This is a genomic window from Sphingopyxis sp. CCNWLW2, from assembly GCF_037095755.1.
In the GTDB taxonomy this organism is placed as follows: domain Bacteria; phylum Pseudomonadota; class Alphaproteobacteria; order Sphingomonadales; family Sphingomonadaceae; genus Sphingopyxis.
The window spans coordinates 1698462-1754651 of the sequence record NZ_JBAWKJ010000001.1 but is presented as its reverse complement, the minus strand read 5'-3'; the positions used below and the strand labels follow the sequence as shown (position 1 = coordinate 1754651).

The following is a 56190-nucleotide window of genomic DNA, read 5'->3' as shown; positions in this document are numbered from 1 at the left end:
GAATCGATGATCAACCCCTTCTTCCTGTCGATGCTGGGGTCGATCACGCGCGAATGCGCGCGGCGCGGCTATGACCTGCTCATCAGTTTCCAGCAGATGCACAATGACTGGCACGTCACCTATCAGGACAGCCACCGGTCCGACGGCATCATCCTGCTCGGTTACGGTGATTATCAGCTTTACCTCACCAAGCTGGAGCATCTGGTCGAGATGGGGACCAAGTTCGTTCGCTGGGGATCGGTATCCGAAGAGGGTATCGGGCTGACCGTCGGGTCCGACAATGTCGGCGCGGGCGAACAGGCGGGCGCGCATCTGGTCGAGATCGGGCGGCGGCGGATCGCTTTCCTTGGCGACGCGTCGGACCATGCGCCCGAATTCCAGGATCGCTACGACGGGCTTTGCCGCGCGATGCGCGCCGCGGGTCTCGAACCCGACCCGGCGTTGCAGCGCGATGCGGTGTCGTCGGAGGATTCGGGCTACGCCGCCGCGAGGTCGCTGATCGAAAGCGGACAGTCATTCGACGCGGTTTTCGCCGCGAGCGACCTGATCGCGATCGGCGCGATGCGCGCACTGGCCGAAGCCGGGCTGCGGCTGCCGCACGACGTCGCGATCATCGGCTTCGACGATATCCCCGCCGCCAGCCTGACCACGCCGACGCTGACCACGGTTATGCAGGATATGAAAGGCGCGGGGACATTGCTCGTCGATGCGTTGCTCGCGCGCATCGACGACCGCCCGGTCGAACAGCGGATCTTGCCGGCGCGGCTGATCCGGCGGCAGAGTACGGCGGTTTAGCTTCGCGCGTGTGCTTTGGAGTTGGGAAGCGGACGCCGCCCCCCCTATTTCGTCATCCCCGCGAAAGCGGGGACCCAGAGCGTCCGTCGGCCGGCCCATCCCTGGGTTCCCGCTTTCGCGGGAATGACAAAGGAGGGAGTGCGGCAACATTCGGTCGAACCCCGCCCCTCCACGTATTCGTATACGTAACCGCGCCGCGCTTGCTCTCTCCCCCGCGCGCTGCGACACCCGGCCCAACGGAAGCCGCGACCGACGGCCTCAGGGGAGACGCATGATGGAAAAGCCGAAGCAGGGCTTTGCCGGCCTATGGAATATCAGCTTCGGCTTTTTCGGCATCCAGATCGGCTTCGCGCTGCAAAATGCGAATATGAGCCGGATTTTCCAGTCGCTGGGCGAGGATATCGAACGCCTCCCCGGCCTGTGGGTCGCCGCGCCGCTGACCGGGCTGCTCGTGCAGCCGATCGTCGGGCATATGAGCGACCGGACCTGGCTCGGCCGGCTCGGACGCCGCCGTCCCTACTTTCTCGCCGGCGCGATCCTCGCCGCGATCGCGCTGTTCGTCATGCCCGAAAGCCCCGCGATCTGGTTCGCCGCGATGATGCTGTGGATCCTCGACGCCTCGCTCAACATCTCGATGGAACCCTTCCGCGCCTTCGTCGGCGACATGCTGCGCAAGGACCAGCACAGCGTCGGCTATGCGGTGCAGACCGCGTTCATCGGCGCGGGCGCCGTCGTCGGGTCGCTCTTTCCCTCGCTGATGGAGGCGATGGGGGTCGCGAATGTCGCGCCGCCGGGGCAGATTCCCGATACGGTGCGCTATGCCTTCTGGTTCGGCGGGATCGCGCTGTTCCTCGCGGTGCTCTGGACCGTCGTCACAACGGGCGAATATAGCCCCGAACAGATGGCGGCATTCGAAGCCGGATCGCCCGGCGACGGGTCTCCGGTCCGCGCGCTCGCATCGCACAGCTATGGCGCCAGCATGCTCTGGATCGGCGCGGGACTGCTCATCCTCCTCGCCCAGCAGCATTTTGCGCTGCTTCGCGAAGTGCTGCTGCTCGGCGCGCTGCTCATCGGCTACGGCCTTGCAAGCATTATCGCGATCGCGCTGGCGCGACGCGGCAACGACAAGAATATGCTGTCGAGCATCGTCGGCGACTTCTCCGGCATGCCGCCACTGATGAAGCGGCTGGCGCTCGTCCAGTTTTTCAGCTGGTCGGCGCTGTTCATCATGTGGATCAACACCACCCCGATCGTCGCCCAATATCATTTCGGAACGACCGACGCCGCCAGCGCCGCCTATCAGGACGCGGGCAACTGGGTCGGCCAGCTGTTCGCCATCTACAACGGCGTCGCCGCAGTCGCGGCGCTGACCTTGCTCCCCTGGCTCGCGCGCCGCTTTGGGCAGGCGCGCACGCACATGGTCGGCCTCGCGTGCGGCGCGGTCGGGTATGCCAGCTTCTTCCTGCTCCGCGACCCGTCGCAGCTGATCGTCAGCGAAATCTTCATCGGCATTTTCTGGGCGTCCGTCCTCGCGATGCCCTATGCGATCCTCGCCTCCAGCCTGCCGCAAGCGAAGCTCGGCATCTATATGGGGCTCTTCAACGTCTTCGTCGTCGTCCCGCAATTGCTCGTCGCGACGGTGATGGGATCAATCATGCAAGCGCTGTTTCCGGGCGAGCCCATCTATACGATGGCGTTCGCTGCCTTTGCCTTGCTGCTGGCAATCGCCGCGATGACCCGGGTCAACCCACCGGCCCCGGCCGAGGCCCGCCAGGGCTGACGATCCTCGCTCATCCCGGCCATGGCCGATTATATATCTCGGTCGGCCCCGGATATTCGCTGCCATCGTCGCGGCCGACTTCGCGCGCGATCAGCGCATTGGCCATGGCGTTGAGGCGCAGCAGATTTCGTCGTTGATCGGGGTGCGATGCCAGGTTGACGATTTCATTGGGATCGGCGTGCGTATCGTAAAGTTCAAGGTCGTTGTTCGCCGACAACTCCGCCCAGTTTCGCGGCTGCCGATGATGCGCCGGGGCGAAATAGCGGGCGAATTTCCAGCGGCCGTCATGCACCCCGCGGTGCAGCCGCCGTCGCGTCAGGTCGAAACGGTCGGTGAAGGGGGCGGCCGCGGGCTGTCCCGCCTTCGGCGCCCAGCCATAGCCCACGGCATAGTTGAACAAATGCCCCCGAATGTCGCGTTCGGTCCGGGCATCGGGGTCCGCCAGCAAGGGCGTCATATCGACCCCCGGCAGGTCCGGATAATGCTCCTTCCGCCAGCCGGTATCCTTGCCGGCGAGCGCGAGCAGCGTCGGTGCGATATCGACCGCGCTCATCAGGCCGCGCGACCGGCGTCCGCCCGGCGCATCGGGATGGACGATCATCATCGGCACGTTGGTTTCCTCGCGATAGATGGTGCCGCCCTTTTGCCGCATCCCGTGCGCGCCGGCGCGTTCGCCATGATCGGAGGTGAAGAGGATGATGGTGTTTTCCATCTGGCCGCTGGCTTCCAGCGCCCACAAAAGCTGGCCGATCCGCCGGTCCATGTCGCGAATGCAATTGTAGTAATAGTTGCGGAAGCGGCGCCAGGACGCTTCGTCGGCGTGATCCAGCGCGCCATAGGTGCGCGTGCTCGATGCGACGATCCCCCGATGCGCCTCGGGCTTGCCGCTCAGATCGTCGCTGTGGAAGCTTTCGGGCAGATCGAAGCCATTGTCCTCGGCGTAGAGCGGGTCGCCGGGTTCGCGGCGCAGCGGCCCCAGAAGATTGGGATGCGCGCGCGATGCCGTCTGTTTTCCGGTCGCATCATAGAACATGATGTCGTGCGGATTGAGCAGGCCGACGACCATGAACCAGGGTTTGCCGGCCGCCTTGTCGCGTTCCTTGAAATCGAGGATGCTGCGCGAGGCGTCAGCGGCGATATATTGGTCGTGCCGATAGCCGTCCCACGTCAGGCCGACCGCCTCGCCATCGAAGCCGTAATCGTCGAAGCCATATTCTTCCATGGCCTTCTCGGTGGCCGGGTAGATCATGCCCGACACCTGGTTCCAGTTGCGCTTTTCGTTGATCGGCGAAAGGTGCCATTTCCCCTTGTAACTGGTGTAATAGCCCGCCGACCGCATCATGTGCCCCAGCGTCGGCAGGTCGGTCGGCAGCACCGGATCGTCGGCTCCGCTCGAGTTCAGATAGATGCCCGTGCGCTGGGTGTGATGCCCGGTAAAGATCGTCGAGCGCGACGGGCTGCACGGGGTCGTCTGGACATGGTAATTTTCGACGAGCAGCCCGCGCGCCATCAATTCGCGGTGCCCCGGCAGCTTTTCGAGCAGCCCCTTCGGGAAGCTCGCGACGCTCTGTTCCTGATCGGTGACGATCATCAGGATGTTGAGCTTGCGCCCGTCCGCCGCGGACACGCTGGCCCGCGCGCCCGACGCCGCGAGCGCCCCGGCGCCGCCCAGCCCGCCGACGAATGTGCGGCGGTCAACTGTCCAAACCATCTCAGGGCCTTTCCATGTCCAATCGATGCCGTGCCTAGAAACGCAGCACCGCTTCCAGATTGACCGTCCGCGGCGCGTTGATCATCACGACATGACTGTTCCCGCCGAGCAGCGGCGTGTTGATCGCCTGGCTGAAGGTCACCTCGTTCGTCAGGTTACGCCCGACGAGCGCGAGTTCCCACGCGCCATCTTCCTTGCGGATCGCGAGGCGCGCATCGAACTTCGCGTAACCCGGCTGCGTATTGAGCGGGTTCAGGTCGCCCTGCAGATAGGATTTCGACGTGTAATCGGCGGCGCCGCGGGCGCTGACGATCAGGTCATCGCTGACCGGCACATCGAACTGCACATAGCCCGACGCCTTCCATTCGGGCGCGCGGGTCAGGCGCACGCCGGACAGATTGTTCGTCGCGGGTCGGCACGTCGCCGGGGCGTCGTAGAGGCAGGGGCCGCCCGGATAGTCGTTATATTTCGCGTCCAGATACGCCCCCGTCGCGCCGAGGCTGACGATCGAGCTCGGCCGGTAACGCGCCTCGACCTCGACGCCTTGCGCGGTTGCCTTGGCGGCGTTGCCGGTGATGAAGGCGGTGCCGTTGAACGACGACACCTGCAGATTGGCGAAGCGCGTCCGGAACAGCGCGATGTCGAGGTCGAGCTTGCGATCGAACAGGCGCATCTTCGTGCCGAGTTCCCACGCGCGCGCGCGTTCGTCGTCGAAGTCGAAACGGCCATTGTTGTTGCGGATGTTATAGAGGAGGAGCCCGTCGTTCGACAGGAACCCCCCGCCCTTCGTGCCCGTCGCATAGCTGACATAGGCCGACACCGCCGGGCTGAATTCGTAGCGGAGGCGCAGCGAATAATCCCAGAGTTTCTCGGTGCGGCTGCCGCTGATGTCGAAATCGAGGTTGTTCGCGGGAATGCGCGGCCCGACGTTGGTGCTCGTCCCGCGCGCATCCTTCTTTTCATGGCTGTAGCGCAGGCTGCCGCTGAAGGTCAGCGCGTCGGTGAGTTCGGCCTCGACGATCGCAAAGGGCGACAGCGACCAGGACGACTGGGTAAAGCCACGCTTCCCCTCGGCCTGCGGCAATGTCGTCCCGACCAGATTGCCGTTGTAGCTGACGAGCTGCAGGATATCGAGGTCGGCATCGGTGTAAGTCGCGCCGAATGCAAGGTTGATCCCGGCGGCGACGTCGCGCGAGACGCGCAGTTCCTGGAAGAACTGGCTGCTCTCTTCGGCCTGCAGCGTGTTGAGCAGGTTGATCGGCCCCGGAATGGTGTTGAAGGTGCGCTCCGAATCCACCGCCTGATAGGCGGTGATCGAGGTGACCGACCAGTCGCCCGGGGTCCAGTTCATCGTCATCGCGCCGGTGCGCGACTTGGTGACGTCATATTCCTCCGGAAAACCGCGGCTGAAGCGCCAGAAACCGGGCTTGTCCTGTGCATCGGCGCCGCCGCTGGCGTTGCGGATGATGTTGCAGAGGTTGCAGTTCGGATTGCCGATATTGTTGTAGACCGCGTTCGACCCGTTGATCTCGTTGCGGAACCCCTCGGCCTTGAGCAGGATCTCGAAATCCTCGCTCGGCTCCCACAGCAATTGCACGCGTCCCGAGCGGTATTTCGACCCATTGTCGTCGAAGCCCGTCAGCCGGTTTTCGATATAGCCGTCGGCCTGTCCGGCGCCGCCGCTCAACCGGACGCTCAACGTGTCGCTGATCGGTCCCGACAGATAGCCGCTGAAATTCATGCCGCCTTCGGCCAGTTCGGTGCCGGCGCGGAATTCGGCTTCGAAATCGCGGGTCGGGCGGCGTGTCACCATGCTGATCGCACCGGCATTGGTGTTCTTGCCGAACAATGCGCCCTGCGGGCCGCGAACAACCTCGATGCGCTCGACGTCGAGGAACGGCACCTGCAACGAACGCGCGCGGCTGGAATAGACGCCGTCGACGAACAGCCCGACCGATTGCTCGAACGCCAGATTATTCGCGCCCGACCCGAGCCCGCGAATGGTGATCGCGTAATTGCCGTTGGTGTTGTCGATCTGGAGGTTGGGAACCGACGACTGGAGGTCGGTGAACAGGCGCTGGCCCTGCTGCTCGATCGCAGCGCCGGTGACGACGCCCACCGAAATCGGCACTTCCTGGAGCGTTTGCGGGCGGCGCGAGGCGGTGACGATGATATCTTCGCTGCCCGCCGCTTCGGTCGCCCCGGCCGCTTCGAGCTCCTGCGCCGCCGCGGGGTGGGCAACCGCGATCATCAAGCTTCCGGTGGCGAGCGCCGTCAAGGCCCGGTGGTGGCGTGTCATCCATCTCTCTCCCATGTTCGCGGCCGACGCCCCCGGGGGCGCGTTCCCAGCGCCCTCGACTCCGCGGCCTCCCATATTATGTATCAAGTGATATATTTTGAAATGATCGAAATCAATAGCATTCTAAGTATTTTTCAAAAGGGCATCGAAAGCCCGATATTCCGCCGGAAATCGGATGTTTGCCAACCTGCAGCCATTTGCTTTACGCACGGCAGATCGAATGTAGCGAAGAGCTTTGAGGTTGATGATGACGATGGGAGATACGGTCGAAGGGCCCGTTGCACAGCCCGGAAGAGACGCGGTGTCGAACGCGTCGCGCAAGGGCGACCAGTCGCGCCAGCGCATATTGGACGCGGCGCTGATCGAGTTCGGGGCGGCGGGATTTAAATCCGCGACGACGCGCCGCATCGCCGAACGGGCGAAGACGACGCTTCCGCCGCTGAACTATTATTTCGGCAGCAAGGAAGGGCTGTATCGCGCGTGCGCCGAAGAGATTGTGGCGCGTTTCGAACGCGCGAACCATGATGCCGTGACCGCGGCAAGGCGGACGATCGAGGCGGCATCGGGCCCGGAAGAGGCGCGCGGCGCGCTCAAAGAGCTGATGGCCGCATCGGTGGACCTGATTTTGGGCAACGCGACCTATGGGCTCGGCAGCGGAATCATCGCCCGCGAACTCGCCGAGCCGGGCCCGGCCTTCGATATCTTTTACGACCGTCTGTGGCTGCCCGGGATCGAACGGAACGCGCGGCTGATATCCCGGATCAAGTCGGAGCCCGACGTATCAGCCGAATCGCGTGTGCAATCGATCTTGCTCGTATCGAGCATCCCGTCGTTCCATACCCGGAGGGTCGTTGCGCAAAGGGCGATGGGCTGGTCGGGAATCGGCGCCGCGGAGCTAGCGCTTGTCACGAAAGTCCTGCATCTCCAGATCGACCGGATGTAGGCTCGATGGCTGAGCTCAAATAATATCGTCACCCCGGACTTGGTCCGGGATGACGAAAATGGGGTCAGAGCGCGCCCTCGAGCCAGCCCTTGAGCGCGCTCTTCGGCGCTGCGCCGACCTTGGTGTCGGCGATCTCGCCATTCTTGAACAGGATCATCGTCGGGATGCCGCGCACGCCATATTTGCCCGGCGCGTCGGGGTTTTCGTCGATGTTGATCTTGGCAATCACCACCTTGCCCGCGAGTTCGTCGGAGATTTCCTCGAGCGACGGGCCGATCATCTTGCACGGACCGCACCATTCGGCCCAGAAATCGACGAGCACGGGGGTGTCGCTGTCGAGCACGTCGCTCTGGAAGCTGGCGTCGGTGATCGCTTTGGTACTCATAGTCTGAACTCCTGAAATATCGTTGCCCTCAAGCTAAGGCGTCGGCGCGTCCGGCTCAAGGGCCCAACCCGGCAAATTCGCCTTGGTTGCGGGCAAGCCCGGCTTGTACGCATCGAGCAGATCATCGCCCGGCGCGACCAGCCGGGGCCCGGCCGTATAGAGCAACGCCGCCTCGACGCGCCGGCCGGGAAAAATCACCTTCAGCGCATCGCGATAGGCCGCCATTTGCCGCAGATAGGCGGGCGCGACATCGCCGGCGCGCGCCGGCACATGCCGCCCGGTCTTATAGTCGATCACCGTCACAGTATCATCGGTCACCAGCAACCGGTCGACGATCCCCGCGACGACCACGCCGTCGACAACCGCCGACAGCGGCACTTCGCCCAGCGAGCCGGGGCCGAAAAGCGCGGAATGCGCCGGATCCTCAAGAACGCCAAGCACCTCATCGACCATCGCCGCGCGCTCGCCCTCGTCAAGCGCCGCCGCCTGTACCGAAAGCCAGTGCAATGCCGCCGCGCGCCGACGCCCCGCCAAGACCGGCGGCAATCGCTCGAACAGCGCGTGGAGCAGCAACCCGCGCTCGACCGCGACCGCACGCTCGCCCCCCTGCGGCGGCGACGCGACATCGTCCTCGCCCAGCGCCGATGGCGCGAGCGGACGCGGAGGGCGCGCTTCTTCGGGGGCGAACTGCGTCGCCCAGGGCGGCACAACAACCGGCGGCGCCACCTGCCGCGCCTTGTCCTTCGGCGGACGCGCCCATTTCTTCGGCTGCACCGCATACACGCGCTTGCTGCCCCAGCGCGGCCCGGCATCCTGCCAGTCTGCACCCATGTCGGCCATCACCGCGTCGACCGCGCTGTGCCAATTATTATCGGGCAGGCTGCGGTCGGCGGTCTTGGTGATTCCGGTGACCACCAGCAATTCCTCGGCGCGCGTCATCGCGACATAGAGCAATCGCCAATGTTCCTCGCGCTCGGCCGCTTCCTTGTCGTCATGCGCTTTGGCGATCGCGCCGTGGCGTTCGTCCTTGCCCAGGCCGAATACCGGCAACTTCTCCCACGCGCCCGTCGACAGGTCGAAGGTCAGCCGCCGCGGCCGCGGATCGTCGGTCGCGTCGGCGAGGATGACGATCGGCGCCTGCAGCCCCTTGGACCCGTGGACGGTCATCACCCGTACGACGTCGCTGCGCGCCTCGGTCTGGCGTTTGATCTCGGCGGTGCTGGCGGCGATGTGGGCGAGGAAGCCGAGCAGCGACGGCGCCTCCCGCCGTTCGAAGGCGAGCGCCTGCCCGAGCAATTCGTCGATCGGATCGCGCGCTTCGCGGCCGAGCCGGCGGTAGAGCTTGCGCCGCCCGCCCAGCGCCCCCGACAGGATGGCGTCGAGGAAACGGAAGGGCGTGGTGAAGTCGGCCATGCCGAGCAATCCGCGCAGCGCCGCCATCGTTTCGGGCGGCGCTTCGCTTTCGCGCGCGCGGAGCTGTTCCCACAAGGCGCGGCCCTTGCGGCCATGAGCAAAGCCGAACAGATCGTCCTGCGTCCAGCCGAGCAGCGGCGAGACAAGCAAGGCGGCGAGGTTGAGGTCGTCGAGCGGCTGGACCGCGAAGCGCATCGCCGCGAGCAGATCCTGCACCGCGAGCGACTGCGTCAGCGAAAAACGATCGACCCCCGCGACCGGCACGTGCCGCGATTGCAGCCGCGCGACGATCCGCGCCGCAAGGTCGCGGCGGCGACGGACGAGGATCAATATATCGCCCGGCGCGACGCTCCGCCCGTCCTTGCCATGTTCGATCCAGTCCTGCACCTCGTCGGCAATCGCGCGCGACAGGCGCAGGCTTGCGGGATCACTCGCCGCTGCGGAGGAGTCGCCCGGTCCGGTGTCTTCTTCGCCGTCCTCGCGATCGCCCTCGTCATCGGCGGCAGCATCGAGCGCCTTGCCGACCGGCAGCGGCTCCCACAGCTCGACGCGGCCCGCGCGGTCGCGGTTGAAATCGGCGGGGATGTGCGGCGGCTCGTCGCTTTCCAGCCCCATCAGTTCGGGCGCGCCCGCCGCGATCCACGCATCGACGACGTCGAGCACCGCGGGGCTCGAGCGGTAGTTGGTGTCGAGATCGACATCCTCGAACGGCCTGCCGCCCGCCGCCGCGCGCTCGCCAAAGCGGATTCGCGCCGCCTCGAACGCCGCGGGTTCGGTGCCCTGAAAGCCGAAGATCGCCTGCTTGCGGTCGCCGACGGTGAACATCGTGCGGACGCGGTCGTCCTTCGCGCCCAGCCCGGCGAAAAACTCCGCCGCGAGCGAGAGGATGATCGCCCATTGCCGCGCGTTGGTGTCCTGCGCCTCGTCGACCAAAATATGATCGGTGCGCTGGTCGAGTTTGAAGCGCACCCAGTCGCCGAAATCGCCGGTGGCCAGCAGGTGGCCGGCGATGCTGATCAGATCGTCGAAATCGGCATAGCCCTTGTCGCGCTTGGCGAGGGCATAGGCTTCGGCAAAGCGGCTGCCGAGATCCCACGCCGCCGCCAGCTCGTCGGCGACCTGCATCGCGGTGGCGGTTGCCAAAAGATCGCCGGTGGCGGCAACGATCCGTTCGGCGGCGCCAAGGCAGCCGCGCATCGCGCCCTTTTCCTTGGTATAGTCGGCGCGCAGGTCGCCCGTCCCGGTCAGGAAGCAGCCGCGCACCGCGGCCAGCATCGCCGCGCGGCCATGCGAATCGGCGCGGTGCCAGTCGTCCATGATATCGGCGCGCGCATCGCCGGTCTTGGTCGCCCAGTCGCGGCCGCTGAGCGCCACCGCCGCGATATCGGCATCGGCGACGGCGCCGTTCGCAATCGCCGCCGCCCGCCAGTCGGCGGGGTCGCCCTGCGGCAGGCCGAGCGCGGTTCGCAGGTCGGTTGCGCGCGGCGCGAGGCGCGGGGCATTCGCCGCGGTAAAGCTGCTCGCACAGCGCGCGAGGAAGGCGATGGCGGCATCCTGCCCCAACCGGCGCGACAGCATCGCGGCGATGCTGCGCATATGATCGCCGTCGTCCCCCGATTGCGACAAGAGCTTGCCCAGCACCTCGCGTTGCAGCGCGCGCGCCTCGCTATCTTCGAGCGCCCGAAACCCCGGCAAGATTCGCGCCTCGAGCGGGAAGCTGGCGAGAAGGGTCTGGCAAAAACTGTGGATCGTCTGGACGCGAACGGCGCCGCCGGGGCTGTCGATGACCGTCGCGAACAAGGATCGCGCGCGTTCGATCAGCGCCGGGACGCCGCGGTCATAGCCGATGAATTCAAGGTCCAGCCCCAAGGCCCGGAGTTCGGTGCGCAGGTCGCCGTCGTCCATCCGCACCCACATCGCGAGCCGCTCGTGGATGCGATGCGCCATTTCGGCCGCGCCCGCCTTGGTAAAGGTGATGCACAGGATCGCCTCGGGCGATACGCCTTCGAGCATCAGGCGCAGCACGCGCGCCGACAGTACCTGCGTCTTGCCCGTCCCCGCCGACGCGCCCAGCCAGACATGATCGTCGGGCTGCGCCGCGGCGCGCTGCCCGACATCGAGCATTTTGAGCAGCTTGTCGGGGTCGATCATGCCGCCCCCGCGTGGGTCGCGCGATCGTCGGCGTCACCGCGCCCGAACCATTCGTCGCGGCGCATCAGATGGTCGAAATCGGCATAGCGTTTGCCCGTATCGCCCGGAACAAAGGGCTCCTGCCCCAACAGGTAACGCGCACTCAGGTCGGCGAGCACTTCGCACGCGCGCTCGACGACCGCTGCCGCCGTCGCAGGTTTGGGCTTTTGCCCGCGGATCGCCTTGACCGCGCCATCGACATCCTTTTTCCGGTCGCGCTTCAATTCCCAATATTCGAACGCGTCGACGATTTCGGGCGCGAGGTCGCCGAGGCCAGCCTCCTGCGCGAGCAAGCCCAGGAGGCCAAGCTGGCTGTTGAGCCCATCGCCCGTCGATTTGGCCGACGGCGCCGCACCCGTCTTGTAATCGACGATCGCCAGCGTGCCGTCGGCGGTCTGGTCGACGCGGTCGGCGGTCCCGTACAGCCGGATGCCGTCGACGATCCGCTCGCCGCGCACCTCATTCGCCACCGGCCAGCGTTCGTCGCGCGACGCCCAGACGCGCTCGGCCGCCCAGCGCAGTGACGGCTCGATCCGGGGCAACCAGAAAGCGCGGGCCAGCGAATCGAGCGCCGGATCGGCCCGCAGCGCGGCCAGTTCGATATCGAACGCGGCCTCGGTCAGTCCGGCCGTCTGCCAGTCCTGCAGGAATTTATGGACGCGAATGCCGAACCATTTGGCGTCGGGGCCGCTGCTCAGCGGATCGAGCTCGCTCAGCCGCAATATCTTTGCCGCATAAAAGGCAAAGGGATCGCGCGCGAGCTGATCGACCCCGGTCACGCTGATCTGGTCGGGGCGTGCCGTGAGCGGCGGCGCGGGGTGCGGCTTTTCGGCCGGCGCGCTGACGCCCGGCGGAACGTCGAGCATCGCCGCAAGCGCCACCACCGCCTGCTCGCCCAGCCGCGCCTCGGGCAATTCGCCCGCGAGCGCCGCGAGCCGCAGCCAGAAGCGCGACGCGACCGCGGGGTCGCCGCCGCTGCGCTGCGCGCGCGTCACCACCACTTCGCGCGCCGCGAAGGCACCCGCGAAGTCATGCGCCGCAGCACCCTGCTGGCGCTCGGGCGCCGCCAGCCCAAGCATCCGGCGGATGCCGGGCGCGAGCCACGGGTCGGGGCTCTGCTGCTGCGGCCAGCGGCCTTCGTCGAGCCCGCCGAGGATCATCACATCGGCGCGCTGCAATCGCGCTTCGAGCAGACCCCAGATAAACAGGCGCGGGTGCCCGCCATAGGGCGGCCGGACGCTCTCGCCCGATAGGAGGTCGGCGAGCATCGCGGGGAAATCGGCGGGCGCGACGAGCGCCGGGCCATCGCCCTTCGCGAGCGCCCAGCGGTCGAAGATTTCGGACAGCGCGCGCCCGGCATGGCCCGTCCATGCGCCCTCGCCGGTCAGCCAGCCGAGCGCCGCCTGCAACGCGCCGAGCAACACCGAAGGCGGTGCAGGAACGCCCGCCGCGAACGGCGCCAGCGCGGTGCCCAGTCCGGCGGCGACGTCGCCCCACCAGTCGCCGATCGCCTCTGCTTCGGCATGGCCGCGCGATTTCGAAGCGGCGGCGCGTTCGGCGATCCGCGCGGTCACGCCGTCCCAGCCGGGCACCAGCCCCGGGCCGCGCAGCACAAGGTCGAGCCGCCGCACCTGGTCGAGCCAGCCGAGCCGCGTTTCGCCCCCGCGCACGAGCGGGTGCCCGAGCAGCGCCACCAGCCGCACCGGATCGAACGCCGCGGCGAATTCGGCGAGCGCGAGCAGCAGCGCGCCCGGCGGCGTCTGGCCGAGCGGCTGTCCCGCGCTGTCGTCGACCGATATGTCCCAGCGCGCGAGCGCCGCCGCGACGCGCGTTGCAAGCGCGCGGTCGGGCGTCACCAACGCGGCGGTGCGCGTCGGCGTTTCGAGCGCGTGGCGCATCATCAGCGCGATCCCCTGCGCCTCCTGCCCGTCGTCGGCGAACACCGCCGCGGTGACTCCGGCAATGCCGGGGCCGAGGTCGCCCGCCCGCTGCCAGCGCGCGGTGTAGGCGGCGGGCGCGAAGAGCAGCGAGGTGAAGGGCGCGCGCGCATCGGGGCCGTCGAAGGGCGACGTCGCGTCCCACGCCTGCACCTCATCGCGCGACACACCCATGCGGCCGAGCAGCAGCTTCAGATGATATTGCGGGTGCGTCTCGAGCGCGCGCTCACCCGGCTTGTCAGGGTCGGCTTTCACCGGCCCCAGCGCGTCCCATTCCTCGCCCGCCATGCCGAGGTCGAGTCCCGGCAGCACGACCATCCCCTCGGCCAGATCGGCGACGGTGCGCAGCAGCCGCGCGATCGCAGGCGCGGCCGTCGTGACACCGGCCGCCACCACGAAGCGCGCGGGCGGCGCGACGCGCCAACCCTTGGTCACGCGACCGAGCAGGCGGTTGCGGCGATCGGCACGGTCGATATGCCCCGTCGCGGCGAGCAGCTTCGGCCACTGATCGACGAGCAAAGACAGCCGCCGCCACGATGCCTGCCAATGCCCGGCAAGGTCGCCGAGCGCGCTTTCGATATCGGCGAGCCGCGCGGGCGCGATCTCTTCATAATGAAGCTGATCGATCACGCGCCCCAGCCCCTCGGCAAGCTGGAATGCCGCGGCGCCGGTGATCGGGTCTTCGCCGGCAGGATTATGTTTCTCGATCAGCCCCGCGAGCATCAGCCGCCGCTTCAGCGCGTCGATCGCGGGCGGAATGGCGTCGCTCTCGTCGATCGGGTCGAGCGCGAGCGCGACGCTTTCATCGAGGTCGGCGTCGCCGATCACCGCGAGCCGCGGCATCAGCAGTCCGTTGCCGCCCGCGCGCACGAACGCCGCCTGCACCGCGCTCCGCGCACGATTGCTTGGCAATATAATCAGGCCCTGTGCGAGCCCCAGCGCACCGTCGGCGTAGCGGGCGATCAATCCGGCGGCGAGCGCATCGGCGAAGGCCCGCTGGACGGGAATGGAAAAGACGGTGGGTTTGGCGTCAGCCATCCGTCAGCGCGGCTTCGGTCGGCGCGATGCTCGCCGGGGTGCCGACGTCGAACCACTGCCCCATATGCGACAGACCATAGAGCCGCCCCGCCGCAATCGCGCGGTCCCACAAAATGTTGGTCGAAAACGCCCCCTCGGGCGCGCCCGCGAGCAGGCGCGGCGAGATCAGCTGAATGCCGGTATAGACAAAGGGCGCGATCCGGCCCGGCTTGCGGCGCGACAGCTTGCCGTCGCCATCCATATGGAAATCGCCGCGCCCGCCGTGCCCCGTCGCGCTTGCCTGCCGGATCAGCAGCAGCAGCGCGTCCATCCGCTCGCCGTCCCAGTGGCGTGCAAGGTGCCGGATGCTGTCCTCGGGCCCGTCGGTCCAGATATTGTCGCTGTTGACGATCAGGATCGGATCGCCCGTAAGCTGCGGCAGCGCCTTGACCATCCCGCCGCCGGTTTCGAGCAGCAGGTCGCGCTCGTCCGAAATCGCTATGCTGAAGCGCCGCTTTTGCGCAGCGAGATGCGCTTCCAATGCGTCGGCGAGATAATGGACGTTGACGACGACATGCTCGACCCCCGCCGCTTCGATCCGGTCGAGGCTGTGATCGATCAGCGCCTTGCCCGCGACGCGCACCAGCGGTTTCGGACGCGTCGCGGTGAGCGGGCGCATCCGCTTGCCGATCCCCGCCGCCATCACCATCGCGCTTTCGATCTTCACGCTCACAGCCAAATCTCCGCCCGTTTCGAGGGCGGCACATTGGCGTCGAACCATTGCCGAACGGGGACAAGCGCCGGATGCGAAAGATCGCGTTCGAGCAGGCCCCACATGCGCGGCTGGAAGCTTTTGTAATGCGGCTTGTTGTCGCGTTTCCACAGCCGCACGAAGACGCCGAGGATGCGCGTATTGCGCTGCGCGGCGAGCGCCCAATAGGCGGCTTCGATGTCCTGCCCGGTCTCCGCCTGATAGCGCGCAAGCATCGCGGCCTCGACCGCCGGGCTCACGTCGCGCCGCGCGTCTTCGAGCACCGAGGCGAGGTCATAGGCGGGATGGCCAACAAGCGCGTCCTGGAAATCGAGCAGGCCGTAATGCGCGATGCCGTCCTTGCCGGGCACCAGCATGATATTTTCGGCATGATAATCGCGCAGCACCGTGACGCGTGGCAGGCCGTCCTGCTCGACGGGCGTCAGCACCTCGGCCCATGCGGCGCGAAACGCGTCGCGATCGACCTCGATATCGAAGGCCGGGCAATACCAGTCGCTGAACAGCATCACCTCATCGAGCCATTGATCGAGCCCGTGCACCGGCAGCCCGGCCATCGGCGGCCGCGCGTGAAGGTGGACGAGCAGGTCGGTGACCCCGGCATAATAATCCGCTTCGGTGTGCGGCGCCTCGTCGACCGTTTCGCGCAGCCGCACATCGCCGAAATCGTCGATCAGCAGCAGGCCCTGTTCCAGATCGCGCGCGAGGATCGTCGGCGCGGTCAGCCCCTGTTCGCACAGGAATTCGGCAACCGCGATGAACGGCCGCGGGTCCTCGTGCGGCGGCGGGGCGTCCATCAGTACCGCCTGCCGGTCGCCGTCGACGATCCGGAAATAGCGGCGGAAAGACGCGTCGCCGGCGAGCGGCAAAATCTGGGCGTCGCCCCAGCCATGCGCGGCAAGGAACGCCGGGGCATGGGCGGGCGGAATCATCGGAGCGGCCATCTTGCTCCCCAAGCGGGCGGCACCGACGCTGTCAAGACGCGCGCGTCGCCCTCACCCGAAATCGTGAGCAGCAGCGCGTCCGGCCAGCCTTCGCCGCCCAGCCGTTCGGGCCATTCGATCAGCAGCGCGCCGTCATAGCGATAGTCGTCGAGACCAAGCTCGATCAGCTCGTCGCTGTCCTCGATGCGATAGAGATCGACATGTGCGATCGGCAGATCGACCTCGGGCGGCGCATAGGGCTGAACGATCGCAAAGGTCGGGCTCGGCGCCTCGCCCGCGAGCCCGCGCGCCTTCAGCATCGCGCGCGCCAGCGTCGTCTTGCCCGCGCCGAGATCGCCCGACAGCAGCACGACATCGCCCGCGATCAGCGCCGTCCCGATCGCGGCGCCGATCCGCTCGGCATCGTCCAAGCCGTAGTTGCTCGTAAAAACCGTCATGCGGCGCGCGGCAGACTGATCCGCACGAGCGTGCCCTGGCCTTGCTCGCTCACGACTTCCATCGTCCCGCCATGCGCCGCGACGAGTTGGCGCGCGAGCGCGAGGCCGATGCCGCCGGTGGCGGTCCCCGCCTGCTGCCCCTTGGCCACCGCCGCGGCCGCCTCGGGCATGCCCGGCCCATTATCCGACACGATGATGTCGACGCCGCACGCATCGCCGTCGGCGTGGAGCAGCACGCGCGCGCCCGACTTGCGCGACGGCGCGGTGAAGCGCACCGCATTGTCGAGCAGCCCCGCGACGAGGCGCGACAGCCGCGGCGCGTCGCCGTCGATGCTGCCGAGGTTCGCCGATATGTTGCCGACAAGTTCGACCTTCTCGCCGTCGGCAAAGGGTTTGGCCTTGGCGAGCGCGCCCTCGAGCAGCGCGCCGATATCGACCGGCGCACGCTCGACCGCGAGCGTTCCCGCCTCGCCCTGCGCGAGGTCGAGCACATTGTCGATCTGGCGGGAGAGTACCGCGACCGAATCCATGATCGCATCGATATAGACGCGCTGCTGATCGCCGAGCTTGCCGGCATAGCCCGCCTGCAGCATCTCGCCGAAGCCGCCGATCGAGGTCAGCGGCGTGCGGAGTTCATAGCTCATCCGCGACAGGAAGGCGGTCTTCGCCTTGTCGGCGGCCTCGAGCGCCTCGTTGCGGTCGCGGAGCGCACCCTCCATCTTCCGGCTCGCGGTGATGTCGAGCATGATGAGCAAGGCATTGCCGTCGGGCAGCGGGATCGACGCGAAATCGAAATGGCGCCCGTCGGCGAAGCGGACCTCGCCAACGCGCTGCTGGCGTTCCAATGTCGCGGCACGGATCACTTCCTGCACGATGCTGATCTGGTTCGGTTTGGCGAGGCGGTCGGCTAGCCCGCCCATCAGCGCATCGACGCGCGGGTGCGCCGCGAGCGTCCCCTCGTCGATGCCCCACAGGCGGCGGAAGCGCTGGTTCCACAGATGCAGCCGACCGTCGGGAGCGAAGACCGCCACCGCCTCGAACAGATTGTCGAAGGTCGCGGTGCGCACGCGCAGCAACGTGTCGCGCGCGCCCGCCAGTTGCACCTGCTCGGTCTTGTCCTCGGCGATCAGCAGCAGCCCGCCATCGGGGGTCGGCTGCGCGACGACATGGAGGTGCGTGCCGTCGCGGAGCAGCCAATCCTCTTCGCTCGCCCCCGCCTGCGCGAACCAGTCGACATGGACCTGCCGCCATTCGGGATAGTTGCGCACCTCGGGCGTCCGCCCGCGTTCGCGCCACGCGTCGAGCAGCCGCGCGAACGGCAACGCCTCGGCGACATCGTCGGACTCGATGCCGAACAGGCGGCGGAACGGCAGATTGGCGAAATTGAGCCCCTGGTCGGGACCGAATTGCGCGACCGCCGCCGACAACCGGTCGAGCAGCTCGCGCTGGGTATCGACGAAGCGGCGGTGCGCGCCGCGCTCGGTTTCGAGTTCCTGAATGTCGATCGCATAGCCCGCAATCCCGATCACGCGGCCGCCTTGGGGCGCCAGCGGCACGTCGACGACGCGCATGATGCGGCGCTCGCCCTCGATCGTCACCGGGATCGTGCGGACCTGCGCCGATCCCGCGATGCGCGCTTCGTCGGCGGCTTCGGCGGCGCTGACGCCGGCAACGGTTTCGCACAGCTCGACCGCGCCATCGATCACCGCGACCGCGCTCTTCGCCTCGACCGCGCGGACATAGGCGGTGTTGACGAGCGCGAGATGAAGGTCGGTGTCGCGGAACCACATCGGGAAAGGCGCCGCCTCGATCAGCCCCGACAAGGCCTCGAACGCCGCCATCGCCTCGTCGCGCTCGCTGCGCGCGTGCGCCAGCGCCCGCTGCCCGTCGGTCGCGTCGCTCAGCCAGAGCAGTACCCCGCCCGCTCCGCCGACCGCGTTCGGCGCCGCGGCACCGTGGATGATGATCGCCCGGTCGCCGCCTTCGGGCTTGAGGCTGAGCGTAAAGGGCTTCGCGCCGCGCTGCGCGCCGAGGATCGCCTGCCGCAGCGCATCATGGCCCGCGGCGTCGAGCCCGCTGCCCAGCCCGCGCAGTTCGTCGAAGTTGCGCGGCCCGCGTTCGAGCCCCAGCCAGCGGCCGAGCCGCTCGCTCGCCTCGATCCGCCAGTCGGCGCGGACGATCACGGGCAATTGGGGTGACGCTTCGACCAGGCTCGCGAGCCGTTCGGCCTGCCCCGCGACAAACGCCGCTCGCCGCTGCATCGCGATCCCGCGCACGGTCGCCCACAATCCGGCGAGCAGCCAGAGCGCGGCGAACAGACCGAGGGCGAACAAAAAGGCCGGGGAAAGCGATCCGCTCATCCCGTCTTATTTCCTCGCTTGTCCGGATGTCCCGCGCGCATGATCGCCAGCCCTAAAGGCGATAGAGTCATGTTTCAATCGCATGTCATTACGGATCGGCGCGCCGCATCGTCCGATGGGCGCGCCGTCCACAGTTTTCTATCGTTACGACGAGGGCGAGGCCCTCGACCGATCAGTAACGATAATGGTCGGGCTTGAACGGCCCTGCGACCGGCACGCCGATATAATCGGCCTGCTTCTTGGTGAGCTGGCTGAGCTTCACGCCCAGCTTTTCGAGGTGCAGCGCCGCGACCTTTTCGTCGAGATGCTTGGGCAGGACGTACACGTCGTTCTTATACTGCTCGCTGCGCGTCCACAGCTCGATCTGCGCGAGCGTCTGGTTGGTGAAGCTCGCCGACATCACGAAGCTCGGGTGGCCGGTGGCGTTGCCGAGGTTCACGAGGCGACCCTTCGACAGGATGATGATCTGCTTGCCGTCGGGGAATTCGACCAGGTCGACCTGCGGCTTCACTTCGGTCCACTTGTAGTTCGCGAGCGCCGCAATCTGGATCTCGCTGTCGAAGTGGCCGATGTTGCAGACGATCGCCATATTCTTCATCGCCGCCATATGTTCGGCGGTGATCACGTCGGCGTTGCCGGTCGCGGTGACGAAGATGTCCGAACGCTTGACGGCTTCGTCCATCGTCACGACCTCGAAGCCTTCCATCGCCGCCTGCAGCGCGCAGATCGGATCGATTTCGGTGACGAGCACACGCGCGCCGCCGTTGCGAAGCGACTGCGCCGAGCCCTTGCCGACGTCGCCGAAGCCGGCGACGGTCGCGACCTTGCCCGCAAGCATCACGTCGGTGCCGCGGCGGATCGCGTCGACGAGCGATTCCTTGCAACCATAGAGGTTGTCGAACTTCGACTTGGTGACGCTGTCGTTGACGTTGATCGCGGGGAAGGGCAGCTCGCCCTTCTTGGCGATGTGGTACAGGCGGTGGACGCCGGTCGTCGTTTCTTCCGACACGCCCTTGATCGCCTTGACCGTCTTGGTCAGGTAGCCGGGGTTCGCCGCAACGAACGCCTTCAGCGCGCGCTGCATTTCGATTTCTTCTTCATTCTCGGGCGCCGGCATTTCCTGCCCGGCTTCGAGCTTCGCGCCCCACAGCGCGAACATCGTGGCGTCGCCGCCGTCGTCGAGGATCAGGTTGCACGTCGTGCCATCTTCGACGCCCCAGTCGAAAATGCGGCCGACATAGTCCCAGTAATCGGCGAGGCTTTCGCCCTTCACCGCGAACACCGGCACCCCCGACGCGGCGATCGCGGCGGCGGCATGGTCCTGCGTCGAGAAGATGTTGCACGTCGCCCAGCGGACTTCGGCGCCGAGCGCGGTCAGCGTCTCGATCAGCACCGCGGTCTGAATCGTCATGTGCAGCGACCCGACGATCTTCGCGCCCTTCAGCGGCTGCGCCGCGCCGAATTCGCTGCGCAGCGCCATCAGGCCCGGCATTTCGGTTTCGGCGATGTTGATTTCCTTGCGACCGAAGTCGGCGAGGCCGATGTCGGCGATCACATAATCACGGGTATCGGCGGCGAGAGTGGCCACGGTTAAGTCTCCTGTAGGCGAGTTCGGCCGCAGGCGAGCGGCCACGAAAAGTCAGGTAATTATGCCCGGCGCCCTAGCCGAAACGCCGCCACCGATCAAATATAAACTTTTCTTTATATCGCAATATCGACACCGCCCACCCGGATGCCGGACGCACGAATCGGCGGCGCAAAAGCACCGACCTCACGAAAATAATTTTTAGCGGACGCAATTGTGACAATCGCGGCCACGATTTTGTGACAACGAGTCGAGATCGCCAAGATTCTGAAAATCCTGACTTATAATGCGCCTTGCGATTAGCTTAATTCGCTATTGTGACAACAGTGTTACAAACCCCCGGAAATATTGACTTTTTGCCCAGCACGCGAGAAAATCGGCGAAAGTTTTCGGGGAGATACGAAAGATGAAAAAAATTCTGCTGCCGCTCTTCGCGCTGGCCTTTGCGAGCCCTGCTGCGGCGCAATCGATCGTCGTCGTTACCGCGCCGCAAGCCGATTCGGAGGTACTTCCGGTCGCTTATGCCGAGCTCAAGGCCGGTGAAAATCGCGCCGCGGTCGAAAAGCTGACCGGCGACACCGGCCTCGACGCGCGCGACCCGTCGCGACTGATCAATCTTGGCACCGCTTACGCTCGTCTGGGTCGCACCGCCGAAGCCGCCGCCGCCTACGACAACGCGATCGGCAGCCCGATCCGCTATGATCTCGAACTCGCCGATGGCCGCTATGTCGATTCGCGCTGGGCCGCGCGCACCGCACGCGCCAACCTCGATCAGGGCCGTCCGCTGCTCGCGCTCGCGCGCTAAGCCTCGCCGCCTTCGGTGGTCAGCAAGCGGGCGTCCACTCCCGCTTCGGCAAACGCCGCCTGCCATCGTTCGGCGGGCGGCGTTTCGAACAACAGGCCGTCGCTGCCGGGCGTGACATGCCAGCCGTGGCGAACCATCTCGCCTTCGAGCTGCCCCGGCGACCAGCCCGCATAACCGAGCGCCACCAGCCAGCGCGAAGGGCCGCGCCCCTCGCCGATCGCGCGCAATATATCGTGCGAGCTCGACACCATCCAGCGATCGCCGACCTGCACCGCCTCCTGCCCGCCCCAGTCGAGGCTGTGGAGGACGAAGCCGCGCGACGGCTCGACCGGTCCGCCGAGAAAAACGGGTTGGTCGAGCGGAACGTCGTGCGCGATTTCGAGCTGGTCGAGCACCGCGCCGACGGTCATGCCATCGATCGGATCGTCGATGCCGATCCCCATCGCGCCCTCTTCGTCATGGCTGATCATCGCGATCACCGAATGTTCGAAACGGGGATCGCCGATGCCCGGCAGCGCAAGCAGCAGCTGGCCGGTGAACCAGGTGGGGTCTGTGCTCATGGGCGCCATCATGCCGCGTCGCGGCGGCGCGGTCCAGCTTTTCGAACAACGGGTCCCGGGCGCGCTTGACTTGGCGACCGGCTCACCCAATGTCACGCCACCAAATCCCCTCAATGAAAGGATGCCGACCATGACGATCCAGACCGGAGACAAGCTGCCCGACGCCACCTTCGTAAAGGTCACCGAAAACGGCCCCGAACAGGTCAGCACCGCCGATTATTTCAAGGGCCGCAAGGTCGCGCTCTTCTCGGTCCCCGGCGCCTTCACCCCGACCTGCTCGGCCAAGCACCTGCCGGGCTTCGTCGACAAGGCCGAGGAACTGAAGGCCAAGGGCGTCGACGAAATCGTCTGCACCGCGGTCAACGACGCCTTCGTGATGGGCGCGTGGGGCAAGAATGCGAATGCCGGTTCCGCGGTGACGATGCTCGCCGACGGCAATGGCGATTTCGCCGAAGCCGTCGGCCTCACCATGGACGGCAAGGCGTTCGGCATGGGCAAGCGCGGCCAGCGCTTCTCGATGATCGTCAACGACGGCGTCGTCGAACAGCTCAACGTCGAAGCCCCCGGCGAATTCAAGGTGTCGAGCGCCGACCATATGCTCGAACAGCTATAAGCAATTCGGGAAGGGGGCAGCCATCGGGCTGCCCCCTTCCCTTTTGTCACATTTTCATGCAACAGCGACGCGATGACATCCAATTCATCGCAAGAAACCACCGACCCCACCGCGCTCGTCGACGAGATCATCGCCGAACTTCAAACCGCGTTCCGCACGTCGGTCTCCAATCTCATATCGGCGATCGCCGCCTATGTCCGCGACCGCACGCTGCCGCCGGCCGACGCCGCGGCGACGGGCCTGTTCGACTATCCCGCGATCCGCCTCGTCACCACCGGCGAACAGCGCGAGGGACAGAAGGGGCATAATCTCTCCTTCGGCCGCTTCGAACGCGCGGGCGAGTTCGTCACCACGGTGACGCGCCCCGACCTGTTCGCCGATTACCTCCGCGAACAGCTCATGCTCCTCGCGCGCCACTATGACATCACGCTCGAAGTCACGCGCACCGGACAGCAGATCCCCTTCCCCTATGTGCTCGACGCCAGCGACGGGTCGGACATGGGCGGGGTCACGCCGCTCGAACTCGCGCGCCATTTTCCGACCACCGAATTGGCCGATATCGGCGACGAACTCGCCGACGGCCTCTTCGGCCAAGACCCGGCCGCGGCGCAGCCGCTCGCGCTGTTCGACGCGCTGCGTACCGATTTCAGCCTCGCGCGCCTCCGCCACTATACCGGCACCGCCCCCGAGCATTTCCAGCGCTATATCCTGTTCACCAACTATCATCGCTACGTCGACGAATTCGTCGCCTGGGCAGGGGCGCAGGTCGGTCAGGGCCGCTACACCGCGCTCGCCGGCGCCGCGGGGCTCTATGTCGACCAGCCGGGCGTCAACGCCAGCGCGCTCGTCGCCGACAGCGCCTGGCGGCGGCACCAGATGCCCGCCTATCACCTCATTGCCCCCGACGGCGGCGGCATCACGCTCGTCAACATCGGCGTCGGCCCCTCGAACGCCAAGACGATCTGCGACCATCTCGCGGTGCTCCGTCCCGAGGCGTGGCTGATGATCGGTCACTGCGGCGGGCTGCGCCCCAGCCAGCGCATCGGCGATTATGTGCTCGCGCACGCATACCTCCGCGACGACCATATCCTCGACGCGGTGCTGCCGGTCGCCATCCCGATCCCGCCGATCGCCGAAGTGCAGGTCGCGCTCGCGACCGCCGCCGAAACGGTGTCGGGCGCCACCGGCGCCGACCTCAAGAAACGCATGCGCACCGGCACCGTCGTCACCACCGACGACCGCAACTGGGAGCTGCGCTACACCGACAGCGCGCTGCGCTTCTCGCAATCGCGCGCGATCGGCATCGACATGGAGTCGGCGACGATCGCGGCGCAAGGCTATCGCTTCCGCGTCCCCTACGGCACCTTGCTCTGCGTCAGCGACAAGCCGCTCCACGGTGAACTCAAACTGCCCGGACAGGCGAACCGCTTCTATGAGGAAGCGATCGCCGCGCATCTCCAGATCGGCATCCGCGCGTGCGAGACGATGCGCGACGAGGGCGCCAAGCTCCACAGCCGCAAACTGCGCGCATTCAACGAGCCGCCCTTTCGGTAAACGAATCCGATCGTCGGATATCAGCGGCGCGCGCCGACGAAGAATCCATCCGTCGCAAAATTGTGGCTCTCCAGAAGAAACAATATTCCGACTTCCCTCGCCTGGGGGCCATAGAAGAAACCGATGAACCGGCCGCTGAAGCTCCCGTCCGCCGCTGCCATCGTGCCGTTAATGCGGAGACTGTTGTCGCCCTGCACCACGCCGTTCAGCTCAAAGCGCAGGCCGTTGTTTGCGGTCCAGCTTCCGGTCGCGCGCCCCGTCGTCAGATCGACCGAGAGCGTCTGTTGCCCGGACAGATACCACCGGCTGTCTCGCCCCAGAACGATCGGGTCGCTGCGGCTCGAAGAGCTGGCGCCCTGGTAAGACAAGACACCGGCGGTCGGCATATCAGTCGCGGGGGTCCGCTGTCCGGCAAGGAAATATTGCGTAGTTTCGATACCTCGTCGCGGACCATTATCGAAGAAACCGGCCCACCGCTTTTCCTGATAGGCGACGGCGACGTTCCGCAATTGGCTTGAGCGCCCCCAGCCATAGATATGCTGTTCGCTAGGCATCGTACGGATGAAACGGAAACCGTCCGCCGTTTGCGCGGTTAGCGAGGTGGAATCATAGGAGGTCGTCACATTGTCGAGCCGCACCGAACCGCTCTTTTCAGGATGCCAGGTCAGCACCGCCGCGCCGGGCGCCGTGTTGATTCTGCCGGTGGAACTCACAAAACTATAAAATCTCGGCGAGTTGTCGTCGTAGACTTCTTCGTACCGAACCTCGACCAGCGCCGACTCGAAAAAGCGTTCGCGATCGAACGCGAAGGGATCGGCGTATTGCATCGAGGTCGGAGTGGGTGTCGGGGCCGGAGTAGGGGTTGGCGTGGGGGCCGGTGCAACGACGACCGGGGGACTGCCCCCTCCGGTATCGCCGCCCCCACCGCCACACGCCGCCAACGATACGAGCAGCGGCGCAACGGCCGCTCCCCGAAAACAAAATCTCGCCATCAAGCCCCCGCAATATACTGCCCGCCCCGAACCGTGCCGAGACAATTTCCCGGAAGGTCGTCAAACCGGGAGGAGGCAACTAAAGCAAGTAATTTCATAGGTAAAGACGGTCGAACCGCGTGCTTAAATCGCGGTCTGCTTTCCGTTGCGGTCGAGTTTCGTGTTCATGGCCACCGCCTATTTATACATGCCCTCGCGCAAGTTGATGCCATGCTCCAGCCACGCCTTGAGCGCGCAGAGCATCTGCGCCCACCCCTGGCAATTGCCGTAGGAGGCGCTGAGCGCACCCTGATTTTCGCGCCAGCCTTCCTCGGCGATCTCGACCAAAGTGCGTCCGTCGTCGAGCCCCTTGAAGCGCATCGTCACCTTGGTGCGATAATCGCTGTCCTTCTGCTCGGCGCCCTCGACATTGTGAGGCTCGCCTTCGCTCGCCTGCCATTCGAGGACGATCTTCTCGTCCTTGACCACTTCGGTCACATAGACCGGAAAGGCGCCAGGGAAATCGGCGAAATCCCACGTCACCGTCGCGCCGGTCTCGAGCCGGCCGTCGGCGCCGCCGGTGGTGAAATATTCGGACAATGTCTTCGGATCGGCGACCGCCTCGAACACCTCGGCCACCGGTTTCGCGATCCGCGCCGCGACCCTGAATTTCAGTTCCATGTCTATTCTCCGCTTGAGTCACATCCTTTTATGTTATATTTATATAACATGTCAATTCACGACCAGTTCGACGCGACGTTCAAGGCGCTCGCCTCGCCGATCCGGCGCCAGATTCTCGACGACCTGAAGGACCAGCCGCTGACGACCGGCGCGCTGTGCGGCCATTTCGCCGACATCGACCGCTGCACGGTGATGCAACATCTGAAGGTGCTGGAGGATGCGGGGCTGGTGATCGCGGAGCGCCGCGGGCGCGAGCGCTGGAACCATCTCAACGCGGTGCCGATCCAGGATATCCACGACCGCTGGATCGGCCCGCACGCCGCCGCCGCGAGCGCACGGCTCGCGCGGTTCAAACAGTCGGTCGAGGCGCAATGAAAAAGGCCGGGGCGTCGCCGCCCCGGCCTTTCTGCTTGTCGTCGATCGCTCGGCTCACCAGCCCTGCGGCTTGCCCTTGTTCTGCGCGTCGAGCCATGTCTTCAGCGGCGCGAAATAATCGGCCATCGCCTTGCCCGACATTTCGCGGCTGCCGGTGAAGGCCTGCAGCGCATCGGGCCAGGGCTTCGACGCGCCCATTTCGAGCATCGCGTTCAGCTTCGCGCCGACCTGCTTGTTGCCATAGAAGGAGCAGCGATGGAGCGGCCCCTTCCACCCGGCCTGCTTGCACGCCGCCTGATAGAATTGGAACTGCAGCACGCGCGCGAGGAAATAGCGCGTGTAGGGCGTGTTGCCCGGAATGTGGAACTTCGCGCCCGCGTCGAACGCATTCGCCGGCCGCGCGCCCGGCGGGACGATACCCTGATATTGCGTGCGCAGCTCGGTCCATTTCTTGTTGTAATCGGCGGGCTGGATCGACCCGTCGAAGACGCCCCAGCGCCAGCGGTCGACGAGCAGGCCGAAGGGCAGGAAGGCGACCTTGTCCATCGCCTGACGCAGCAGCAGGCCGATGTCCTTGTCGGCGCTCGGCACCTTCGCCTTGTCGAGCAGCCCGATGTCGACGAGATATTGCGGCGTGATCGACAGCGCGACGAAATCGCCGATCGCCTCGTGGAAGCCGTCGTTCGCGCCGTTGAGGTACAGGAACGGCTGCTTGTTGTACGCGCGCTGATAATAATTGTGGCCAAGCTCGTGGTGGATCGTGATGAAATCGTCGCCGTTCACCTTGATGCACATCTTGATGCGGATATCGTCCTTATTGTCGACATCCCACGCCGAGGCATGGCAGACGACTTCGCGGTCGGCGGGCTTCAGAAACTGGCTGCGCTTCCAGAAGGTTTCGGGCAGCGGCGCCAGCCCAAGCGACGAATAGAAATTCTCGCCCGCCTTGACCATGTTGAGCGGGGTCTTGCCCTGCGCGGTCAACAGGTCGCCGATGTCATAGCCGAGGTCGCCGGTCCCCGCGGGCGCGACGAGCGGGTAGATATTGCCCCATTCCTGCGCCCACATATTGCCGAGCAGGTCGGCGCGGATCGGACCGGTCTTGGCCTGCACCGCGTCGCCATATTTCTCGTTCAGCTTCCAGCGGACATAGGTGTGGAGCGCGACGTATAGCGGCTTCATGTCCTGCCAGATCTTCTCGGTGACCTTGGCGAATTCCTCGGGTGGCATGTCGTACCCCGAACGCCACATCGCGCCCGTGTCGGCGAAACCCAGCTCCTTCGCGCCGGCGTTCGCGATGCCGACCAGCTTGGCATAATCATCCTTCATCGGCGCGCCGACCTTGTCGTGCCAGCTCGTCCACATTTCGGCGAATTGCGCCGGCGTGTGCTTGAGGTCGCCCATCGCGGCCTCGATGTCCGAGCCCGAGATTTCCTTGCCGTCCAGCGTGCCGCGGCCCTTGCCGTACTGCGACTGCAGGTCGGTCGCGATCGTGTTAAGCTCGGCCGCGGCGCCCGGGGTCGTCGGCGCGGGCAGCACGATGCCGGTGCGCAATATGTCGAGCTTGCGCTTCGTGTCGGCGCTGAGCCCCGCCACATCCTTATATTTGGCGGCTTCGAGCGCATATTTGACCGATTTTTCGGTGCCCACCGCGTTGATCCGCGACGCCATCGCATCGGTATCTTCGGTCAGGTAAGTGCTGTTGACCCAGTTCACCTGGCTCGCCTCGACCGTATAGTCGAACAGGTCCTTTTCGACCGACGCGATAAAGGCGTCGGCGTCGGCTGCCGTGGGTGCGGCCGTCGCCGCGGTTTGGGCAAAAGCGGGGGTCGCCACCGCGAGCGACAGGGCAAGCGACAGCGTCGAAATCATGGCTTTCATGGGGTGCGTCCTCTGGAAAGTTATCGCAGCGCTCTACGGCGCATGCGAACAGCTAGGCGCTTGGCGCGAGTCCGGTCAAGCCGCGAGAAAGGCGGCGATCGCCTCGCCCAGCTCGGGCTGGGTGACGCTCGTCATATGCGTGCCGGGGATCGTCGCGAGCCTGGCGTCGGCGAGCGCCGCAACCAGCTCCTCGGCCGATCCATTGTCCTGATCCTGCGCGCCGCACACGACGAGCGTCGGCATCGTCAGCGCCGCGAGCATTTCGGGGGTCGTGTCGGTGAAGCTGTCGAGCAGATGCCCCGCCGCGATGCGGTCGACCTTCATCGTCTTCATAAACTGGATCGACAGCCAGGTGTCGTCGCCGCGCTTTGCCGTTTCATATTCGGCGATGACGCGCCTGAAGAATTTGCCGCGCCGCTGCCAGCCGGCAAGCCCCGCCAACCCCATCCCGCCGAGGATCAGCCGGCGTGGCAGCATCCCCGCGACCACCGCGCGCGCGCTGGTGCGCGCGCCGAGCGAAAAGCCGCCGAGGTCAAAATCGGTCAGGCCGAGATGCGCCACCAGATCCTCGAGGTCGTGCACGAGCACGTCGGGCGGATAAAACTCCTCCTCGTGCGGCGCGTCGCTCGACCCGTGGACGCGCAGGTCGGGCATGATCACGCGATATCCTTCGGATGCCACGCGCGCGGCGGTGCCGAACTTGATCCAGTTGACCTCGCCGCTCGAAAACAGGCCGTGAAGCAAAAAGAGAGGGCGTCCTTCACCCATCTCGCGCCACGCCAGCCGCACGCCGTCGCGCGCTTCGAAATATTGGGGTTCGTTCGTCATGCGCCGCGCTATGCGCCCATCGCGCCCGGTTCGGCAAGCGCCGATCAGCGCGGGCGCAAGCCCTTTTGCTCCATGCGCCATTTCGCCATTTCGATCCGGTCCTGCCCGAAGAAGGGCTCGCCGTCGAATACCAGAGTCGGCACGCCCCAATGGCCGGCAATCTCGAGCGCGACCTGGTTCGCCGCAATCTCGTTATCGAGCAGTTCGGCCTCACTCACCGCTTCGGCGTCGAGCTCGGAGAGGTCGAGGCCGGCGCGTTTCGCAGCGCCCGCCAGATGATCGCCGAGGTGCCAGTCCTGCGCCCCGCCCCAGATGAGCTGTGCCGCTTCATGCGCAAAACCAAGTCCCTTGCCGCGCCGCGACGCCGCCTGCCCGAGCCGCGTCAGGCGATAGATATAAGGTTGCTCGGCCGCGATCGCGCGGGTCGCGATGTCCTGCACGATCGGATCGGGGCGCGGGGGGCCAAAGGGGATGCCATGAAACTGCGCGACCCGGATCATGTCGCGCACCGTATAGCTTAGCCAATTGGGATGGTTGCGCTCGAAGAAGTCGGGCTGGCGGATCGCAAGCGGATAGACCGGGCGCAGGTTGATCGTCAGATCGTGGCTGGCGGCGAGCGCGCGATAACGGCCGATAGCGAGGTAGCTGTACGGCGAGCGAAAGGACCAGAAGAGGTCTGCGGTCAAACTCATAACGTCATCCTGCCGAAAAACGCGCTCGGCGCAAGCAGTGTAAAGAAAATTTACACCAGATTCGAGATTGTTGGCTGCAAAATCCGGACGTTGAAAATAGTAGCAATTGCTATTATATCCTAGTCCATGAGTGAAACGATCGGATTCCTGCTCAACGATACCGCGCGCCTGTTCCGGCGTTCGTTCAACGCGCGCACGCGCGATAGCGGCATCACCGCGCTGCAATGGCGCCTCATCACCTATCTGAAGCGGCACGAAGGCATAAGGCAGGGACCGCTCGCCGAGCTGATCGAGGTCGAACCGATCACCTTGTCGCGCATGGTCGACCGGCTGGTCGAGGCCGGACTGGTCGAGCGCCGCGCCGACCCCGCCGACCGCCGCGCCTGGCAGCTCTATCTGACCCCACGCGCCGGCGAGCTGCTCGGCGGAATGCGCGAGATGGCTGACGCGCTAACCGCCGAGGCGACCGAAGGGCTGAGCGCAACCGAGCGCGACCAGCTCATCGATCTCGTCGAACGCGTCCGCGCCAACCTCTCCCGCCGCATTTGCCAAAAAGAAGAAGAAATCGCCTGATGGACCAGCTCTCCCCCTCTCGCCCGAAGGCCGAAAACGCCACCCCGCCCAAGGCGGCGCCAAAGGCCGACCCCTTGCCGAGCCCGGCACTCGAAACCGAGAATGCGTCCAAGGCGAGCTGGCGCACGCGCATCCTGATGTTCGGCCTGCCCTTCGCGTTGATCGCGGGCGGCGCCGGCTGGTGGCTGACGAGCGGCGGGTCGGTGTCGACCGACAATGCCTATGTCCAGATGGACAAGGTGTCGGTCGCCGCCGAAGTCGGCGGGCGGATTACCGAGGTTGCGGTGCGCGATGGCCAGCAGGTCGCGAAGGGCCAGCTGCTGTTCCGCATCGATGGCGAACCCTATGCGCTGACCGTCGCGCAGGCGACCGCCGCGATCGACGCGGCCGAGGTCGAGGTCGGCAATCTGTCGGCGAGCGCGAACACGTCGAATGTCGACATCGCTGCGGCGCGCGAGGATGTGAAGTTCGCGCAGGTGACCTTCGACCGGCAGGCGGCACTGATGGAAAAGGGCTTCACAACGAGGGCCGCCTATGACGCGTCACGCCACGCGCTCCAGCAGGCGCGAGAGAGCGTACGTCAAGCCGAGGCGGCCGCCGCCGAAGCGCGCACCAAGCTCGCCGCCGGCCCGTCGAGCGGGATCAACCCGCAGGTCGAGGCGGCGCGCGTCCAGCGCTCGCAGGCGCAGGTGAACATGGGCCGCACGACGGTTCGCGCGCCGAGTGCCGGCCGTATCGCGCAGTCGGACCGGCTGCAGGTCGGCCAGATGATGGTCGCGGGGCTTCCCGCGGTGACGCTGGTCGATACCGCGCATCCGTGGGTCGAGGCCAATTTCAAGGAAACCGACCTCGCCGACATGCGCGTCGGCCAGCGCGCCGAAATCAGCTTCGACGCCTATCCGGGGGTGAAGGTGCGCGGCCATGTGCTGACGATCGGTGCGGGCACGGGCAGCGAATTTTCGGTGCTGCCGGCGCAGAATGCCACGGGCAACTGGGTCAAGGTGACGCAGCGCGTGCCGGTACGCATCGCCTTCGACGAAAAGCCCGCGCGCGACATGATCGCGGGGCTGTCGGCGGACGTGCGGGTGTTTACGAAGTAACGTCCGGTGGCGAGCAACGCCCTTCCCCGTCGGCCGTCGGCCGCGGCGCTCCCTGATGACGAGTCGATCCCGCTGCACGAACGCGTGCGCTATCGCGGGCTGCTGACCGTCGCGGTCATGGGCGCGTCGATCATGCAGATCCTCGACACGACGATCGCCAATGTCGCGATCCCGCACATGCAGTCGGCACTCGGCGCGACGAGCGAGACGGTGACGTGGGTGCTGACGAGCTATATCCTCGCCTCGGCGGTCGCGATGCCGATCACCGGCTGGCTCGCCGACCGCATCGGGCGACGCGAATTGTTCATCGCCGCGGTCGCGGGCTTCATCGTCGCGTCGATGGCGTGCGGCGCCGCGCAGACGCTCGAGCAGATGGTCGCCTTCCGCTTCCTGCAGGGGGTCAGCGCCGCCTTTATCGGCCCGCTGTCGCAGTCGGTGATGCTCGACATCAACCCGCCCGAGCGCCATGCGCGCGCGATGTCGATCTGGGGCATGGGGATTATGATCGGGCCGATCCTGGGGCCGATATTGGGCGGCTGGCTGACCGAAAGCGTCAACTGGCGCTGGGTCTTTTACGTCAACCTGCCCGTCGGGCTGATCACGCTCGCGATGATGTGGGCGCTGCTGCCCAAGACAAAAAGCGTCACGCGGCGGTTCGACCTGTTCGGTTTCTCGATGCTCGCGCTGGGGCTTGCCGCGCTCCAGCTGATGCTCGACCGCGGCGCGCATCAGGACTGGTTCGAGAGCATCGAAATCTGGATCGAACTGGGCGTCGCCGTCTCCTGCCTGTGGATGTTCGTCGTCCATATGTTCACGGCGCGCGCGCCCTTGTTCAGCCGCGCGATGCTCGCCGACCGCAATCTCGTCACCGCGATGGGTTTCATGGTCGTGATCGGCGTCGTGATGTTCGCGTCGATGGCGCTGCTGCCGCCAATGCTGCAGAATCTGTTCGGCTGGCCGGTGATCGACACCGGCATCGTGCTCGCGCTGCGCGGGATCGGCATCCTCGCCAGCATGTGGGTCGCGGGCCAATTGCTCGGCAAGATCGACGCGCGGTGGCTGGTCGGAACCGGCCTGCTCATCGCGGCTTACTCGCTCTGGCAGATGAGCCATTGGTCGCTGATGATGGGAATGCAGCCGGTGATCGTCAGCGGGCTGGTGCAAGGGCTCGGCATGGGGCTGATCTTCATTCCCTTGAACACGATGGCGTTCGCGACGATCGAGCCGCAATATCGCACCGACGGGTCGAGCCTGCTCAACCTGTTCCGCAGCCTCGGCGCCTCGGTCGGCATCTCGATCGTCACCACGCTGCTCGGGTCGAACATCCAGCGGAGCCACGAGGATCTGGCCGCGCATGTCACCAACAGCTCGGTCAGCCTGCTCGACCCGTCGACCGCTGACCGCTTCGGCATCGCGGGCGATGCGGCGCTGGCGATGGTCAATGCCGAGATCAACCGGCAGGCAGCGATGGTCGCCTATATCGACGATTTCTGGGCGATGATGTGGGTGACGCTGGCGTCGGTGCCGCTGGTGCTGTTGCTACGCCCACCCAAACCGGGCGGGCCGAAGGCCTCGGCGGCGGATATGGGGCACTGACAGATCAGGCGCCGCGCCGCGCGGTTGCAAAACGCATGAACTCCATCGGATCGGGACTTTCGTCGAAGGTCGGCACGCCTTCTGCGATCGCTATCCATCCGCGCTTTCGCTTCACCCAGATATGCGCGAAGGGTTCGAGCTCCGATGGATCGTCGAGCGTCCCGGCGCGGACGATCGTCATCGCGGGATAGACGGTGTTCGCGTTGCACACGCGGCTGAAACAGTCGGGGCAATGCTGGTTGTTCGTCGTTCCGCCCGACGGGCGCTCGGTCGAAAAGGTCACGCTTCGCCCTGTCAGTGTCAACGCGTCGGTCGATACAATCAACTGATCGGCAAAGGCGCTCGCGGTCGATTTCTGGCAGTCGAGGCAGTGGCAGCAATAGTTGAGGAGCGGCCCGTCCTGCTTGAAGCTGTAACGCAGTTGGCCGCAGCGGCAGCCGCCGGTGATTTCCCGCGTCATATCAGCGGAAGAAACAGTTGGTGCCGGCGAACAACGCGTCGATCTTTGCCGCATCGCCGGGCGCCGCGAACATGCCGCCGATGAGATTGTCGCCGGTGCCGATGCTGAACTCCTCGCCCAGCGTGCTGTCCTCGAGGTCGACGATCGAGACCGATTCCTTTGCCTTGGCGCGCGTCGTGCCGATGGCGATGCCGCTCATCGTCGAATAGCTGTCGGCGCCGGGTTCGTTGCCGAGGAACCAGCCGGCGAATTTTCCGCCCTGGAAATTGAGCGTCATCGCGTCGTAGCGGGTGAATTCCATCGCGCCCGCGCCGCATTCCTCGTTGGTGCTGCGGTCATCCTCCTTGCCCGCAACATTGGCGAGCGCGGTTTCGGCCTGTGCGCGCGGGACGCCGAAGGCAAGCAGGCTGGTCTTGCCGCTGTTCGTGTCGACGAAGCGCAGTCCCTCGCCGTCGAGGCTGACCGCCGTGGTCGCCGCGGCGGGGCCGTCGGCCTTCGCCTCGGGCACCGCCGGGGCGACAGGATCGGCGTCGACGGGGGCTTTGTCGGCGGCGGGTTTGCACGCGGCGAGCAGCGCCACCATCGCGAGGGTCGTGAACTTGCGCATGCCTATCTCCTGTTCCCGATGATCGGCCCCATCGCCATCACCCCTATCGCACCCAGCAGCGCGAGCGCCATATCCTTTTGCGCGTCCCAGATATCGCCCTGCTGGCCATTGTAGCGGTCGGCGGTTTCGCCCGCCGCGACGATGGTGAGCAGCCATTCGAAGATTTCGTAGAGGCTCGAGATGGCCAGCACCCAACCAAGCACGGTTAAGGCCGCACCGCGCGGGCCGAGGCCGCCCCAGCGCCGCGCGATTTCGGCGACGGGGATGACCGACAGCGCGCCGAAGGCGAAATGGACGAGCCGGTCATAATGGTTGCGCGTCCATCCGAAGGCGTCGGAGAGGCTGGTGCCGGTCAGCGCGCGAACCCATTCGTCATAAGGGACATTGCTGTAGGCGTAGCGGCCGCCGAGCGTGTGGAGCGCCATGAAGAGCGCGATGCACGCGACGGCTGGCGTCGATAGCGGCCAGCGGCGGAGCAACCAGGGCGCCGCAACGATCAGCAGCATCGTCGGGATATGCTGGAGCAGCGCAACCTCGGGATAGGGCTGGTCGATCTGCGCGAGAAGGAGGAGCGCAAGGAGCAGGCCGATCAGCGGCCTTTGCGCTTCGGGGCGCGCCGGAGCAGTCGTCATCGACCGAAACCCGCCAAGGCAGAAATGGCGGAAAACTGCCTAACTTCACTCGCAAATGCAGGTGTCGGGCGCGGCATCGGTGCTTGCATCATGCCGAGGACCTAATCTAGCAAGATATTGTAGGACAGCGATTTTCGATGCGTCACCAGCGAAGCGACATACAGCTGAGCCCGGCGTCGATGCGCGCGATCTGGTCGGTCGGCAGCGGGCGGAAAGGCACGCCGCGCGCCGCCAGCATCGCCTGCGTCGCCAGCCAGCGCGTGCCGACGAGGACGGTATCGCGCACGCGGAGGATATTCGCCGCACCCTCTTCGCCGGGCGGGGTCAGCACGACTTCGAGGCCCGCAAATTCGGGACAATCGCGCATCGCGGGTACGGCGAGGATCGTGCTTTCGTCGATCAGGCTGCAGCCGGTCTTGAAATGGAGCACGCCCGCGGGCGTTACCGCGATCTGGGCGCGATAACCCAGCCGTTCGAGCAAAGCCGCGAGTTCGGTGGCACCCGCGCGGTCGGTGCGGTCGGACAGGCCGATGATCACGCGGTCGGCAAGACGCAGCACATCGCCGCCGTCGACATGGCCGGGGCCGGTCATTTCGAGCAAAGTGGCGTGGCGCGCCGCGAGCGCCTCGCGGATATGCGCGACTTCGCCCGCGCGGCTCGGAGCACCGGGGCGGAGCAGGATCGCGCCCTCGGGAAAGGTCAGCGCGACATCTTCGGTGAACAGCGCGTCGGGAAAGTCATCGAGCGGCGGCAGGACTTCGACGGCGAGGCCGAGTTCGCGGAGCGCCCCTACATAGGCGGCATGTTCGGCAGCAAGGCCGGCGAAGTCGGGGTCAGGGCCGCCGTTGGCACGGATGCCGCTCACCGCCGATGGGGCGGGGGCGCGGCAGAGGGCGTGGGTAAAGGCGCAGGGGCTGGTCATGCCAGCGGCATAGCTTGAATGCTTCGCCATCGCCACGGCGATCCTCCCTGTGCCGCAGGCATGGGGAGGTGGCAGCGCGAAGCGCTGACGGAGGGGTAGTGACGCGACGTCGCAACCCCTCCACCACCGCTTCGCGGCGGTCCCCCTCCCCATCGCTGCGCGACAGGGAGGATCTGGATTCAGCCCTTCTTGAGGTGGCGGCGGCCGAGCAGTTCGGCGATCTGCACTGCGTTCAGCGCCGCGCCCTTGCGGAGGTTATCACTGACGCACCAGAGGTTGAGGCCGTTTTCGACCGTCGGGTCTTCGCGCACGCGCGACACGAAGGTCGCGAAATCGCCGACGCATTCGACGGGGGTGATGTAGCCGCCGTCCTCGCGCTTGTCGTGGAGCACGACGCCGGGCGCTTCGCGGAGGATGCGCTGCGCGTCCTCGGCCGACAGTTCATCCTCCATCTCGATGTTGATCGCCTCGGAGTGGCCGACAAACACCGGCACGCGGACGCAGGTCGCGGTGACCTTGATCTTGGGATCGAGGATCTTCTTCGTTTCGACGACCATCTTCCACTCTTCCTTGGTCGAGCCGTCGTCGAGGAACTTGTCGATGTGCGGGATGACGTTGAAGGCGATCTGCTTGGTGAACTTCTGCACGTCCTTTTCGTCGCCGACGAAGATCTGGCGCGTCTGGTTCCAGAGCTCGTCCATGCCCGCCTTGCCCGCGCCCGACACCGACTGATAGGTCGAGACGACGACGCGCTTGATCTTGGCGGCGTCGTGCAGCGGCTTCAGCGCGACGACCATCTGCGCGGTCGAGCAGTTCGGGTTCGCGATGATGTTGCGCTTGGTATAGCCGTCGATCGCGTCGGGGTTCACCTCGGGCACGATCAGCGGCACGTCGGGGTCCATGCGGTAAAGCGAGCTGTTATCGATCACGACGCAGCCCGCCGCGGCGGCCTTGGGCGCGTGGATTGCGGTCGCGTCGCTGCCGATCGCGAAAATCGCCATGTCCCAGCCGGCCCAGTCGAAATTCTCGATATTCTGGCACTTCACGGTTTTACCGGTATCGCCGATTTCGATCTCGTCGCCCTGGCTGCGCGACGATGCGACCGCCGCCAGTTCGTCGTAGGGAAATTCGCGCTCGGCGAGAATGGCGAGCACTTCGCGCCCGACATTGCCCGTGGCTCCGGCGACTACGATACGATAACCCATTTACTCACTCCTCAAGGCAAGAACTTGGTTGAAAACGTTACGATAATTCAGACTTTCCAGCGGAAATGGCCGGTCAGCTTATGGTCGAACAGCGCATCCTCCTCGCGCGTGCCGCCACCGATATTGTGGAGGACGAGCGGCACGCCGGTCGTATCCTTGCGGTCGGACACGATGCCGGTGTGCGGCAACTTGCCGTTCACCATCGCGGTGAAGATGTCGCCCGGGCGCCAGTCGGCGGGATTGGTTGTGACGGGTAAGGATGCGCCCTGCCGCCGCCAATAGGTCGCGAGGTTGGGCACACGGCGATGGTCGATATTGCGGTCGGGGCGGCCGAGCCCCCAGTTTTTGGGATAGGCCGCAAAATTGGCTTTCATGTCGGCGTTTACAAGGGCCTGGAGGTCCTGGCCGAGCGCATCGCGAAACGCGCGGATCACGACGTCGGTGCAAACGCCCTTCGCGCGGTCGACATCGCCGTTCGGAAAGCGAAGCACGGTGTAGGCCGGGTCATAGGACAGCGTGACACCAACCTGCCGCCGCGCCGCCGCCACGACGCGCTGCGCATTGGTGAGCGCCGTCGCTTCGCCCGACACGCCGAATGCGAGCACCGCGCCAAGGAAGGCGCGCCGCGTCGGCTGGAACGGGAGGACGGACTGATGCATGAAATTCGCTTTGCCCAAAAGAAAACGACCGGCTCTGCCTGTTGGCGGAACCGGTCGTTTTTGAAAGCTGTTTCGGCTTTGTAGAGGAGAAGCTCTCCTTAGCCTTCGCCGGCTTCCGACCGGTATTCGCGGCGCTCCGCAATACGCGCCGATTTACCAGTGCGGCCACGAAGATAGTAAAGCTTCGCACGACGCACGGCACCCTTGCGGATGACGGTAATCGAGTCGATGTTGGGCGAATAGAGCGGGAACACGCGCTCGACACCTTCGCCGAACGACATTTTGCGCACGGTGAAGTTGGAGCCCATGCCCTTGTTCGAGCGTGCGATGCACACGCCTTCGAAATTCTGGACGCGGGTGCGTTCGCCTTCGACCACCTTCACGCCGACTTTCAGCGTGTCGCCGGGACGGAAGGTCGGAATGGTCTTCGCCGCTTTGGCGATTTCTTCGGCTTCGATCGTCTGGATGAGGTTCATGTCCTCTAGTCCTTTTCTTTTCGCCGCGCGCCAGAGGCAGGTCGGTCCCGAGCATCGACATGACGCTCCCAAAGGTCCGGCCTGCGTAACCGTATCTGTCGGCAAAGTCCCCCGATCGCAGCACTTCGGGAACCCTGCGCCCCGTCCGGATGACCGGTCGGGGATAAGCGGACGACGGGCGCGCGCAAGCAATGCGATTCGCCCGGTTCCACTCGAAGCCGCGGCCACTACGCCGGAAAGGTACGAAATGCAAGGGTCTCGGCAGGAAACCAGCGCGGCGGATTTAAACGGCCATTAACCAAAATCCGCCATGGACGGCAGCGGAGGGCCCCGATGCTGCAGATGACCGCCATAAAGCCGCTCGCGAGCCGCGCTTTTGCGCCCGCCGACGGCGCCGGGCTGGCGGCGTTCCTCAACTGGGCGCTGTGCTGGATGCTGCTGCCCAACCTGCCCTTCCTGCCGATCACCATCATGGGCGGACCGATGCGCGCGCCTGAAATCTGGCTGTGCGCCGCGGTCGGCTTCGTCGCGAGCTGGTTCGGATACTGGATCCGCCTTTCGGCCTTTTTCGGCCTCCTCACCTATCTGACGCTCGTTTTCATCGCGAGCATGTTCAACATGCACGTCAGCATGATCTTGTCGGTTATCGCGCTGGTGCTCGACCTCCGCCCCGCCGCCTCGCCCGAATATATGGTCGGCGGGGCGCTGCTGATCCTCGTGCTGGCGATCGCCGCGCGGCAGCTTCGCCGGCCGAACAATCTGCGCGGACTGCAATGGATGGCCGCCGCCGCGGCGCTGACCTATACGCTGGCAACCGCCGACTATGTACGGGCGCGCGACGGGTCCACCGCCTATAACCGCCTGGCGCCCGCCGACGCCCCCTTCACCTCGGCGACGCAGCAGACCGGCTTTCTGAAGCTCGCCGATGGCAAAAGGCATGTGATGATCGTCGTGGTCGAGGCGATGGGGCTGCCCACCGAGCCCGCGCTGCGCACACGGCTCGACGCCATCTGGACGCGCCCCGAACTCGCCGAGCGTTTCGAGATCAGCCAGGGCAGCACGACCTTTTACAATTCGACGACCAAGGGCGAGATTCGCGAGCTGTGCCAGCGTTGGGGCGATTATAGGGAGATCGTCGCGGCCGAGCCCGATTGCCTGCCCGCGACGCTCGCACGGCGCGGATATGGGACGCATGCCTATCACGGCTTTTCCCCGACATTCTTCGACCGCGACCGATGGTACCCGCTCATCGGGTTCGAGCGGATGAGTTTTCGCGACGCGATCGAGGCGCAGGGCGCGGGGCATTGCCCGAATGTCTTTCCCGGCGCGTGCGACCGCGACATCCCGCGCCTGATCGGCCGCGACCTCGCCGCGGCGAAGCAGCCGCAGTTCATTTACTGGCTGACGCTCAATTCGCACCTGCCGGTGGTCGCCAACGCCCAGTTGCGCACCGAGAATTGCCGCCAGCTCGGCCCTATGCTCGACGGAGACTATCCGCCGGTCTGCCGCCTCTTCGCGATCTGGGACGACACTGCGGCTGCGCTCGCCACGATGGCAAGCCGGCCCGATTTCCCGCCGACCGACATATTGATCGTCGGCGATCATATGCCGCCCTTCACCCAGCAGAAAAGCCGGATGATGTTCGACAGCACGAAGGTGCCTTGGGTGCTGCTGCGCTATCGGCCGCCGGAGCGTCCGGCAGAATAGGCGGCCCACAGATCGGGGCGCCGCGCCTTCGTATCGCTTTCGGCCTGCTCCCGGCGCCACGCCGCGATCTTCTTGTGATCGCCCGACCGCAGCACGTCGGGAATATCGCGCCCTTCCCAGCTGACCGGCCGGGTATAGTGCGGATATTCGAGCAGGCCTTGCTCGAACGATTCATCGTCGCCGCTGGCGGAGGCGCCCATGACGCCGGGAAGCAGCCGAATGCAAGCGTCGAGCAGCAACAGCGCCCCCATCTCGCCGCCCGACAGGATGATGTCGCCCATCGACACCTCTTCGATCGGCCTTGCGTCGAAGATGCGTTCGTCGAATCCCTCGAAGCGGCCGCAGAGGATGATCGCGCCGGGGCCGGCCGAAAGCTGGCGCACGCGCGCCTGCGTGATCGGGGTGCCGCGCGGGGTCATCGCGAGGATCGGAAGGCCTGGATGCGCCGCCACCGCATGGTCGATCGCCGCGCCCAGCACATCGGCCTTGAGCACCATGCCCGCGCCGCCGCCCGCGGGCGTATCGTCGACGGTGCGATGCTTGTCGGTCGCGAAATCGCGGATCTGCACCGGCGCGCAGTGCCAGGTCCCGCTTTCGAGCGCGCGCCCCGCCATGCTGTGCCCCAGCGGGCCGGGGAACATGTCGGGGTAAAGCGTCAGGGGGACGGCGTTGAAGGGCATATATCCCCATGCCGCCCACCGACCCCGCTTGGCAAGCGTCAGCTGTCGACGCGCACGCGTTCCATATGCGCCTTCATGCGCGCCAGCCCCTGCGCCATCATCGGTGCGACTTGCTGCGCGAGCGCGTCGGGCAGGAGGTCGGCGGTCCAGCGCACCCGCGCGCCACCTTCGGCCCCGGCGACTTCGAGCACGCCATTATGATGATCGAACGCCTTGATCGCCCAGACGAGGCGGCGGCGGTCATCGTCGACCGAGACGATCGTTTCGTCGGCCACCGCGCCGTTCGCAAAGGTGACGCGGCGTACCGGCGCGCCGTCGCCTTCGAGCATTTCGGTAGCGGCGACGAACCCGGGGACGAGCCGGTCGTGGAGCCGGCCGACGTCGCGCGCGGCGTCCCAGATCGTGTCGGGGTCGGCGGCAATGAAGATTTCGTGGTGGATCGAGGCCATCGGGCTTGCTCCTGCTCTGGCTATGCCGCCGATGATAGCGGCGCCGCCGCACCATCGCTGGCAGGAATCGGACGCGGTCACCGACACCCCCGGACAAGCGCGGCCGATTCCCGTATAAAGAGCGCATGACGCCGCCCGACGAACCCGACCTCGATTTCGCGCTGTGCGAACGGGTGCGCTATGCGCGCGATCCGGCCTATGACGGAATTATCTTCATCGCGGTCAAATCGACCGGCATCTATTGCCGTCCGGTCTGCCCGGTGCGCCAGCCGCTCTCGCGCAACGTCAGCTATTATCGCAGCGCCGCGGCGGCCGAGCGCGCGGGCTTTCGCCCCTGCCTTCGCTGCCGGCCGGAGACGGCACCGCGCTCGCCGGCGTGGAACGGCACCCGCGCGACCGTCGATCGCGCGCTGCGGCTGATCGAGGAGGGTGCGCTCGATCAGGCAGACGTCGAGGCGCTGGCCGGGCGGCTCGGCATCGGCGCCCGCCACCTGACGCGGCTGTTCCGCCGCCATCTCGACACCACACCGCTGGCCGCCGCGCGCACGGCGCGCATCCAGCGCGCGAAGCGACTGATCGATACCACCGACCTGGGCATGACCGACATCGCGCTGGCGGCAGGCTTTGGCAGCGTGCGGTCGTTCAACGCCGCGTTCCAGCAGGTCTATCGCCGCGCGCCAAGCATGTTGAAGCGCCGCGCGAGGCGGTAAAACAAATTCAATCGAACAATTTGCCGACAGCGTGACTTCTGCTTTTGCGGGCAAGAATTTGGCACATGGTCCATGAAACGGCGAATGCGCCACCGATGACCAGCGCGAGGCGATCCCAATGGATGGCCGTGCTATTGTCGGGCTTGAATAGTGCCAGCGGCACAAGGACGACAAAAATCGTCGCGACAACGGCCACGAGGGACCGTGCCATCCGATATCGCCGCTCGCTCAAACGAAACAAGACCGATGTTACGACAAGCAGGGCAGCGGCCCAGAAGGTCAGCAGGACAGGCCCCCTGATGCTGGCTAGTTCGACAGAAATCTCGATTGCCCCGACTCCTTGACGCGTCCTCGGTCCCACTGGTCGGCGAAGATCATGACGGCGGCTTCAATAGCGCGTCGGACAGCAGGTGGCGATCCTTGTCGATTTCGGCGTGCAGCCATTCGCGGAAGCGCTCGATCTTGCGCACGCCGACACGGTTGTCGCGGTGGACGAGCCACATGCCCGACGAGGCCGAAACATAGAGCGTGTCGAAGGGCTGGACCAGCCGCCCGCTCGCGAGCTCGCCCTGCCAATAGAGCGGGGTCATCATCGCGACGCCGAAGCCCGCCTGTACCGCGCTGCCTTCCTGCAACTGGCTGTCGAGTTCGATCCCGCGCCGGGTCGACGCCGGCGGCCTCGCCACGCCGGCCAAGGCGAACCATTCGGCCCACCAGCTGTCGTTCGGCGCGAGCCGCTGGACGCGGAGCAGGTCGGCGGGCTCGCGAATGTCATGTTCTTCGATAAAGGCCGGCGAAGCGATCGGCGCGAGATATTGGCGCATCAGGAAATCGGCACGCAGCCCGGGCCACACCCCCTTGCCGATGCGGATCGCGACGTCGACGTTCGAAGCATCGAAGTCGATCAGATCGTTGCTCATCGCCATGCGCACCGCGAGTTCGGGATATTGGAGCTGGAAGCTGCCGATGCGCGCGCTGAGCCAAGTGCCGCCGAAGCTGGTCGCGGCGTTGATCGTCAACACGTCCGCCTCGTCGCTGCCGAGCGCGGCGAAGGCGTCGCCCATCGTCGCGAAGGCGTTGCTGATCGCGGGGAGCAGCCGCTGCCCGGTTTCGGAGAGGCGCACGCGGCCTTTCTCCCGCACGAAGAGCGCGCGGCCGAGTCGGTCCTCCAATTGGCGGATTTGATAACTGACTGCGGCCTGCGTCAACCCCAGCTCCTCGGCGGCGCGCGAGAAATTCTGCAAACGGCCAGCGGCTTCGAAGGTGCGCACGGCGGCGAGGGGCGGCAGGCGGGACATGCCACCTTATAAGCTCAGCTTATAATATGGTCTACGCCTTTTGTTGGCGGAGCGATGCCGAGAGGTGCATCTAGGCAACATCAAGCGAAAGGAGATGAACGATGAAAGACGAGCAGTTCATGCGCGTTTGGAATGACGGTCATGATCATTTCAGCGCCGATATCGCCCGCGGCCTCCACTGGCTCGCGACCCCGTTCCGCCGCCTCGGCGAATGGATCGCCCTGCCGAGCGCGCCCGGCGAAGACAGCGTCTTCACCCGCGCCGCCGCGCGCTGCGGCATCCGCCCGCGCCGGGTGCGATAAATTTCCCCTGCCCTCCCCTCTCAAAGGTCCAGGGCGAAACGGGGTGGGGCCGTCCCTTGCTAAGGCCTCACCCCGTCGACATCAGCGCGCCTCGGGCGGCACGACGCGGAACCGCAGTGCCTGGATCGTGACGGGCGCCGTCGGCGCGAGCAGCAATTGCCCGTCGAGTTTGCCCTTCGCGCAGTTAAGGCGGAAGGCGGTCGACATCGCGCCGGTCGGCGCGAGCGGTTCGTCGGTCGGGCACGCCCCCACCTCGGCCTTCAGCTTCGTAAATTCGGCCTTCCAATTATCCGCCGAGCGGTCGAGCAGGAAGTTCATCGCGAGCTTGCCCTGCAGCGGGCCGAGGTCGCCGGCAGCATAAGCCGCCCTGGCCGCCGCATAGGCGTCCGCCACCGCCGGTGACACCGGCACCGCGCGCGTTTCGAGCAGCCCTGCCTTGTCCATAGCGACCGCGGTGTCCCACGCGGGGCCTGACGGTCCGGCATAGGTGCGGTTCGACAGCGCGAAGACCCCGATGCCGTGATCGGGCATCAGCATGACATGGCTGCCATAACCCGGATAACCGCCGCCGTGCGCGAGCGTCAGGCCGAGGTCGCAATCCTGCGCGACGCGCCAGCCCATGCCGTAGGCGCTCGACAGCTTGCACGCGGCGGCGCCGCTCGTGCCGGTCCGATTGACCACCGCGGTGAAGTTCAGCCCCTGCGCCATTTCGCGCACCGTTGCGCGCTTGACCGGCCCGGTGTCGGCATCGTCGCGCGCGGGCCAGGCGGAGAGCAGGAAGGCAACCCATTTGGCATAGTCGTTCGCGCTGACCTGCAACCCGCCCATCGCGTTGAATGCGCCGTCGACCATCTCGGGCTCGGCGGCCCAGCGATCGTTTTCCCAGCGATAGCCGAGCGCGTAGCGCGCTTTCGGGGCTTTCGGCGCGTCGAAGCCGCTGCTCGTCATGCCGAGCGGGGTCAGGATCGTCCGCTGGACATAGGCCGTGTACGGCATGCCCGAAGCATTGGCGACGATCCGGCCGAGCAAGGCATAGCCGAAGTTTGAATATTCATGTTGGCTCTGCGGCACGCGGCTGAACGGCACCCCCGCCGCGATCATCCGGGTAAAATCCTCCTGCGGCAGCACCTGCTGGCGGTCGCCCCACGGATCGTCGGTGACGAAGCCGCCGACATGCTGGAGCAGGTCGCGAATGCGGATGCGCGGACTGTCCTTGGTCGGATAGGTCCAGCCCTTCATCTCGGGCACATATTGTTCGGCAAGGTCGTCGAGGCGGAGCTTGCCGTCGTCGCGCAGCTTCAGGATCGAGAGCGCGGTGAACGCCTTGGTCATCGAGGCGATGCGGAACAGGCTGTCGGGGGTCACCGCACCTTTGTCGGTGATATTCTGGACGCCGAGGCCCTTCACGTAGGCGAGCTTGCCGTCTTTGACGACGCCATAGACGACGCCCGGAACATGCTGTTCGGCCTGAAATTTGGCGAAAAGCGCGTCGATTTCGGGGGCGAGTTGGTCGAGGGTTTTGGGGGCCGTTTCCTGCGCCGTGGCGGGAACCGCGCCTGTAAGCATGAGAGCAAAAGCGAAACCCGATTTCCAGCGCATGACAATCTCCCCGGTCATTTGCGACGGGGCTATCAGACTGGCGGGTCAGGACAATCGGCTATTCGACGAACGCCGCGTTCACGGTCACGACCTCGTCGGTCCATGCCGGCACCGCCTGTGCGGTCATCGGCACCATGAAGCGCTTGCGGTCGGGCTTTTCGATTTCGAGGATGTCGCCCGCGCCGAAATTGTCGATCGCGGCGACATGGCCGATCGCCGTGCCATCGGTCGACACGCACGGCAGGCCGAGCAGGTCGTGGTGGTAATATTCGCCCTCGCCCAGGGGCGGCAGCGCCGAGCGCGGGACGGTGAGCACGGTGCCGCGCAGCGCTTCGGCGCCGCTGCGGTCGGTGATTTCGGCAAAGGTCGCGACCGCGCCCTGATTGGCGGGGCGCACCGATTTCAACGTAAGCTTGCGGTCGCCCGCGTCGAAAACGGAAAAGGCGCGGAGAGACTCCGCGCCTTCGCCAAATAATTTGAGACGCACCTCGCCCCGCACCCCGTGCGCGCCGGCGATGGCGGCGAGGGTGACGGGGCGCGACGCGTCGGCCAAGACTTAGCCTTCGGCCTTTTCTTCGCCAGCTTCAGCAGCGGGCGCTTCTTCAGCGGCCGGAGCTTCTTCGGCTTCGGCAACCGGGCCGCCTTCGGCGACTTCTTCGGCGATCGCGGTCGCGTCTTCGGCGGTCGCGTCAGCCGGGGTTTCGTCGGCGACGGCTTCGGCAACGGCTTCGGCGGTTTCTTCGCTCTTCACCGAACCGGTTGCATCCGATTCAGCGGCTTCGGGAGCGGCAGCTTCTTCAGCCGGAGCTTCGACTTCGGGTTCCGGGGCCGGAGCGGCGGCAGCTGCGGCTGCGGCTTCTTCGGCGTCAGCCAGCTTCTGGGCCTTTTCTTCGGCGCGTTCCTTGGCCTTTTCGCCGGGAACACCCTTGTTCGGGTTGTTGCGGGCAGCGCGCTCGAGGACGCCCGCAGCGTCGAGGAAGCGGGCGACGCGGTCGGTCGGCTGCGCGCCAACCGAAACCCAATGCTTCGCACGGTCGGCGTCGAGCTTCACGCGCTCGGGATTGTCCTTGGCGAGCAGCGGGTTGTAGCTGCCGATACGCTCGATGAAGCGGCCGTCGCGCGGGCTGCGCGAATCGGCGACGACGATCTTGTAGTAAGGACGCTTTTTCGAACCGCCGCGTGCGAGGCGAATGGAGGTTGCCATGATATTTTCCTTCAGAGTTTAACGTTTAAAGTCGGGTCGATTATTTCTTTTTATTCATCAGATTAGCGAGCTCGGGCGGGATCGATCCGCCCCCGCCAAGGCCGGGGAGACCACCGCCGCCGCCCATGCCGCCCATTCCGGGAATGCCGCCGCCCTTGCCGAACAGCGCGCCGAGCCCCTTGAGCCCGCCCATCTTGCGGATCTTCTTCATCGCGCTGGCCATTTCCTGGTGCATCTTCAGCACCTTGTTGACCTGCTGCACCGTTGTGCCCGACCCGTTGGCGATGCGGATCTTGCGCTTCGCGGTCAGGATTTCGGGCTTCGCGCGCTCTTTCGGAGTCATCGAGCCCATGATCGCGTCGAAGTGGATGAGCATCTTGTCGTCGGCAGCGCCCGCCGCCATCTGCGCCTGCGCCTTCTTGATCCCGGGGATCATGCCCGCGAGCGCGCCGAGGCCGCCCATGCGGCGCATCTGGTTCAATTGCGTGCGGAGGTCGTTGAGGTCGAAGATGCCCTTGGCCATCTTCGCCGCCATCGCCTCGGCCTCTTCGGCCTGGATCGTCTCGGCGGCACGCTCGACGAGGCTGACAACGTCGCCCATGCCGAGGATGCGGCCCGCGATGCGCGACGGCTGGAAGAGTTCGAGCCCGTCGAGCTTTTCGCCCGTGCCCGCGAATTTGATCGGCTTGCCGGTGACGGCGCGCATCGAGAGCGCGGCACCGCCGCGCGCGTCGCCGTCCATGCGGGTAAGCACAACGCCGGTGAGCGGCACCTGATCGGTGAAGCGCTGCGCGACCTGCACCGCGTCCTGACCCGTCAGGCTGTCGACGACGAGCAAGGTTTCGGCGGGGTTCGCCGTACGCGACACCGCCTGCATCTCGTCCATCAATTGCTGGTCGACGTGGAGACGGCCCGCTGTGTCGAGCATCAGGACGTCATAGCCCTGGAGCTTCGCGGCCTGCAGCGCGCGCTGCGCGATTTCGACCGGCTGCTGCCCCGCGACGATCGGCAGGGTCGCGACGTCGATCTGCTGACCGAGGACGGCGAGCTGTTCCTGCGCGGCGGGGCGATTGACGTCGAGCGACGCCATCAGCACCTTCTTGCGCTCTTTTTCCTTGAGCCGCTTCGCGATCTTCGCGGTGGTCGTCGTTTTACCCGAGCCCTGCAGACCGACCATCATAATGACGGCGGGCGGGGTGACGGCGATTTCGAGCTCGGCGGTTTCGGAGCCGAGCATTTCGGTCAGCGCGTCGCTGACGATCTTGACGACCTGCTGCCCCGGCGTGACCGAGCGCAGGACATTCTGGCCGATCGCGAGTTCGGTGACCTGGTCGACGAAGCTGCGCACGACGGGCAGCGCGACGTCGGCCTCAAGCAGGGCGATTCGCACTTCGCGCATCGCCGCGCGCACGTCGGCCTCGGTCAGCGCGCCGCGGCCGCGGAGCTTCCCGAAAACATCGCCAAGCCGATTGCTCAGACTATCGAACACAGCCAAAATCCTTGCCTACAACGCCCGCAACGCAAAACACGCCGGTGAGCGAAACCTCGCCAACCAGCGGTATCCGTGGACAGTGTTTCCGTCGCGGATGTCGATATGCCCGAACGCAAAATGCGCGTGGACGCGGCGGCCTTTACGCAAAAGCGGCGTCAAAGGCAAGTCGCGGTGGCCATGCGCGCGTGAACGACGCGTCGGCGGCGCACTTAACCCAAATTTCACCGCTTTGCCCCCATAGAGCCCATAAGGGTGGGACAAATTCATATGACATCGACGCCGAAGCCATTCGACCGCAGCGAGGGCGCCAAACGCGACATCATAGCCGGCGGCATCGTCGTCGCCGCGATCCTGTTGTTCGTGGGGACGGGCAGCAATGTGATGCAGGCGGCCGTTCGCGCGCTGATCGGCATCGGCGGCGGCCCCGACCGCGCGCTGGCGACGGCGGTGATTCTCAATGTCGCGCTGATCCTGTTCGGCTGGCGCCGCTACAAGGATCTCAATCGCGAAATCCTCGAGCGTACCGAGGCCGAGCAGCGCGCGCGCTACCTCGCCGACACCGACCCGCTGACGGGCTTCCTCAATCGCCGGGCGCTGCTCGCGACGGGGCAGCGCCAGATCGCGAGTGCGATCGCCGAAAAGCGTCAGGTCGCGTTGTTCCTGCTCGATCTCGACCATTTCAAGACCGTCAACGACATCCACGGCCATGCCGCGGGCGACCGCGTGCTGCAGGTCGCCGCCGAGCGCATCTCGGCCGTGTTGCCGCCCAACGCCACCAAGGCGCGGCTCGGCGGCGACGAATTCGTCGCGATGCTGGTGTTCGAACCCGCGGCGCGCGCCGACGTCGATGCACTCGCCGCCGAACTCGTCATGGCGCTCGACAATAGCGTCACGCACGACGCGCAGCAGATCCGGGTCGGCGCGTCGCTCGGCATCTCGCTCGCCAGCGATGCCAGCGTCACGATGGAAACCATGGTCCGCCAGGCCGACATCGCGATGTATCATTGCAAGGACGAGGGCCGGAACCGCTTCTGCTGGTTCGAGGCCGGGATGGAGATGGCGGTACAGGTCCGCAACCAGATTGAAACCGGCATCCGCGACGGCATGCCGCGCGGCGAATTCGTCCCGCATTTCGAACCGCAGGTCGACATCGCCAGCGGGCGCCTGATCGGCTTCGAAATGCTGATGCGGTGGGAATCGCCCGAATATGGCATGATCCCGCCCGAACGCTTCATCCCGGTCGCCGAGGAAAGCGGACTGATCGGCGAATTGTCGCTGCAGGTGATCCGCGAGGCGATGGAGGTCGCCAAGCGCTGGGATCCGACGATCATGCTCGCGGTCAACATCTCGCCGCAGCAGCTGAAAGACCCGTGGTTCAGCCAGAAGCTCACCAAGCTGCTCGTCGAGGTCGGATTCCCGGCCGCGCAGCTCGAGGTCGAGATCACCGAAAGCTCTTTGTTCGAGAATCTGCCGCTGGTGCGATCGATCGTCACCAGCCTCAAGAATCAGGGCGTGTCCTTGAGCCTCGACGATTTCGGCACCGGCTATAGTTCGCTGTCGCACCTGCGCGCGCTGCCGTTCGACCGGATCAAGATCGACCGCAGTTTCGTCGCCGCGATGCGCGGCAGTCCCGATGCACAGGCGATCGTCGTCGCGATCGTGCGGCTCGGCGAAAGCCTCGCCATGCCGATCACCGCCGAGGGCGTCGAGGATGAGGCGACCGCGATCGAACTGACACGCCTCGGCTGTTCAAAGGGGCAGGGTTGGTATTTCGGCCGCGCCGCGTCAGCGGCCGACACCGAACGGCTGCTCGCCGACCGCGGCCTGCTGCGCACGCCGATGGCGCCGCCCGCCGGCCCCGACGCCAGCGAGGACGCGCCGCTGCGCAAGACGGCCTGATCCCGCCGCATCGCTAGACTTCGCGCCCGCGCGCCCTTACATGCGCGGACTATGGCAGACCGCTTCACCAAGATGCACGGCCTCGGCAACGACTTTGTCGTGATCGACGCGCGCGAGCATGGCGTCGAAATGACGCCGGCGCGCGCGCATGCGATCGCCGACCGCCGTCACGGCATCGGGTGCGACCAGCTGATCCTGCTCGAACCCTCGGCCAGCGCGGACGTGAAAATGCGCATCTTCAACGCCGACGGCGGCGAGGTCGAGGCGTGCGGCAATGCGACGCGCTGCGTCGCGACGCTGATCGGCAAGCCCGCGGTGATCGAGACGCTGGGCGGCATGCTGCGCGTCACCCCTGCCGACGGCGGTGCCGAGGTCGTGCTGGGCGAACCCGAATTCGACTGGGAGCATATCCCGCTCGCGATGCCGATGGACACGCGCGACATGCCCGTCGCGTGGGACGAGCTGGAGCATGGCGCCGGGGTCAATGTCGGCAATCCGCACATCGTTTTCTTTGTGCCCGAGGCCGACGCCGTCGCGCTCGACGAACTCGGCCCGCGGATCGAGACCGACCCGCTGTTTCCCGAACGCGTCAACGTCAATGTCGCGAGCCTCGACGGCGAGAACCAGCTGCAACTGCGCGTCTGGGAACGCGGCGTCGGGCTGACGCAGGCGTGCGGCACCGGCGCGTGCGCGACCGCGGTTGCCGCGATCCGCGCGGGACTCGTCCAGTCGCCGGTGACGGTGTCGCTGCCCGGCGGCGACCTCGTCATCCGCTGGGCGCCCGGCGAGCCGATCGTGATGAGCGGCGCCGCGACGCGCGTCTATGAGGGCGAGACCGACTGGGCGCAGTTCGGATGAGCGCTTCCCTCGTCGACCGGCAAGAGGTCGTCAATTTCGGTTGCCGGCTGAACATCGCCGAGGGCGAAGGGGTTCGCGCGGCCGTGCGCGCCGCGGGCGTGCGCGATACGATCGTCTTCAACAGCTGCGCGGTGACCGACGAGGCGGTGCGGCAGGCGCGGCAGGCGGTGCGGCGCGCGCTGCGCGAGCGGCCGGGCGCCGAGGTCGTGGTCACCGGATGCGCGGCGGAGCTGGAGCGAGATGCATTCCAGGCGATGGGCGCGCGGGTGGTGTCCAATGATGCGAAGGGTTTGGCTGAGAGCTATCAAAACGCCGCGTCCCCGCGAAGGGTGTCGGGAGTCACGTGCCTCCCGACACGACCCATCTCCGGTGGGCTCCAACTCGAACCGGCGGGAGATGGGCCCCTGCCTTCGCAGGGGCACGCTTCTCGTTCCTATGCCCCCGCCCTCTCCGGCGCCGACCATGCCCGCGCGTTCCTTGGCGTCCAGACAGGCTGCTCGCACAGCTGCACCTTTTGCGCGACGGTGCTCGCGCGCGGCACGGCGCGGTCGGCGAGCGTCGATGCCGTGGTTGCCTCCGCGCAAACCGCACTCGACCGCGGGCAGCGCGAAATCATCCTGACCGGGGTCGACCTCGCCAGCTATGGCGACGACAGCGGCACGACATTGGCCGCGCTGGTCGAGGCGTTGCTGGCGCTGCCGGTCGAGCGCCTCCGCCTCTCGTCGCTCGACCCGGACCGGATCGACGACGCGCTATTCGCCCTGCTCACGCAGGAGGTGCGCGTGATGCCGCATGTCCATCTGTCGCTGCAGGCCGGCGACGATATGGTGCTGACGCGCATGAAGCGCCGCCATCGCCGCGCCGACGCGGTGCGCCTGATCGAGCGATTGAAGGCCGCGCGCGCCGAGATCGCGATCGGCGCCGACCTGATCGCGGGCTTTCCGACCGAGGATGACGCGATGTTCGCGAACTCGCTGGCGCTGATCGACGATTGCGACATCGTCTTCGGGCATATCTTTCCGTACAGCCCGCGCGCCGGGACGCCCGCCGCGCGGATGCCGCAGGTCGGGCGCACGATCGCACGCGAGCGCGCGGCGATCCTGCGCGAGGCCAATGCGCGGCGACGTCAGGACTGGCTCGATACACAGGTCGGCCGCACCGTATCGATGCTCGTCGAGCGCGACAGCGTCAGCGGCCATGCCGAAAATTTCGCCGCCGTGGCGCTGACCGCACCCGCGGCGCCCGGCACCATCATTGACGTGCGCCTGACCGCACGCGACGGCGACCGGATGATCGCCATCCCCACGCAAGCAAAGGATATCGCGGCATGACCGGCCAAAGCTGGAGCGAACGGCTGCTCGGCGGATTTCGCCGCACGTCGGAACGGCTCGGCGAAAATCTCGCCGGACTGACCGGCAAGGCGCGGCTCGACGAGGATGATCTCGACCGCATCGAGGAGGCGCTGATCACCGCCGACCTTGGTCCCGCGATGGCCGAGCGCATCCGGAGCCGCCTCGCCGAGCGCCGCGACATCGCCGCGAACGGCACCGAGGAATTGCGCAAGGTCGTCGCCGAAGAGATTGCGGCCGTGCTGCGCCCCGTCGCCGAACCGCTCGACATCGACGCCTTTCCGCGCCCGCAGGTCATCCTCGTGATCGGGGTCAACGGGTCGGGCAAGACGACGACGATCGCCAAGCTCGCGCACCTGTTCCAGGAACAGGATTATGGCGTGATGCTCGTCGCGGGCGACACCTTCCGCGCCGCCGCGATCGGCCAGCTCAAGGTCTGGGCCGAACGGCTCGGCGTGCCGATCATGGCGGGGCCCGAGGGCGGCGACAGCGCCGGCATCGTGTTCGATGCGGTCAAACAGGCGACCGCGACCGGCATCGACGTGCTGATCGTCGACACCGCCGGGCGCCTCCAGAACAAGCGCGAGCTGATGGACGAGCTCGCCAAGATCAAGCGCGTGCTCGGCCGCCTCAACCCCGCCGCGCCGCACGATGTCGTGCTCGTGCTCGACGCGACGACGGGGCAGAATGCGCTGTCGCAGATCGACGTGTTCCGCGAGGTCGCGGGCGTCACCGGCCTCGTGATGACCAAGCTCGACGGCACCGCGCGCGGCGGCGTGCTCGTCTCCGCCGCCGAGCGCCACGGGCTTCCGATCCACGCGATCGGGATCGGTGAAACCATCGACGACCTTCGCCCGTTCGATGCCGACGAGATCGCGGGAATTATTGCAGGAAATATCCGATGAGCGATCAGCTCGACCAGATCGACCAGCTGCCGGGTGGCCCCGAGGCGGTCCCGGCTCCCCCGCCGGCGAAACATGGCTGGCTCAACTTCGTGATCGATTTCGGGCCTTTGCTGGTCTTCTTCCTCGCCTATAAATTCTCTTCCGGAGGCGAAGGCGCATTCGCGGCGACGACCGCGGCGATCAAGGGCACCGTCGCCTTCATGGTCGCGATCGTCGTCGCGATGGTCGTGTCGAAATGGAAGCTCGGCAAGATTTCGCCGATGCTGTGGATGTCGAGCATCCTCGTCCTCGGCTTCGGCGCGCTGACCATCTGGTTCCACGACGAGCGCTTCATCGTGATGAAGCCGACGATCATCTATGGCGCTTTCGCGGCGCTGCTGCTCGGCGGTTACTGGTTCAAGAAGCCGATGCTCAAATATCTGCTGCAATCGGCGCTCGAGGGGCTCACCGACCGCGGCTGGCTGCTGCTGTCGCGCAACTGGGGGATTTTCTTTGCCGCGCTCGGTATCGCCAACCATGTAATGTACGAGCTGATCCAGACGAAGCAGATGAGCTTCGACCTGTGGCTGACGATCAAGGTCTGGGGCGTCACCGCCCTCTCCTTCCTCTTCACTTTCAGCCAGGTCCCGGTGATGCTGAAGAACGGCCTCGCCGTTCCCGAAGAGGCCGGAACCGACAAAAGTTGATGCATTTCCCCGCCGCGCTGGCATAGCTGCGTCACCGGCTCCGGGTCGCACGCGGCGCCGCGATAAACAGGGGGAACTGCCATGGATAAATTTTTCGGAAACCTGCACGCCGTGCTCGGCGCGGGCCTCGTGCTCGCGATCGTCCTGATGCTGTGCCTCAATGGCCAGAATTTCGAGGACGGGGTCGCCGCGGGCAATGCTATCATGCGCTGGCTGCACACCTTCTTCGGCGTGCTGTGGATCGGCCTGCTCTACTATTTCAACTTCGTCCAGATTCCGACGATGCCGAAGATCCCGGCCGAACTGAAACCCGCCGTCGGCAAGCATATCGCGCCCGCCGCGCTGTTCTGGTTCCGCTGGGCGGCGCTCGTCACCGTGCTGCTCGGCCTCGCGATCGCGGGCCACGCCAAATATCTGGCGCCCGCGCTGGGCCTTCAGGACCCGTACAAGCTGATCGGCGTCGGCATGTGGCTGGGGCTCATCATGGCGTTCAACGTGTGGTTCCTGATCTGGCCGAACCAGAAAAAGGCACTGGGTATCGTCGAGGCAGACGATGCGACCAAGGCGAAGGCCGCGAAGACCGCGATGATCTTTTCGCGGACCAACACTTTGCTGTCGATCCCGATGCTCTATGCGATGGTGAACTTCAGCTAAGCCGACTGGCGACGCTTGACGAAAGGGCGCTTCGGGAAACCGGAGCGCCCTTTTTCGTTTCCCGTTCGTGTCGAGCGAAGTCGAGACACCCATCGCCATAGCGCCAAGCCGAGGGGCATCCCGACTTCGCTCGATACGAACGGATTTTGATTTAGCCTTGTTCGATCGCCGCCTTGTGCATGCGGCCGTTCATCACATAATGCGCCACGCCCAGCTGCATGCCCGCGGCCTGCGCATCGTCGATCTCGCGCACGCGGCGCGCGGGCGATCCGGCCCAGAGCTCGCGATCCGGAATTTCCTTATTCTCGGTCAGCAGCGCGCCCGCGGCGAGCATCGCGTCGCTGCCGATGCGGCATCCATTCATCACCGTCGCCTTGAGACCCACGAACGCGCGGTCGGCGAGCGTACAGCCGTGCACCATCGCGAGATGGCCGATCAGCACATCCTCGCCGATGATCGTCGGAAAGCCTTCGGGGCGGTGCGGCATCGGGCCATCGCAATGAACGATGCTGCCGTCCTGGATGTTCGAGCGCGCGCCGACGACGATGCGGCTGACGTCGGCGCGGAGCACGCAATTATACCAGATGCTGACGTCGGGGCCGATCGTGACATCGCCGATGATGCGGCATCCCGGCGCGATGAAGGCGCTGGGGTCGATCCGCGGCGTCTTGCCATTGACGCTGATGATGCTGATGTCGGTCATTCGTCGCGGCCTCCAATGAGATTCTTCCAGATCAGGACCGGCAGCGTCGAGGCATAATCGTCGGTCCAGCGCTCGAAATTCGGGCGCACTTCGAGCGGCACCCAAGTGTCGAGGTCGCGCGAATCCTTGCGCGGTCTGATCCCGCCGGTCAATTGCCGCATCCGCTGCGGCGTCGCGGTCAGCGCGACCCAGTTCGATCCGGTGAGGTCGCCATATTCGTCGCCGACCGGGCCCGGGTCCATGCGGATCGCGCTCGTCCAGCCGCGCGCCTTCGCCTCCGCCGCCAGCACCGGCTCCAGATCGAAGAAGCGGTTCGAGATATGGATGAGCAATATACCATCGGGCTTCAGCGCGCGCGCATAAATGCCGATCGCCTCTTCGGTCAGCAGGTGCAGCGGGATCGCGTCGGACGAGAAGGCGTCGATGACGATCACGTCGAAGTGGCCCGCGGGCTGGTTGGCAAGCTGGAGCCGCGCGTCGCCGATGACGATCGGCGTGTCGCCCGCGCAATCGGTCAGGAAGGTGAATTTCGACGGATCGCGCGCGATGTCGACCATCACCGGATCGATCTCGAAGATCGTCCAGCGCTGGCCAGACTTGCGGTAACAGGCGAGCGTCCCTGCCCCCAGCCCGACAATGCCGATCGACGCATTCGGTCCGGCGAGCGCCGCCGCCTTGTCGAGCGTCAGCCCGACGCCGGATTGATGGCCATAATAGGTCGTCGGATCGCGCCGGTGCGCGGCGTCGGTACGCTGAAGTCCGTGGAGCGTGGTGCCATGCGCGAGGCGGCGCTGGTTCGACGAGGGATAATCGGTGACGGTGTAGACGCCGAAATAGCTGCGCACGCGCGCGCCGGTGAAGCTTTCCTGGATCGTGTCCCAGCCGCCGACGCCGATCATCAGCAGCGCGAGCACGGGCACATAGGCCCAGCGCCAGCCGATGACGAGCATGCCGATGACGAAGATCGCGATGCCCCACGACGTCGTCGCGCTGTCGAGCCGGCCGGTCCAGTCGCCGACCATATGCCAGGCGCCAAAGGCGGCGATGGCGACGAGCACGGCGGCGGTGATCCGCGCGGTTTTCGCTTCGAGCCCGAGCCATTTGTCCCACGGCAATAGCGCCGGGAGCGGCAGCAGCATCGCAGCGGCGAGGATCAGCAGCGGATGTTCATAGACCCAGTCGAAGATCAGCGGCGCGAACAGCGCCGCGAACAGCCCGCCGAGCACGCCGCCCGCCGACATGATGAGATAGAAGAGCGTCAGATGCTGCGCAGCGGGACGGAGATGATAGAGATAGCCGTGCAGCGCGGTCGCGACGACGAACAGCATCGCGAGGCTGGCGAGCGCGACCATCATCGACCCGCCACCCGAGCTCAGCAGCCCGAGCCCGCCGACCGCGAGCAGCACGACCGGCGTAATCAGCGTGATGATCTGCGTCGGCCGCTCCATCGTCGAAAAGGCGATCACGAAGCTCAAGAGATAGAGGCCGAGCGGGAGCACCCAGAGCAAGGGCATCGCGACGATGTCGGTGGTGAGGTGCGTCGTCGTCGACAGCATCAGCCCCGACGGCACCGCCGCGATCAGCAGCCAGTGGAGCTGGCGGCGCAGGCTCGGCCGCGGTTCGTCGGTGACGGCGGCATGCGCCTCGGCGCCGCCGTGCCAGCGCGCCGCCGCGGCTCCGGCGACGAGCAGCACGAGCAGCGCATAGCCTGCGGTCCAGCCCCAGCTTTGCGCCGCGAGCGGCATTGTCGGCTCGACGAGCGCCGGATAGCTGATGAGGCCGGCGAAGCTGCCGAGGTTCGAGGCGGCATAAAGATAATAGGGATCGCCCGCGCGCGTATCGGCGGCGAACCAGCGCTGCATCAGCGGCGCCTGCGCCGAAACGACGAAGAAGACGGGGCCGATCGACGCGAGCAGGAGCAGGGGCACCCACAGCGCCTC

The 56190-nt window shown here is 66.1% G+C and carries 51 protein-coding genes and 1 pseudogene (2 of these 52 running past the window's edge); 19 read left to right on the top strand and 33 right to left on the bottom strand.

Annotated features, from left to right (window positions below; translation table 11 throughout):
* Both V8J55_RS08295 and V8J55_RS08290 read left to right on the top strand, forming a co-directional pair.
* Positions 1 to 795, top strand: partial view of a LacI family DNA-binding transcriptional regulator gene (locus V8J55_RS08295; RefSeq protein ID WP_336445152.1) — the 3' portion only. Its footprint begins 240 nt before the window's first position; the window shows 795 of its 1035 coding nt (coding positions 241-1035); its start codon lies off the left edge, out of view; its stop codon occupies positions 793 to 795.
* A gap of 274 nt (positions 796 to 1069) precedes the next feature.
* Entirely contained in the window at positions 1070 to 2575 is a 1506-nt protein-coding gene (locus V8J55_RS08290) for an MFS transporter (protein WP_336445151.1), read from the top strand.
* Between the two features lie 10 nt (positions 2576 to 2585).
* Here V8J55_RS08290 and V8J55_RS08285 read toward each other — a convergent pair whose 3' ends face one another.
* Together V8J55_RS08285 and V8J55_RS08280 are read right to left on the bottom strand one after the other, a co-directional pair.
* Positions 2586 to 4286: a sulfatase-like hydrolase/transferase gene (locus V8J55_RS08285; protein ID WP_336445150.1), complete on the bottom strand. Its 1701-nt coding sequence runs from the start codon at positions 4284 to 4286 to the stop codon at positions 2586 to 2588.
* Positions 4287 to 4320: 34 nt separating this feature from the next.
* The gene (locus V8J55_RS08280) at positions 4321 to 6585 is read right to left on the bottom strand and encodes a TonB-dependent receptor (RefSeq protein ID WP_336445149.1); all 2265 of its coding nucleotides are present in this window, start codon (positions 6583 to 6585) and stop codon (positions 4321 to 4323) included.
* A 244-nt stretch (positions 6586 to 6829) separates the two neighbouring features.
* Between V8J55_RS08280 and V8J55_RS08275 the strand changes: the two genes are divergently transcribed.
* Entirely contained in the window at positions 6830 to 7528 is a 699-nt protein-coding gene (locus V8J55_RS08275; protein ID WP_336445148.1) for a CerR family C-terminal domain-containing protein, read from the top strand.
* 64 nt (positions 7529 to 7592) lie between these two features.
* Here the strand turns inward: V8J55_RS08275 and trxA are convergent, their stop codons facing one another.
* From trxA to ahcY, 8 genes are all read right to left on the bottom strand, one after another.
* Positions 7593 to 7913, bottom strand: a complete 321-nt coding sequence (trxA, locus tag V8J55_RS08270; protein ID WP_037513673.1) for a thioredoxin TrxA — start codon at positions 7911 to 7913, stop codon at positions 7593 to 7595.
* 33 nt (positions 7914 to 7946) lie between these two features.
* Positions 7947 to 11477, bottom strand: coding sequence for a double-strand break repair helicase AddA (gene addA, locus V8J55_RS08265; RefSeq protein WP_336445147.1), 3531 nt, complete (start codon positions 11475 to 11477; stop codon positions 7947 to 7949).
* The gene (gene addB / locus V8J55_RS08260) at positions 11474 to 14491 is read right to left on the bottom strand and encodes a double-strand break repair protein AddB (RefSeq protein ID WP_336445146.1); all 3018 of its coding nucleotides are present in this window, start codon (positions 14489 to 14491) and stop codon (positions 11474 to 11476) included. Before addB ends, addA begins: the two co-directional genes overlap by 4 nt.
* Positions 14484 to 15203 (bottom strand): nucleotidyltransferase family protein, encoded by a 720-nt coding sequence (locus tag V8J55_RS08255; RefSeq protein ID WP_336445145.1) that lies wholly within the window; start codon positions 15201 to 15203, stop codon positions 14484 to 14486. The genes addB and V8J55_RS08255 overlap by 8 nt, the downstream gene beginning before the upstream one ends.
* Positions 15200 to 16171, bottom strand: a complete 972-nt coding sequence (locus V8J55_RS08250) for an aminoglycoside phosphotransferase family protein (RefSeq protein ID WP_336445722.1) — start codon at positions 16169 to 16171, stop codon at positions 15200 to 15202. The genes V8J55_RS08255 and V8J55_RS08250 overlap by 4 nt, the downstream gene beginning before the upstream one ends.
* A complete protein-coding gene (gene tsaE, locus V8J55_RS08245) occupies positions 16168 to 16620 on the bottom strand; it encodes a tRNA (adenosine(37)-N6)-threonylcarbamoyltransferase complex ATPase subunit type 1 TsaE (protein WP_336445144.1) in 453 nt (150 codons plus the stop codon). Before tsaE ends, V8J55_RS08250 begins: the two co-directional genes overlap by 4 nt.
* Complete coding sequence (locus V8J55_RS08240; RefSeq protein WP_336445143.1) at positions 16617 to 18980, bottom strand: PAS domain-containing sensor histidine kinase; 2364 nt, start codon at positions 18978 to 18980, stop codon at positions 16617 to 16619. Before V8J55_RS08240 ends, tsaE begins: the two co-directional genes overlap by 4 nt.
* A 172-nt stretch (positions 18981 to 19152) precedes the next feature.
* Entirely contained in the window at positions 19153 to 20568 is a 1416-nt protein-coding gene (ahcY, locus tag V8J55_RS08235; RefSeq protein ID WP_336445142.1) for an adenosylhomocysteinase, read from the bottom strand.
* A 403-nt stretch (positions 20569 to 20971) separates the two neighbouring features.
* Between ahcY and V8J55_RS08230 the strand changes: the two genes are divergently transcribed.
* The gene (locus V8J55_RS08230; RefSeq protein ID WP_336445141.1) at positions 20972 to 21370 is read left to right on the top strand and encodes a hypothetical protein; all 399 of its coding nucleotides are present in this window, start codon (positions 20972 to 20974) and stop codon (positions 21368 to 21370) included.
* On the opposite strand, the gene V8J55_RS08225 is transcribed toward V8J55_RS08230, so the two are convergent.
* A complete protein-coding gene (locus tag V8J55_RS08225; RefSeq protein ID WP_152568030.1) occupies positions 21367 to 21930 on the bottom strand; it encodes a YqgE/AlgH family protein in 564 nt (187 codons plus the stop codon). The genes V8J55_RS08230 and V8J55_RS08225 overlap by 4 nt on opposite strands.
* 130 nt (positions 21931 to 22060) lie before the next feature.
* Between V8J55_RS08225 and V8J55_RS08220 the strand changes: the two genes are divergently transcribed.
* A complete protein-coding gene (locus V8J55_RS08220) occupies positions 22061 to 22543 on the top strand; it encodes a peroxiredoxin (protein ID WP_037513756.1) in 483 nt (160 codons plus the stop codon).
* Positions 22544 to 22615: 72 nt separating this feature from the next.
* A complete protein-coding gene (locus tag V8J55_RS08215) occupies positions 22616 to 24097 on the top strand; it encodes an AMP nucleosidase (protein ID WP_336445140.1) in 1482 nt (493 codons plus the stop codon).
* Positions 24098 to 24117: 20 nt separating this feature from the next.
* On the opposite strand, the gene V8J55_RS08210 is transcribed toward V8J55_RS08215, so the two are convergent.
* On the bottom strand, positions 24118 to 24924 hold the full coding sequence (locus V8J55_RS08210; protein ID WP_336445139.1) for a transferrin-binding protein-like solute binding protein: 807 nt from the start codon (positions 24922 to 24924) through the stop codon (positions 24118 to 24120).
* Positions 24925 to 25266: 342 nt separating this feature from the next.
* Positions 25267 to 25749: an SRPBCC family protein gene (locus V8J55_RS08205; protein ID WP_336445138.1), complete on the bottom strand. Its 483-nt coding sequence runs from the start codon at positions 25747 to 25749 to the stop codon at positions 25267 to 25269.
* Positions 25750 to 25797: 48 nt separating this feature from the next.
* On the opposite strand from V8J55_RS08205, the gene V8J55_RS08200 reads away from it, so the two are divergent.
* A complete protein-coding gene (locus V8J55_RS08200) occupies positions 25798 to 26124 on the top strand; it encodes an ArsR/SmtB family transcription factor (protein ID WP_324071535.1) in 327 nt (108 codons plus the stop codon).
* A 54-nt stretch (positions 26125 to 26178) separates the two neighbouring features.
* On the opposite strand, the gene V8J55_RS08195 is transcribed toward V8J55_RS08200, so the two are convergent.
* The 3 genes from V8J55_RS08195 to V8J55_RS08185 all read right to left on the bottom strand — a co-directional run bounded on the left by V8J55_RS08195 (position 26179) and on the right by V8J55_RS08185 (position 29525).
* Complete coding sequence (locus V8J55_RS08195) at positions 26179 to 28005, bottom strand: M2 family metallopeptidase (protein ID WP_336445137.1); 1827 nt, start codon at positions 28003 to 28005, stop codon at positions 26179 to 26181.
* 75 nt (positions 28006 to 28080) lie between these two features.
* Positions 28081 to 28833, bottom strand: a complete 753-nt coding sequence (locus tag V8J55_RS08190; RefSeq protein WP_336445136.1) for an alpha/beta fold hydrolase — start codon at positions 28831 to 28833, stop codon at positions 28081 to 28083.
* Positions 28834 to 28877: 44 nt separating this feature from the next.
* Positions 28878 to 29525: a 2-hydroxychromene-2-carboxylate isomerase gene (locus tag V8J55_RS08185; RefSeq protein WP_336445135.1), complete on the bottom strand. Its 648-nt coding sequence runs from the start codon at positions 29523 to 29525 to the stop codon at positions 28878 to 28880.
* Between the two features lie 126 nt (positions 29526 to 29651).
* Here V8J55_RS08185 and V8J55_RS08180 point away from each other — a divergent pair, with 126 nt between their 5' ends.
* From V8J55_RS08180 to V8J55_RS08170, 3 genes are read left to right on the top strand one after another with little or no spacing between them, the layout of a single operon-like run.
* Complete coding sequence (locus tag V8J55_RS08180; RefSeq protein ID WP_336445134.1) at positions 29652 to 30098, top strand: MarR family winged helix-turn-helix transcriptional regulator; 447 nt, start codon at positions 29652 to 29654, stop codon at positions 30096 to 30098.
* Positions 30098 to 31198 (top strand): HlyD family secretion protein, encoded by a 1101-nt coding sequence (locus V8J55_RS08175; RefSeq protein ID WP_336445133.1) that lies wholly within the window; start codon positions 30098 to 30100, stop codon positions 31196 to 31198. Before V8J55_RS08180 ends, V8J55_RS08175 begins: the two co-directional genes overlap by 1 nt.
* Before the next feature lie 6 nt (positions 31199 to 31204).
* Positions 31205 to 32794, top strand: coding sequence for an MDR family MFS transporter (locus V8J55_RS08170; RefSeq protein WP_336445132.1), 1590 nt, complete (start codon positions 31205 to 31207; stop codon positions 32792 to 32794).
* Positions 32795 to 32798: 4 nt separating this feature from the next.
* Here V8J55_RS08170 and V8J55_RS08165 read toward each other — a convergent pair whose 3' ends face one another.
* The 7 genes from V8J55_RS08165 to rplS form a co-directional block, all read right to left on the bottom strand.
* On the bottom strand, positions 32799 to 33254 hold the full coding sequence (locus V8J55_RS08165; protein ID WP_336445131.1) for a GFA family protein: 456 nt from the start codon (positions 33252 to 33254) through the stop codon (positions 32799 to 32801).
* Position 33255: 1 nt separating this feature from the next.
* Complete coding sequence (locus tag V8J55_RS08160; protein ID WP_336445130.1) at positions 33256 to 33861, bottom strand: hypothetical protein; 606 nt, start codon at positions 33859 to 33861, stop codon at positions 33256 to 33258.
* Positions 33862 to 33863: 2 nt separating this feature from the next.
* On the bottom strand, positions 33864 to 34493 hold the full coding sequence (locus V8J55_RS08155) for a DUF2238 domain-containing protein (RefSeq protein ID WP_336445129.1): 630 nt from the start codon (positions 34491 to 34493) through the stop codon (positions 33864 to 33866).
* A gap of 142 nt (positions 34494 to 34635) precedes the next feature.
* Positions 34636 to 35445 (bottom strand): dimethylarginine dimethylaminohydrolase family protein, encoded by an 810-nt coding sequence (locus V8J55_RS08150; protein WP_336445128.1) that lies wholly within the window; start codon positions 35443 to 35445, stop codon positions 34636 to 34638.
* Between the two features lie 149 nt (positions 35446 to 35594).
* Positions 35595 to 36620 carry an aspartate-semialdehyde dehydrogenase gene (locus tag V8J55_RS08145; protein ID WP_336445127.1) on the bottom strand — a complete coding sequence of 342 codons (1026 nt, stop codon included), beginning with the start codon at positions 36618 to 36620 and terminating at the stop codon, positions 35595 to 35597.
* A 47-nt stretch (positions 36621 to 36667) separates the two neighbouring features.
* Positions 36668 to 37279: a DUF1287 domain-containing protein gene (locus V8J55_RS08140; protein ID WP_336445126.1), complete on the bottom strand. Its 612-nt coding sequence runs from the start codon at positions 37277 to 37279 to the stop codon at positions 36668 to 36670.
* Between the two features lie 98 nt (positions 37280 to 37377).
* A complete protein-coding gene (gene rplS, locus V8J55_RS08135) occupies positions 37378 to 37755 on the bottom strand; it encodes a 50S ribosomal protein L19 (RefSeq protein WP_037513643.1) in 378 nt (125 codons plus the stop codon).
* Positions 37756 to 38088: 333 nt separating this feature from the next.
* Here rplS and V8J55_RS08130 point away from each other — a divergent pair, with 333 nt between their 5' ends.
* Positions 38089 to 39462 carry a sulfatase-like hydrolase/transferase gene (locus tag V8J55_RS08130; RefSeq protein ID WP_336445125.1) on the top strand — a complete coding sequence of 458 codons (1374 nt, stop codon included), beginning with the start codon at positions 38089 to 38091 and terminating at the stop codon, positions 39460 to 39462.
* Here the strand turns inward: V8J55_RS08130 and trmD are convergent.
* Together trmD and V8J55_RS08120 are read right to left on the bottom strand one after the other, a co-directional pair.
* The gene (gene trmD, locus V8J55_RS08125) at positions 39432 to 40142 is read right to left on the bottom strand and encodes a tRNA (guanosine(37)-N1)-methyltransferase TrmD (protein WP_336445124.1); all 711 of its coding nucleotides are present in this window, start codon (positions 40140 to 40142) and stop codon (positions 39432 to 39434) included. The genes V8J55_RS08130 and trmD overlap by 31 nt on opposite strands.
* 38 nt (positions 40143 to 40180) lie before the next feature.
* Entirely contained in the window at positions 40181 to 40591 is a 411-nt protein-coding gene (locus V8J55_RS08120; RefSeq protein WP_336445123.1) for an SRPBCC family protein, read from the bottom strand.
* Positions 40592 to 40716: 125 nt separating this feature from the next.
* On the opposite strand from V8J55_RS08120, the gene V8J55_RS08115 reads away from it, so the two are divergent.
* Positions 40717 to 41301, top strand: a complete 585-nt coding sequence (locus V8J55_RS08115; protein ID WP_336445122.1) for a bifunctional transcriptional activator/DNA repair enzyme AdaA — start codon at positions 40717 to 40719, stop codon at positions 41299 to 41301.
* Between the two features lie 7 nt (positions 41302 to 41308).
* On the opposite strand, the gene V8J55_RS08110 is transcribed toward V8J55_RS08115, so the two are convergent.
* Both V8J55_RS08110 and V8J55_RS08105 read right to left on the bottom strand, forming a co-directional pair.
* Positions 41309 to 41512, bottom strand: a complete 204-nt coding sequence (locus V8J55_RS08110; protein WP_336445121.1) for a hypothetical protein — start codon at positions 41510 to 41512, stop codon at positions 41309 to 41311.
* Positions 41513 to 41675: 163 nt separating this feature from the next.
* The gene (locus tag V8J55_RS08105; RefSeq protein ID WP_336445120.1) at positions 41676 to 42599 is read right to left on the bottom strand and encodes a LysR substrate-binding domain-containing protein; all 924 of its coding nucleotides are present in this window, start codon (positions 42597 to 42599) and stop codon (positions 41676 to 41678) included.
* A gap of 101 nt (positions 42600 to 42700) precedes the next feature.
* Here V8J55_RS08105 and V8J55_RS08100 point away from each other — a divergent pair, with 101 nt between their 5' ends.
* Positions 42701 to 42901, top strand: a complete 201-nt coding sequence (locus V8J55_RS08100; protein WP_037513636.1) for a hypothetical protein — start codon at positions 42701 to 42703, stop codon at positions 42899 to 42901.
* Positions 42902 to 42982: 81 nt separating this feature from the next.
* Here the strand turns inward: V8J55_RS08100 and V8J55_RS08095 are convergent, their stop codons facing one another.
* The 4 genes and pseudogenes from V8J55_RS08095 to ffh all read right to left on the bottom strand — a co-directional run bounded on the left by V8J55_RS08095 (position 42983) and on the right by ffh (position 47193).
* Entirely contained in the window at positions 42983 to 44500 is a 1518-nt protein-coding gene (locus tag V8J55_RS08095) for a serine hydrolase domain-containing protein (protein WP_336445119.1), read from the bottom strand.
* A 58-nt stretch (positions 44501 to 44558) separates the two neighbouring features.
* Positions 44559 to 45053, bottom strand: coding sequence for a ribosome maturation factor RimM (rimM, locus tag V8J55_RS08090; protein ID WP_037513634.1), 495 nt, complete (start codon positions 45051 to 45053; stop codon positions 44559 to 44561).
* A gap of 213 nt (positions 45054 to 45266) precedes the next feature.
* Positions 45267 to 45704: pseudogene (gene rpsP / locus V8J55_RS08085) on the bottom strand (30S ribosomal protein S16); the annotation flags it as partial.
* A gap of 40 nt (positions 45705 to 45744) precedes the next feature.
* The gene (gene ffh, locus V8J55_RS08080; protein WP_336445118.1) at positions 45745 to 47193 is read right to left on the bottom strand and encodes a signal recognition particle protein; all 1449 of its coding nucleotides are present in this window, start codon (positions 47191 to 47193) and stop codon (positions 45745 to 45747) included.
* A 270-nt stretch (positions 47194 to 47463) separates the two neighbouring features.
* Here ffh and V8J55_RS08075 point away from each other — a divergent pair, with 270 nt between their 5' ends.
* The 6 genes from V8J55_RS08075 to V8J55_RS08050 all read left to right on the top strand — a co-directional run bounded on the left by V8J55_RS08075 (position 47464) and on the right by V8J55_RS08050 (position 53547).
* Positions 47464 to 49095, top strand: a complete 1632-nt coding sequence (locus tag V8J55_RS08075; RefSeq protein WP_336445117.1) for a putative bifunctional diguanylate cyclase/phosphodiesterase — start codon at positions 47464 to 47466, stop codon at positions 49093 to 49095.
* Positions 49096 to 49146: 51 nt separating this feature from the next.
* A complete protein-coding gene (dapF, locus tag V8J55_RS08070; RefSeq protein WP_037513630.1) occupies positions 49147 to 49953 on the top strand; it encodes a diaminopimelate epimerase in 807 nt (268 codons plus the stop codon).
* Positions 49950 to 51284, top strand: coding sequence for a MiaB/RimO family radical SAM methylthiotransferase (locus V8J55_RS08065; protein ID WP_336445116.1), 1335 nt, complete (start codon positions 49950 to 49952; stop codon positions 51282 to 51284). The genes dapF and V8J55_RS08065 overlap by 4 nt, the downstream gene beginning before the upstream one ends.
* A complete protein-coding gene (ftsY, locus tag V8J55_RS08060; protein ID WP_037513628.1) occupies positions 51281 to 52207 on the top strand; it encodes a signal recognition particle-docking protein FtsY in 927 nt (308 codons plus the stop codon). The genes V8J55_RS08065 and ftsY overlap by 4 nt, the downstream gene beginning before the upstream one ends.
* Entirely contained in the window at positions 52204 to 52893 is a 690-nt protein-coding gene (locus V8J55_RS08055) for an inner membrane-spanning protein YciB (protein ID WP_336445115.1), read from the top strand. The genes ftsY and V8J55_RS08055 overlap by 4 nt, the downstream gene beginning before the upstream one ends.
* A gap of 81 nt (positions 52894 to 52974) precedes the next feature.
* Complete coding sequence (locus tag V8J55_RS08050; RefSeq protein WP_037513626.1) at positions 52975 to 53547, top strand: urate hydroxylase PuuD; 573 nt, start codon at positions 52975 to 52977, stop codon at positions 53545 to 53547.
* 151 nt (positions 53548 to 53698) lie between these two features.
* Here the strand turns inward: V8J55_RS08050 and V8J55_RS08045 are convergent, their stop codons facing one another.
* Positions 53699 to 54250 carry a gamma carbonic anhydrase family protein gene (locus V8J55_RS08045; RefSeq protein ID WP_336445114.1) on the bottom strand — a complete coding sequence of 184 codons (552 nt, stop codon included), beginning with the start codon at positions 54248 to 54250 and terminating at the stop codon, positions 53699 to 53701.
* Positions 54247 to 56190: the 3' portion of a fused MFS/spermidine synthase gene (locus V8J55_RS08040; protein WP_336445113.1), read on the bottom strand. The gene runs 309 nt beyond the window's last position; the window shows 1944 of its 2253 coding nt (coding positions 310-2253); its start codon lies beyond the right edge, outside the window; it ends in the stop codon at positions 54247 to 54249. Before V8J55_RS08040 ends, V8J55_RS08045 begins: the two co-directional genes overlap by 4 nt.

What these genes read in the sequence shown, in the direction of transcription:
- V8J55_RS08290 (WP_336445151.1), top strand. Translation starts at nt 1,070, where the DNA reads ATGGAAAAGCCGAAGCAGGGCTTTGCCGGCCTATGGAATATCAGCTTC.
- V8J55_RS08285 (WP_336445150.1), bottom strand. Translation starts at nt 4,286, where the DNA reads ATGGTTTGGACAGTTGACCGCCGCACATTCGTCGGCGGGCTGGGCGGC.
- V8J55_RS08280 (WP_336445149.1), bottom strand. Translation starts at nt 6,585, where the DNA reads ATGACACGCCACCACCGGGCCTTGACGGCGCTCGCCACCGGAAGCTTG.
- V8J55_RS08275 (WP_336445148.1), top strand. Translation starts at nt 6,830, where the DNA reads ATGATGACGATGGGAGATACGGTCGAAGGGCCCGTTGCACAGCCCGGA.
- trxA (WP_037513673.1), bottom strand. Translation starts at nt 7,913, where the DNA reads ATGAGTACCAAAGCGATCACCGACGCCAGCTTCCAGAGCGACGTGCTC.
- addA (WP_336445147.1), bottom strand. Translation starts at nt 11,477, where the DNA reads ATGATCGACCCCGACAAGCTGCTCAAAATGCTCGATGTCGGGCAGCGC.
- addB (WP_336445146.1), bottom strand. Translation starts at nt 14,491, where the DNA reads ATGGCTGACGCCAAACCCACCGTCTTTTCCATTCCCGTCCAGCGGGCC.
- V8J55_RS08250 (WP_336445722.1), bottom strand. Translation starts at nt 16,171, where the DNA reads ATGATTCCGCCCGCCCATGCCCCGGCGTTCCTTGCCGCGCATGGCTGG.
- tsaE (WP_336445144.1), bottom strand. Translation starts at nt 16,620, where the DNA reads ATGACGGTTTTTACGAGCAACTACGGCTTGGACGATGCCGAGCGGATC.
- V8J55_RS08240 (WP_336445143.1), bottom strand. Translation starts at nt 18,980, where the DNA reads ATGAGCGGATCGCTTTCCCCGGCCTTTTTGTTCGCCCTCGGTCTGTTC.
- V8J55_RS08230 (WP_336445141.1), top strand. Translation starts at nt 20,972, where the DNA reads ATGAAAAAAATTCTGCTGCCGCTCTTCGCGCTGGCCTTTGCGAGCCCT.
- V8J55_RS08225 (WP_152568030.1), bottom strand. Translation starts at nt 21,930, where the DNA reads ATGAGCACAGACCCCACCTGGTTCACCGGCCAGCTGCTGCTTGCGCTG.
- V8J55_RS08220 (WP_037513756.1), top strand. Translation starts at nt 22,061, where the DNA reads ATGACGATCCAGACCGGAGACAAGCTGCCCGACGCCACCTTCGTAAAG.
- V8J55_RS08215 (WP_336445140.1), top strand. Translation starts at nt 22,616, where the DNA reads ATGACATCCAATTCATCGCAAGAAACCACCGACCCCACCGCGCTCGTC.
- V8J55_RS08210 (WP_336445139.1), bottom strand. Translation starts at nt 24,924, where the DNA reads ATGCAATACGCCGATCCCTTCGCGTTCGATCGCGAACGCTTTTTCGAG.
- V8J55_RS08205 (WP_336445138.1), bottom strand. Translation starts at nt 25,749, where the DNA reads ATGGAACTGAAATTCAGGGTCGCGGCGCGGATCGCGAAACCGGTGGCC.
- V8J55_RS08200 (WP_324071535.1), top strand. Translation starts at nt 25,798, where the DNA reads ATGTCAATTCACGACCAGTTCGACGCGACGTTCAAGGCGCTCGCCTCG.
- V8J55_RS08195 (WP_336445137.1), bottom strand. Translation starts at nt 28,005, where the DNA reads ATGAAAGCCATGATTTCGACGCTGTCGCTTGCCCTGTCGCTCGCGGTG.
- V8J55_RS08190 (WP_336445136.1), bottom strand. Translation starts at nt 28,833, where the DNA reads ATGACGAACGAACCCCAATATTTCGAAGCGCGCGACGGCGTGCGGCTG.
- V8J55_RS08185 (WP_336445135.1), bottom strand. Translation starts at nt 29,525, where the DNA reads ATGAGTTTGACCGCAGACCTCTTCTGGTCCTTTCGCTCGCCGTACAGC.
- V8J55_RS08180 (WP_336445134.1), top strand. Translation starts at nt 29,652, where the DNA reads ATGAGTGAAACGATCGGATTCCTGCTCAACGATACCGCGCGCCTGTTC.
- V8J55_RS08175 (WP_336445133.1), top strand. Translation starts at nt 30,098, where the DNA reads ATGGACCAGCTCTCCCCCTCTCGCCCGAAGGCCGAAAACGCCACCCCG.
- V8J55_RS08165 (WP_336445131.1), bottom strand. Translation starts at nt 33,254, where the DNA reads ATGACGCGGGAAATCACCGGCGGCTGCCGCTGCGGCCAACTGCGTTAC.
- V8J55_RS08160 (WP_336445130.1), bottom strand. Translation starts at nt 33,861, where the DNA reads ATGCGCAAGTTCACGACCCTCGCGATGGTGGCGCTGCTCGCCGCGTGC.
- V8J55_RS08155 (WP_336445129.1), bottom strand. Translation starts at nt 34,493, where the DNA reads ATGACGACTGCTCCGGCGCGCCCCGAAGCGCAAAGGCCGCTGATCGGC.
- V8J55_RS08150 (WP_336445128.1), bottom strand. Translation starts at nt 35,445, where the DNA reads ATGGCGAAGCATTCAAGCTATGCCGCTGGCATGACCAGCCCCTGCGCC.
- V8J55_RS08145 (WP_336445127.1), bottom strand. Translation starts at nt 36,620, where the DNA reads ATGGGTTATCGTATCGTAGTCGCCGGAGCCACGGGCAATGTCGGGCGC.
- V8J55_RS08140 (WP_336445126.1), bottom strand. Translation starts at nt 37,279, where the DNA reads ATGCATCAGTCCGTCCTCCCGTTCCAGCCGACGCGGCGCGCCTTCCTT.
- rplS (WP_037513643.1), bottom strand. Translation starts at nt 37,755, where the DNA reads ATGAACCTCATCCAGACGATCGAAGCCGAAGAAATCGCCAAAGCGGCG.
- V8J55_RS08130 (WP_336445125.1), top strand. Translation starts at nt 38,089, where the DNA reads ATGCTGCAGATGACCGCCATAAAGCCGCTCGCGAGCCGCGCTTTTGCG.
- trmD (WP_336445124.1), bottom strand. Translation starts at nt 40,142, where the DNA reads ATGCCCTTCAACGCCGTCCCCCTGACGCTTTACCCCGACATGTTCCCC.
- V8J55_RS08120 (WP_336445123.1), bottom strand. Translation starts at nt 40,591, where the DNA reads ATGGCCTCGATCCACCACGAAATCTTCATTGCCGCCGACCCCGACACG.
- V8J55_RS08115 (WP_336445122.1), top strand. Translation starts at nt 40,717, where the DNA reads ATGACGCCGCCCGACGAACCCGACCTCGATTTCGCGCTGTGCGAACGG.
- V8J55_RS08110 (WP_336445121.1), bottom strand. Translation starts at nt 41,512, where the DNA reads ATGGCACGGTCCCTCGTGGCCGTTGTCGCGACGATTTTTGTCGTCCTT.
- V8J55_RS08105 (WP_336445120.1), bottom strand. Translation starts at nt 42,599, where the DNA reads ATGTCCCGCCTGCCGCCCCTCGCCGCCGTGCGCACCTTCGAAGCCGCT.
- V8J55_RS08100 (WP_037513636.1), top strand. Translation starts at nt 42,701, where the DNA reads ATGAAAGACGAGCAGTTCATGCGCGTTTGGAATGACGGTCATGATCAT.
- V8J55_RS08095 (WP_336445119.1), bottom strand. Translation starts at nt 44,500, where the DNA reads ATGCGCTGGAAATCGGGTTTCGCTTTTGCTCTCATGCTTACAGGCGCG.
- V8J55_RS08075 (WP_336445117.1), top strand. Translation starts at nt 47,464, where the DNA reads ATGACATCGACGCCGAAGCCATTCGACCGCAGCGAGGGCGCCAAACGC.
- dapF (WP_037513630.1), top strand. Translation starts at nt 49,147, where the DNA reads ATGGCAGACCGCTTCACCAAGATGCACGGCCTCGGCAACGACTTTGTC.
- V8J55_RS08065 (WP_336445116.1), top strand. Translation starts at nt 49,950, where the DNA reads ATGAGCGCTTCCCTCGTCGACCGGCAAGAGGTCGTCAATTTCGGTTGC.
- ftsY (WP_037513628.1), top strand. Translation starts at nt 51,281, where the DNA reads ATGACCGGCCAAAGCTGGAGCGAACGGCTGCTCGGCGGATTTCGCCGC.
- V8J55_RS08055 (WP_336445115.1), top strand. Translation starts at nt 52,204, where the DNA reads ATGAGCGATCAGCTCGACCAGATCGACCAGCTGCCGGGTGGCCCCGAG.
- V8J55_RS08050 (WP_037513626.1), top strand. Translation starts at nt 52,975, where the DNA reads ATGGATAAATTTTTCGGAAACCTGCACGCCGTGCTCGGCGCGGGCCTC.
- V8J55_RS08045 (WP_336445114.1), bottom strand. Translation starts at nt 54,250, where the DNA reads ATGACCGACATCAGCATCATCAGCGTCAATGGCAAGACGCCGCGGATC.